This window comes from Limibacter armeniacum, from assembly GCF_036880985.1.
Taxonomy (GTDB): Bacteria; Bacteroidota; Bacteroidia; order Cytophagales; family Flammeovirgaceae; genus Limibacter; species Limibacter armeniacum.
Map to the genome: position 1 here is coordinate 1,959,923 of NZ_JBAJNO010000008.1, position 57,671 is coordinate 2,017,593.

49 protein-coding genes, 1 other RNA gene and 1 pseudogene (2 of these 51 running past the window's edge) are annotated in these 57,671 nt (G+C 38.8%); 26 read left to right on the top strand and 25 right to left on the bottom strand.

The window, feature by feature from the left end; translation table 11 throughout:
• Positions 1–351 carry the 5' portion of an SDR family oxidoreductase gene (locus V6R21_RS13970; RefSeq protein WP_334244241.1) on the bottom strand. Its footprint begins 375 nt before the window's first position, so the window shows 351 of its 726 coding nt (coding positions 1–351); its start codon is at positions 349–351; its stop codon lies off the left edge, out of view.
• Positions 352–1,000: 649 nt separating this feature from the next.
• Positions 1,001–2,500, bottom strand: coding sequence for a M20 family peptidase (locus V6R21_RS13975; RefSeq protein ID WP_334244242.1), 1,500 nt, complete (start codon positions 2,498–2,500; stop codon positions 1,001–1,003).
• Positions 2,501–2,880: 380 nt separating this feature from the next.
• On the opposite strand from V6R21_RS13975, the gene lysA reads away from it, so the two are divergent.
• Together lysA and V6R21_RS13985 are read left to right on the top strand one after the other, a co-directional pair.
• Positions 2,881–4,110, top strand: a complete 1,230-nt coding sequence (gene lysA, locus V6R21_RS13980) for a diaminopimelate decarboxylase (RefSeq protein WP_334244243.1) — start codon at positions 2,881–2,883, stop codon at positions 4,108–4,110.
• Between the two features lie 100 nt (positions 4,111–4,210).
• Complete coding sequence (locus V6R21_RS13985; protein WP_334244244.1) at positions 4,211–5,110, top strand: polyketide cyclase; 900 nt, start codon at positions 4,211–4,213, stop codon at positions 5,108–5,110.
• A 69-nt stretch (positions 5,111–5,179) separates the two neighbouring features.
• On the opposite strand, the gene V6R21_RS13990 is transcribed toward V6R21_RS13985, so the two are convergent.
• The 3 genes from V6R21_RS13990 to V6R21_RS14000 form a co-directional block, all read right to left on the bottom strand.
• Positions 5,180–7,642 carry an efflux RND transporter permease subunit gene (locus tag V6R21_RS13990; protein WP_334244245.1) on the bottom strand — a complete coding sequence of 821 codons (2,463 nt, stop codon included), beginning with the start codon at positions 7,640–7,642 and terminating at the stop codon, positions 5,180–5,182.
• Positions 7,643–7,909: 267 nt separating this feature from the next.
• Entirely contained in the window at positions 7,910–8,395 is a 486-nt protein-coding gene (ribH, locus tag V6R21_RS13995; RefSeq protein WP_334244246.1) for a 6,7-dimethyl-8-ribityllumazine synthase, read from the bottom strand.
• Positions 8,396–8,534: 139 nt separating this feature from the next.
• Positions 8,535–9,011, bottom strand: coding sequence for a GNAT family N-acetyltransferase (locus V6R21_RS14000; RefSeq protein ID WP_334244247.1), 477 nt, complete (start codon positions 9,009–9,011; stop codon positions 8,535–8,537).
• 470 nt (positions 9,012–9,481) lie between these two features.
• Between V6R21_RS14000 and V6R21_RS14005 the strand changes: the two genes are divergently transcribed.
• Positions 9,482–10,000: a hypothetical protein gene (locus V6R21_RS14005; protein ID WP_334244248.1), complete on the top strand. Its 519-nt coding sequence runs from the start codon at positions 9,482–9,484 to the stop codon at positions 9,998–10,000.
• Between the two features lie 82 nt (positions 10,001–10,082).
• Here V6R21_RS14005 and rraA read toward each other — a convergent pair whose 3' ends face one another.
• Together rraA and V6R21_RS14015 are read right to left on the bottom strand one after the other, a co-directional pair.
• Positions 10,083–11,381, bottom strand: coding sequence for a ribonuclease E activity regulator RraA (gene rraA / locus V6R21_RS14010; protein WP_334244249.1), 1,299 nt, complete (start codon positions 11,379–11,381; stop codon positions 10,083–10,085).
• A 165-nt stretch (positions 11,382–11,546) separates the two neighbouring features.
• Positions 11,547–13,541, bottom strand: a complete 1,995-nt coding sequence (locus tag V6R21_RS14015) for a BamA/TamA family outer membrane protein (protein ID WP_334244250.1) — start codon at positions 13,539–13,541, stop codon at positions 11,547–11,549.
• 283 nt (positions 13,542–13,824) lie between these two features.
• On the opposite strand from V6R21_RS14015, the gene V6R21_RS14020 reads away from it, so the two are divergent.
• From V6R21_RS14020 to pflA, 3 genes are all read left to right on the top strand, one after another.
• Positions 13,825–14,364 (top strand): SRPBCC family protein, encoded by a 540-nt coding sequence (locus V6R21_RS14020; protein ID WP_334244251.1) that lies wholly within the window; start codon positions 13,825–13,827, stop codon positions 14,362–14,364.
• Between the two features lie 164 nt (positions 14,365–14,528).
• Positions 14,529–15,488, top strand: coding sequence for a hypothetical protein (locus V6R21_RS14025; RefSeq protein WP_334244252.1), 960 nt, complete (start codon positions 14,529–14,531; stop codon positions 15,486–15,488).
• A 110-nt stretch (positions 15,489–15,598) separates the two neighbouring features.
• A complete protein-coding gene (gene pflA / locus V6R21_RS14030) occupies positions 15,599–16,375 on the top strand; it encodes a pyruvate formate-lyase-activating protein (protein WP_334244253.1) in 777 nt (258 codons plus the stop codon).
• A 14-nt stretch (positions 16,376–16,389) separates the two neighbouring features.
• Here pflA and V6R21_RS14035 read toward each other — a convergent pair whose 3' ends face one another.
• The gene (locus V6R21_RS14035; protein WP_334244254.1) at positions 16,390–17,376 is read right to left on the bottom strand and encodes a GSCFA domain-containing protein; all 987 of its coding nucleotides are present in this window, start codon (positions 17,374–17,376) and stop codon (positions 16,390–16,392) included.
• A gap of 297 nt (positions 17,377–17,673) precedes the next feature.
• On the opposite strand from V6R21_RS14035, the gene V6R21_RS14040 reads away from it, so the two are divergent.
• Complete coding sequence (locus tag V6R21_RS14040; RefSeq protein WP_334244255.1) at positions 17,674–18,180, top strand: hypothetical protein; 507 nt, start codon at positions 17,674–17,676, stop codon at positions 18,178–18,180.
• Positions 18,181–18,215: 35 nt separating this feature from the next.
• Positions 18,216–18,653 carry an SRPBCC family protein gene (locus tag V6R21_RS14045; protein WP_334244256.1) on the top strand — a complete coding sequence of 146 codons (438 nt, stop codon included), beginning with the start codon at positions 18,216–18,218 and terminating at the stop codon, positions 18,651–18,653.
• Here V6R21_RS14045 and V6R21_RS14050 read toward each other — a convergent pair.
• The 8 genes from V6R21_RS14050 to V6R21_RS14085 all read right to left on the bottom strand — a co-directional run bounded on the left by V6R21_RS14050 (position 18,639) and on the right by V6R21_RS14085 (position 25,562).
• The gene (locus V6R21_RS14050) at positions 18,639–19,736 is read right to left on the bottom strand and encodes an AI-2E family transporter (RefSeq protein WP_334244257.1); all 1,098 of its coding nucleotides are present in this window, start codon (positions 19,734–19,736) and stop codon (positions 18,639–18,641) included. The genes V6R21_RS14045 and V6R21_RS14050 overlap by 15 nt on opposite strands.
• Before the next feature lie 128 nt (positions 19,737–19,864).
• Positions 19,865–20,947, bottom strand: a complete 1,083-nt coding sequence (locus V6R21_RS14055) for a mechanosensitive ion channel family protein (protein ID WP_334244258.1) — start codon at positions 20,945–20,947, stop codon at positions 19,865–19,867.
• Between the two features lie 73 nt (positions 20,948–21,020).
• Positions 21,021–21,563, bottom strand: coding sequence for a lipocalin family protein (locus tag V6R21_RS14060; RefSeq protein ID WP_334244259.1), 543 nt, complete (start codon positions 21,561–21,563; stop codon positions 21,021–21,023).
• 159 nt (positions 21,564–21,722) lie between these two features.
• Positions 21,723–22,205 (bottom strand): GNAT family N-acetyltransferase, encoded by a 483-nt coding sequence (locus V6R21_RS14065; RefSeq protein WP_334244260.1) that lies wholly within the window; start codon positions 22,203–22,205, stop codon positions 21,723–21,725.
• Between the two features lie 210 nt (positions 22,206–22,415).
• Positions 22,416–23,171 carry an SDR family NAD(P)-dependent oxidoreductase gene (locus tag V6R21_RS14070; RefSeq protein ID WP_334244261.1) on the bottom strand — a complete coding sequence of 252 codons (756 nt, stop codon included), beginning with the start codon at positions 23,169–23,171 and terminating at the stop codon, positions 22,416–22,418.
• A gap of 42 nt (positions 23,172–23,213) precedes the next feature.
• Positions 23,214–23,795, bottom strand: a complete 582-nt coding sequence (purN, locus tag V6R21_RS14075; protein ID WP_334244262.1) for a phosphoribosylglycinamide formyltransferase — start codon at positions 23,793–23,795, stop codon at positions 23,214–23,216.
• Positions 23,796–23,855: 60 nt separating this feature from the next.
• Positions 23,856–24,734, bottom strand: coding sequence for a geranylgeranylglycerol-phosphate geranylgeranyltransferase (locus tag V6R21_RS14080; RefSeq protein ID WP_334244263.1), 879 nt, complete (start codon positions 24,732–24,734; stop codon positions 23,856–23,858).
• A 174-nt stretch (positions 24,735–24,908) separates the two neighbouring features.
• Positions 24,909–25,562 carry a T9SS type A sorting domain-containing protein gene (locus V6R21_RS14085; protein ID WP_334244264.1) on the bottom strand — a complete coding sequence of 218 codons (654 nt, stop codon included), beginning with the start codon at positions 25,560–25,562 and terminating at the stop codon, positions 24,909–24,911.
• A 489-nt stretch (positions 25,563–26,051) separates the two neighbouring features.
• Between V6R21_RS14085 and hisG the strand changes: the two genes are divergently transcribed.
• On the top strand, positions 26,052–26,909 hold the full coding sequence (gene hisG / locus V6R21_RS14090; protein ID WP_334244265.1) for an ATP phosphoribosyltransferase: 858 nt from the start codon (positions 26,052–26,054) through the stop codon (positions 26,907–26,909).
• Between the two features lie 50 nt (positions 26,910–26,959).
• Entirely contained in the window at positions 26,960–28,246 is a 1,287-nt protein-coding gene (gene hisD / locus V6R21_RS14095) for a histidinol dehydrogenase (protein ID WP_334244266.1), read from the top strand.
• A 115-nt stretch (positions 28,247–28,361) separates the two neighbouring features.
• Here hisD and V6R21_RS14100 read toward each other — a convergent pair whose 3' ends face one another.
• Positions 28,362–28,679, bottom strand: a complete 318-nt coding sequence (locus tag V6R21_RS14100; RefSeq protein ID WP_334244267.1) for a rhodanese-like domain-containing protein — start codon at positions 28,677–28,679, stop codon at positions 28,362–28,364.
• Positions 28,680–29,062: 383 nt separating this feature from the next.
• Between V6R21_RS14100 and V6R21_RS14105 the strand changes: the two genes are divergently transcribed.
• The 6 genes from V6R21_RS14105 to V6R21_RS14130 all read left to right on the top strand — a co-directional run bounded on the left by V6R21_RS14105 (position 29,063) and on the right by V6R21_RS14130 (position 37,395).
• The gene (locus tag V6R21_RS14105; RefSeq protein ID WP_334244268.1) at positions 29,063–29,479 is read left to right on the top strand and encodes an OsmC family protein; all 417 of its coding nucleotides are present in this window, start codon (positions 29,063–29,065) and stop codon (positions 29,477–29,479) included.
• Positions 29,480–29,538: 59 nt separating this feature from the next.
• A complete protein-coding gene (locus tag V6R21_RS14110; RefSeq protein WP_334244269.1) occupies positions 29,539–30,726 on the top strand; it encodes an O-succinylhomoserine sulfhydrylase in 1,188 nt (395 codons plus the stop codon).
• Between the two features lie 225 nt (positions 30,727–30,951).
• Complete coding sequence (locus tag V6R21_RS14115; protein WP_334244270.1) at positions 30,952–34,092, top strand: T9SS type A sorting domain-containing protein; 3,141 nt, start codon at positions 30,952–30,954, stop codon at positions 34,090–34,092.
• A gap of 428 nt (positions 34,093–34,520) precedes the next feature.
• Positions 34,521–35,567, top strand: a complete 1,047-nt coding sequence (locus V6R21_RS14120) for a sensor histidine kinase (RefSeq protein ID WP_334244271.1) — start codon at positions 34,521–34,523, stop codon at positions 35,565–35,567.
• Between the two features lies 1 nt (position 35,568).
• Positions 35,569–36,348 (top strand): LytR/AlgR family response regulator transcription factor, encoded by a 780-nt coding sequence (locus V6R21_RS14125; protein ID WP_334244272.1) that lies wholly within the window; start codon positions 35,569–35,571, stop codon positions 36,346–36,348.
• Positions 36,349–36,372: 24 nt separating this feature from the next.
• Positions 36,373–37,395 (top strand): CBM20 domain-containing protein, encoded by a 1,023-nt coding sequence (locus tag V6R21_RS14130; protein ID WP_334244273.1) that lies wholly within the window; start codon positions 36,373–36,375, stop codon positions 37,393–37,395.
• A gap of 57 nt (positions 37,396–37,452) precedes the next feature.
• Here the strand turns inward: V6R21_RS14130 and V6R21_RS14135 are convergent, their stop codons facing one another.
• From V6R21_RS14135 to V6R21_RS14155, 5 genes are all read right to left on the bottom strand, one after another.
• On the bottom strand, positions 37,453–37,845 hold the full coding sequence (locus V6R21_RS14135) for a hypothetical protein (protein WP_334244274.1): 393 nt from the start codon (positions 37,843–37,845) through the stop codon (positions 37,453–37,455).
• Between the two features lie 112 nt (positions 37,846–37,957).
• Entirely contained in the window at positions 37,958–38,353 is a 396-nt protein-coding gene (locus V6R21_RS14140; protein ID WP_334244275.1) for a hypothetical protein, read from the bottom strand.
• Between the two features lie 337 nt (positions 38,354–38,690).
• Complete coding sequence (locus V6R21_RS14145; RefSeq protein WP_334244276.1) at positions 38,691–39,416, bottom strand: hypothetical protein; 726 nt, start codon at positions 39,414–39,416, stop codon at positions 38,691–38,693.
• Between the two features lie 212 nt (positions 39,417–39,628).
• The gene (locus V6R21_RS14150) at positions 39,629–41,317 is read right to left on the bottom strand and encodes a porin family protein (protein ID WP_334244277.1); all 1,689 of its coding nucleotides are present in this window, start codon (positions 41,315–41,317) and stop codon (positions 39,629–39,631) included.
• Positions 41,301–41,849, bottom strand: coding sequence for an RNA polymerase sigma factor (locus tag V6R21_RS14155; protein ID WP_334244278.1), 549 nt, complete (start codon positions 41,847–41,849; stop codon positions 41,301–41,303). Before V6R21_RS14155 ends, V6R21_RS14150 begins: the two co-directional genes overlap by 17 nt.
• A 439-nt stretch (positions 41,850–42,288) precedes the next feature.
• On the opposite strand from V6R21_RS14155, the gene V6R21_RS14160 reads away from it, so the two are divergent.
• Positions 42,289–45,663 carry a methylmalonyl-CoA mutase family protein gene (locus tag V6R21_RS14160; protein WP_334244279.1) on the top strand — a complete coding sequence of 1,125 codons (3,375 nt, stop codon included), beginning with the start codon at positions 42,289–42,291 and terminating at the stop codon, positions 45,661–45,663.
• 76 nt (positions 45,664–45,739) lie between these two features.
• On the opposite strand, the gene V6R21_RS14165 is transcribed toward V6R21_RS14160, so the two are convergent.
• Positions 45,740–47,077, bottom strand: a complete 1,338-nt coding sequence (locus V6R21_RS14165; RefSeq protein WP_334244280.1) for a tetratricopeptide repeat protein — start codon at positions 47,075–47,077, stop codon at positions 45,740–45,742.
• A gap of 299 nt (positions 47,078–47,376) precedes the next feature.
• The gene (locus V6R21_RS14170) at positions 47,377–48,480 is read right to left on the bottom strand and encodes an SPOR domain-containing protein (protein WP_334244281.1); all 1,104 of its coding nucleotides are present in this window, start codon (positions 48,478–48,480) and stop codon (positions 47,377–47,379) included.
• 627 nt (positions 48,481–49,107) lie between these two features.
• Between V6R21_RS14170 and V6R21_RS14175 the strand changes: the two genes are divergently transcribed.
• The 9 genes and pseudogenes from V6R21_RS14175 to V6R21_RS14215 all read left to right on the top strand — a co-directional run bounded on the left by V6R21_RS14175 (position 49,108) and on the right by V6R21_RS14215 (position 56,983).
• The gene (locus V6R21_RS14175; RefSeq protein WP_334244282.1) at positions 49,108–50,301 is read left to right on the top strand and encodes a hypothetical protein; all 1,194 of its coding nucleotides are present in this window, start codon (positions 49,108–49,110) and stop codon (positions 50,299–50,301) included.
• Positions 50,302–50,464: 163 nt separating this feature from the next.
• On the top strand, positions 50,465–51,496 hold the full coding sequence (locus tag V6R21_RS14180; protein ID WP_334244283.1) for a guanosine monophosphate reductase: 1,032 nt from the start codon (positions 50,465–50,467) through the stop codon (positions 51,494–51,496).
• A 182-nt stretch (positions 51,497–51,678) separates the two neighbouring features.
• The gene (gene trhA / locus V6R21_RS14185; RefSeq protein ID WP_334244284.1) at positions 51,679–52,320 is read left to right on the top strand and encodes a PAQR family membrane homeostasis protein TrhA; all 642 of its coding nucleotides are present in this window, start codon (positions 51,679–51,681) and stop codon (positions 52,318–52,320) included.
• Between the two features lie 108 nt (positions 52,321–52,428).
• Positions 52,429–52,521, top strand: an RNA gene (gene ffs / locus V6R21_RS14190) — signal recognition particle sRNA small type.
• Positions 52,522–52,727: 206 nt separating this feature from the next.
• Positions 52,728–53,395 (top strand): annotated as a pseudogene (fsa, locus tag V6R21_RS14195) (fructose-6-phosphate aldolase).
• A gap of 159 nt (positions 53,396–53,554) precedes the next feature.
• Positions 53,555–53,758, top strand: coding sequence for a fructose-6-phosphate aldolase (locus V6R21_RS14200; protein ID WP_334244285.1), 204 nt, complete (start codon positions 53,555–53,557; stop codon positions 53,756–53,758).
• Positions 53,759–53,796: 38 nt separating this feature from the next.
• Positions 53,797–54,513, top strand: coding sequence for a cell division ATP-binding protein FtsE (locus V6R21_RS14205; protein WP_334244286.1), 717 nt, complete (start codon positions 53,797–53,799; stop codon positions 54,511–54,513).
• A 157-nt stretch (positions 54,514–54,670) separates the two neighbouring features.
• Positions 54,671–54,976 (top strand): DUF983 domain-containing protein, encoded by a 306-nt coding sequence (locus tag V6R21_RS14210; protein WP_334244287.1) that lies wholly within the window; start codon positions 54,671–54,673, stop codon positions 54,974–54,976.
• Between the two features lie 669 nt (positions 54,977–55,645).
• The gene (locus V6R21_RS14215; RefSeq protein WP_334244288.1) at positions 55,646–56,983 is read left to right on the top strand and encodes a PAS domain-containing sensor histidine kinase; all 1,338 of its coding nucleotides are present in this window, start codon (positions 55,646–55,648) and stop codon (positions 56,981–56,983) included.
• A 65-nt stretch (positions 56,984–57,048) separates the two neighbouring features.
• On the opposite strand, the gene V6R21_RS14220 is transcribed toward V6R21_RS14215, so the two are convergent.
• Positions 57,049–57,671, bottom strand: partial view of a hybrid sensor histidine kinase/response regulator gene (locus tag V6R21_RS14220; protein ID WP_334244289.1) — the end only. 721 nt of this gene lie beyond the right edge of the window; 623 of the gene's 1,344 nt are visible here — the last part of the coding sequence; the start codon falls outside the window, past its right edge — the gene reads right to left on this strand; its stop codon occupies positions 57,049–57,051.

Genomic DNA, 57,671 nt, shown 5'->3' on the forward strand with positions numbered 1-57,671 from the left:
TTTAAGGTTGGTGTCTACCACCATATCCCAATCCTCTTCTGAAGTATCCACAACCAGTGAGCCAACACCAAGACCAGAATTGTTGACAAGAATATCTACTTGGCCGAAAGCTTCCAATGTCTTATCTACCACGGACTGACATTCTGCTTTGCTACGAACATCAAGCTCCGAATAGATTACTTTCCCTCCTTCGAGTTCATTCAATTCTTCTGCTATTTCCTTTAGAAGTGTTTTCCTTCTAGAGGCGATCATCACATTCACGCCTTCTTTGACCAATGCTGTTGTAATTGCTTTGCCAACACCACTGCCACCACCTGTTACAATGGCTGATTTACCTTTGATATCAATCATTGGATACTTTTATGTTTAATTGTTTTCGGAAGAGTCAACATGAAATCAGACAGATTTGTTGATTTAACTGGGTAAATAAGCAGATATATCATAAAAATCGGAAGTTTTAAACGCTTCCATGATTTATAGGTTCAACTCCTTTGAAGTTGGATAAATGTGATTTACTTATACCGCAGGCTTTTGCCTACGGCTACCATTATTGAATCCCTTTGGGATCTTTTCTCTTACAACAAACACCGTTTCTGAAGGAAACAAACCATATTAGCTCCAGATGACAATCCGGAGTTGTCAGCATTCATTATATCATAACCCTGAAAGGGTTGAACTGGGTAATGTTATCATTTAAAGTGAGTTATGGGTTGAAATGTCGCTATTGTATAAGGCCCTTTCATGGCATAAGTCCCAAAGGGACAAAATATATCAGTGATGGACTTTAGTCCATTGTCATGTAAGCGATATTTTCAGCTCTGAAAGAGCGGTATAATCCATAATTCACGTTCATTTAGTACCTCATAAAATGAGAAAGGATTATAGTAGAAAATCTCTATTCCAATTCAATACTTACTTATTCTGTGTAAATAAGAAAATCCTTTGAGCTTAAATAGGTTAGCCCAAAGGATTTTTTAATATGGTAATTATATGTCAGTGCTTATTCAGCTGCGATTTCAGCTTTCTGCTCACTTTTCCCTTGTGAGTTACGAATGAGCTGATAGTAGAACTGTACTGCACGAATATAGTCCTCCGTCTTGATACGCTCATCAATACCATGAAGCCTTCTCAGGTCATTGCTGTCAAACACCGTCGGCAGGAAACGGTAAATATCTTCCGCTACATGCTCATAATGCTTAGCATCAGTTCCTGCAATTGTGAGGTATGGTGAAACCATCGTGTTAGGGTAAACTTCAGTAATTGTCTTCTGAATCGATTTGAATGAGTCAGAAGATGATTTGGATGGACTTGTTGCCTCACCTACATTATTGACTACTGAAACCTTGATACGTTCATCATTGATAACACTTTTGATATGTTCCAATACTTCTTCCTTGCTGTCTCCAGGCAATAGACGAAAATTCATCGTCAGGTTGGCTTCTGTAGGAATCAGGTTGTCTTTAACACCACTGTTAAAGATCGTAGGAACCTGTGTGGTATGAACTGTCGCATTCCCAGAAGGAGACTTTTCATAGATGTTGATCAGTACACGCTCAAAAAGCCACAGGTTAGCAAAAACCATTTTTTCAACGAATGGCATCTCAGGACCTACATACGAGGCAAAGTCAAGAACAGGGTCTGAAAGTTTTGCCGGAATTGGGCTTTCATGAAGCTTAACCACCGCATTTGACAACAAGCCAATGGCAGTTTCCTTGGCAGGCATCGAAGAGTGTCCGCCGTCAAGGTTTACTTGAAGGTGTACAGACAGGTAGCCTTTTTCTGCTGTACCGATCAGCGCTACTTGCTTGTTTTGGATACCTGGAACAATACCACTAGACACGAGTCCTCCCTCGTCCATTGCATAGGCAGCCTTGATGCCACGTGATTCAAGTAGTGCAGCGATCGCTTCAGCACCTGTACCTCCAATTTCTTCATCATGACCAAATGCCAAATAGATGGTTTGCTCTGGTCTGAACCCATCTTTTATCAGTTGCTCTACAGCTTCTAGAATACCGAAAACAGAAATTTTGTCATCGAGGGTTCCTCTTCCCCAGATGTATCCGTCTTTGATTGTGCCTTTGAATGGTGCTTCTGTCCAGCTTTCCAGTGTCTTGCCTTCAGCTGGTACTACATCCATATGACCTAGCAAGATGATAGGCTTTTTGTCAGGGTTTGTACCTTCCCATGTATAAAGCAAGCTGAATTCTTTGACTGTCTCTTTTTTAAGTTGAGTAGCCACCTGTTCAAAAGTAGAATCTATATAGTGATGTAACCCAAGAAACGCCGCAGTGTCAAAATTGGCACCCCCTTCATGAGAAACGGTAGGATAAGTAACGGCAGTAGAAAGGTGCTGAATAACTTCCTTATCAATAGATGGAAGTGATGATGAGTCTAGAGAGGCAACTTCCATTTGCTTTGACTCGAATGTAAGGGTATTGAAAACCAAAACGGCTACAAGTCCCAAAAGTAGCAGAAAGAAGCCAAGTATTACTTTTTTCATTGTTGATAGAGTTATAAAAATATAATCATATTAATTCTTCAATAATCAATAAAATCATGCACAATTCAAATTCATTCGAAAAATAATCATTCATTTATCTGATTGTGATGGGAATAGGGTTTTAGTGTATTTACTTTCATATTTTTATGAATTCACACTGTTAGTTATAAATAAAACAAAGGTGTTTTAAAACGTATTATTTATTGAAACTTTTGTACAATAATCAGATTAAAATCACCTTTGTCAGGGATAAAAATGTAACAACCTTTTAAGTTTTTAGGGATTCAAATAACATATTGAATGTTTATTGGAAAATATGTTACATAATGACCAAGGTACATAAAGGTGAAGGTACCGATCTCAAAAACTGAATAAGAGAAATGAAACTGAACAACGGAAGATACGAAATGCAAGGTGTAGACCTGCTAGAGGTTTGCAATGAGTTTGGAACACCAGTCTACGTATATGATGCGGACAGAATTGTGGCACAGATTGAAAAACTGAGAGGCTCGTTCTCAGATATTCAGGTTAAGTTGAAGTACGCCATGAAGGCGCTGTCCAATATCAATATCCTGAAGCTGATGAAAGAGGCAGGGGTGGAGATTGATACTGTATCAATTCAGGAAGTGCAGATGGCGCTTCATGCAGGGTTTGAGCCTACGCAGATTCTTTATACACCGAACTGTGTGTCTTTCGAAGAAATCAGAATGGCTGTTGAGTATGGTGTTGTCATCAATATTGATAACATCGGTATTCTGGAGCAATTTGGTGAAGAGTTTGGAAACAGGGTGCCACTTTGTATCCGAGTGAACCCACACCTGACTGCAGGAGGTAACTCTAAGATTCAGGTAGGACACATTGGTTCCAAGTTTGGTATTTCGGTATTCCAGATGCGCCATGTACGCAAGGTAGTTGAGCACTTTAACCTGAATGTAGTAGGCTTGCACATGCACTCGGGATCGGATTTCCTTGAAAGTGAAGTGTTCCTGATGGCAGCAGAAGTGTTGTTCAATGAGGCTCAACATTTCCCTGATCTTCAGTTCCTGGATATGGGTAGTGGCTTTAAGGTTGCCTATAAGGAAAATGACATTACTACAAACATTGAGGCGATAGGTCGTGACATGAGCCGTGAATTCAAAAAATTCTGTGCGTCATATGGTCGTGAGCTAGAACTTTGGTTTGAGCCAGGTAAATATTTGGTGAGTGAGTCTGGTGTATTTTTGGTAAGCACAAACGTGATCAAGCATAGCCCTGCAGCGGTTTTTGCAGGGGTAGATTCTGGTTTGAACCACTTGATCCGTCCAATGATGTATGGTTCTCACCATGACATTGTCAATATCTCAAATCCAAAAGGCACACAGCGTGTGTATGATGTAGTTGGATATATCTGTGAGACAGACACGTTTGGTAGTGACCGTAAACTGAATGAGGTAAGACAAGGTGATGTACTTGCCATGAAAAATGCTGGTGCTTACGGATTCAGTATGAGTTCAAATTATAACTCTAGATTCAGACCTGCTGAGGTAATGATCTATAAAGGTGAAGCAAAACTGATCAGAAGAAGGGAAACTTTTGAGGATTTGCTGCATACGCAAATTGAAGTGCTATAAATCTGGGAGTTAAATGATATATTAAAGCCTTCTCTATTTATTTAGGGAAGGCTTTTTCTATTTTTATAGCAACTCAATTTTTTACATAATCACTGTATCAATGAAAAAATTTATTCTATCATCAATTGTAACCCTAACTTTTTTAACACTAGGTTTTTTAATGCTTCACTATGAGCTTATCGGGTATGGCTTGTCTTTTTTTGTGTTTTTACCTTTTACATTAGGTTATATTTTAGGAGAGTCAACTTTTAAGAGTTGGAGTTTTTACGGTCTAATGTCTTCTATTGTATTATTCTTAATAATGTTACTATTAGGAGGGTTAGAAGGGATGATTTGTGTTCTAATGTCATTGCCAATTGTTTTTGCTGCAATGTTTATAGGAATCCTCATTAAAAGATTTCTGAGGTTACGAAAAGAAAAACGTGTGTTACCCAATACCTTAAAGATAGTTATATCACCGTTCTTGCTGTTTATTCTTCTTGGTATAGGAGAAGGCCAGTTTATTAATGGAAAAAAAGTCATAGAAGAAGTTAGTACAGAAATCGTATTGCCCTATTCAACAGGTCAGGTATATGACGCTATTAAATCTGTTGACACATTAGACGCTGAAAAGCCATTCTTGATGAAGCTAGATTTGCCTGTACCTCAAAAGTGTATCTTGGAAGAGGAAAAAGTTGGAGGTCATAGGACCTGTTACTTTGAGGGAGGTTTAATCGTAGAGGAAATTACTGAACTTGAGCGAGGAAAAATCCTAAAGATGGATGTTATAGATTATCAACTTACTGGAAGGAAGTGGTTAGGTTTTAAAGAGGCAATTTACACATTTGAGTCGTTAAAGGATGGAAACTGTAAGATGGTAAGGACAACTACTTATACTTCTGAGCTTTATCCAAGGTTTTATTGGAAACCTTTAGAAGAGTGGGGTATTCAGCAAGAACATGAGTATGTGTTCAGGAATTTAAAACAAGATCTTATTAATCAAACTAAGGTTACCCAATAAAAAATCCACTAAAAAACGAAAGCCCATCAGTAGTTGTACTGATGGGCTTTTTATGATCATAATTTGAAATTACTCTTCGTCTTCTTTTCTGATCATGGATAAGTCAATTTCCTCATCCTCATCTTCAAAGTAAAACTCATCAGCTCCTTCCACAATTGGTTTCAGGTCTGTTCTACGTACATCAAATGTATAAAGCAGTGATGGAAGTAATATCAGGTTTGTAATCATCGCAACCAATAATGTGATTGAGGTTAGTAAACCTAGTGCGATCGTGCCTCCAAATGCCGAGAATATAAAGATGATAAAGCCGAAAAACAGAACAATTGAAGTATACAACATACTTGTACCTGTTTCACGGATACTGACAATCAAAGCCTTTTTCAGGTCTCCATTGAATAGTTTCATTTCCTGTCGGTATTTGGCAAGGAAGTGAATGGAGTCATCAACAGAAATACCAAAGGCAATACTGAAGATGATTGCTGTACTAGGCTTCAATGGTACACCGAAATACCCCATGATACCTGCTGTAAACAGTAGCGGTATCAGGTTTGGAATAAGTGATATGATCACGATACGCAGGTTCCCAAACAATGTGCCCATGATGATAGCAATCAGTACAAAAGCTATCAACATACTTTGCTTCAGGTTTTTGATTAGGAACTCATTACCCTTAATAAAGATCAGGGTAGTACCAGTTACATCTACAGTGAGGTCTGTGTCTTTCAGAATATCTCCTTCAATCTTTTTGGTCACTCTATTAACCAGTGTATCCATCTCAATTGAACCGATATCGGCTACCTTCATCGAAAGTCTCAGGTATTGACCTGTGCTGTCTGAGAAATTGGTACTGATTTGTTTCTGTTCATTTGTTTGGTTACCCAGATACTTCATGATATAAGCTAACTCATATCGGGAGGGCAGCCTGTAGTTGACCGTATCTCCTCCATAAAACGCCTGATTGGCGGTTTTCAGCAGTGTGACCAAAGAAACAGCTGGCGTAATCTCAGGATTGCTCGCTAAGTACTGTTGTATCTCATCAACTTTTTCAAGTACACCATTTCTGCGGAACCCTTTTTTCTTTTGGGTATTAACTACAATTTCCAATGGCATTACTCCCTTAAAATGCTCTTCAAAGAACCTGAGGTCTGACTTTACATGAAAATCTTCCGGCAGGTCATCAACCATATGTGATACAGCTTTAATCTTGTAGGCACCAAAGAAAGAGATGACAATGATAATGGCTGTTATGATATATACAACTTTTCGGTAATGTGTAACCGCTACCTCCAGCAGGTGAATGATTCCTTGAGTTCCTTTGAAGTTAAGGTGCTTCAAGTGACGTGTGTCTGGCTCAGGAAGGTAAGAGAATACCGCAGGAATAAACAGGATACTGATTACGAATGTCACAGCAATGTTGATACCTGCAACAATACCGAACTCCTGCATGGCAGAAATCCCTGTTAATACCAATACACAAAAACCAATGGCAGTGGTTGTATTGGTAATCAGCGTTACTACCCCGATTTTCTTGATAACCGTAGTTAGTGCTTTGCGTTTGTCTCTGCTTCGGCTATACTCCTGATGGTACTTGTTGAGTAAGTAAATGGAGTTAGGAATACCAATTACGATCAATACCGGAGGTAAAAGCCCTGTAAGGATTGTAATCTTGTAGCCCAAAAGTCCTAGTGTACCCATAATCCACACTACAATCACACCAATCATGGTAAGTGGTACCACTACCGCAGAAATGGAGCGGAAAAAGAGGAACAGTACCAAGGCAGTGACAGCAGCTGAAAGCATCAGGAACAGTGTAAGTTCTGATTTAACCTGATCAGCCATAATGGCTCTTACATAAGGCAGACCTGCATAGTAAAGGTGAATACCAGTATCTTCTTCAAATGCTGTGGTAATATCCATCAGCTTTTCCATCAAAGGAATACGTGCTTCAGAGTTCAGAATGCTGGGATCCATCGACACTGCCATCAGTGTAGCACCGTCTTTTCCGAAGATGGTATTTTCATAAAACTTGATCTTGTGAGCCTCATTCAGGATGCTATCCAGTTGAGCTTGGGTATCAGGCACTGTAGGGAAGAACTTCTTGAGTTCAAATTTTTGCTGTACCCTGTCTGGAGATAGGTAGTAAAGGTTGGCTGGAGAAATAACGCCATTGATACCTTTATTGAGTAAGGAGTCTTTGGCTGATTCACTCATTTTCAGATGTGAGAGGTCATCTTTCCCCATCTTTAATTGAGTCAGTTTATCACCCAGCGCCTTAAACTTCTTGAAGTTTTCAAGCTTGAAGAGTGCAGGGTCCTTGACTCCGATTACAAATGAGTTGGCATCTTCCCCGAACTTCTCCCTGAATTGCTCATAAGCAATCATGGCTGAGTCCGTTTCCGGAATGATACGCATAAACTCATAAGACATCTTGACATTTCTGCCGTAATACCCCATAAAAAGGGTAGACACGACCAACCCTATCAGGATGAAAATTCTATATTTAAGGATGGAATTGGCGGTTTCTTTCCACATAACAGGTAAATCTGTTGTGCTTGGCTTGCATAATGGTTAGGTAAGCTATATCAGTGCAGGAAACAGAGCAGACCAACAAAGTGACTTCCAAACTAAATCATTGGAGTGCGGAGCCATTACTGATAATTGTATTAGTAATGACACAAATCTGAGAACTTACTTAGTTACAAGACAAGATGATCGTTTGTTTAAAATCTTATTATTTAAACAGAAGTTCCATGTGTTTTTATGTACATGGAACTTCTGTCGTTTTTCCATTTCTGGCTATTACTGTTGGTTAAATCCCAACATCTTGATTGCTGCCACAGCAGCTTCAACCCCTTTGTTGCCGTGTTTTCCTCCTGCTCTGTCCAACGCTTGCTGTTGGGTGTTTGGTGTAAGTAGTCCAAAGATGACAGGTTTGTTGTATTTTAGGGAAACGTTGGTGATACCTTGTGCTACTGCATCACAAATAAAGTCAAAGTGCTTTGTTTCTCCCTGAATTACACAGCCAAGGATAATAACTGCATCTACCTCCTCAATCTGCGCCATATACTGCGCACCTAATGTCAGCTCAAATGCACCTGGCACATCTTCACGGAAGATGTTTTCCTGTTTTGCACCCTCATTCAAGAGAGTTTCAGTAACGCCTTCATAAAGTGCTTCCGTAATTTCAGGATTGTATTCTGAAACAACTACTGCAAATTTCTTATTGCTGATATCAATATTTTTCTTTTTGGTGTATTCGCTCAGATTTTTGAGTGCCGTTGCCATGATCTTAAAATTTGGTATTTAGTCCCTTTGAAAAAGTTTTATGGGGATTATCCTAAATAATGTCTGACCGCAAATGTAGCAAATAATTATTACAGGCAATTTAAATTTCGGGAATAGAAATACCACTCTTTTTCTGACCTTATGAAATAGACGGATTATCAGCCATTAAAGTCGTGATCATTCGGTAAGAAGTAAAGCCACCTCTGTAATCAACCTCTCCTGTTGGTTCAAAACCGAGCCTTTTATAGAATGGAACGGCATATTTGGATGCATTAACAGTTACCTTACCTGACATCTGGAGTTTTTGGACAGAATAGTTCCATAATCTAGCACCGTACCCTTTTCGGTGGGCGGTTGATTTGACATAGAGTTGGAAGAGGTGCTTTTTTTCCTTGATGCTGATAACCCCCAATATTTCCCCCTCTTTTTCCAGTACAAAGAATTTAATACAGAACTTTACCAGCCTATGGATACCTTCAGGACTATGGGCAGCTTCAAATGTTGATTTGCCCTCATAGGAGTATTCATTGTAATTGAACTTCCTGGCAACAGAGAGTATAAGCTTACTCACTTCAGGAATGTCCTGACTGTCCATTTCCCTTATAATGTAATTCATATTAGGCTTTGATAGTGGTGGGTTGTGGTAATCTGATAGTGTTATTGGTAAATAAATTTTAATAAAATAATGCGAGAATACCTATGGTCGAATAAGGTAACTCACTTTTCATATCTAAAAGGAGTGGAATTATGGGACTTATAGCTTAACAATGAGTAGCTGTGGTGCAGGAAAGACATTAAGATTGAATCAAGAAGAGGGGAAGGGTGTATTGCTTCAGCTTAAAGGTCAAACGTTGTTTTCTAGTTTTAAAGATGTATGCACATGGTCTTTATAGAGAGTTCAAAACAGTTAAAAAGAAGTGTTTGAGAATCATAAAAATGTTATATAATCTAAAAATCAGGCAATTGCGATTTATTATTTGGCGTTTAAATCGTTAATTAAACTTTAGAAAGTAGCACGAATTTAAGTTGAATCATAGAAGCATTCGCGTCAATAAGTTGATTTTCGGCTTAACACAGAGAGAGGATATGAAGACTAACAACATTATAAAATACTTTTTGATCGTACTGGGAACAGTTGTGATCAGTCCATTAACAACCTATGCACAATCATCTTCGGTCAAACCTGCTAAAGAGCCTGATATTAAAATTGAGGTAAATGAACAGAAAGATGATCAGGGAAATATAATCGGGTACGATTCTACATTTACCTATACCTATACTGATGAATATGGAGGTAAAACAGTAGTGAAAAGACATCGGTCGCATATGGTAGGGGGAGATTCTGCCATAAGCCAAATGTTTGGGCCGGACATTAAGGGGGCTAACTCACAAGAAGCAGACCCTTTTGATGATCCATTCTTTCATCAATTCAGTGATACGGACAAAGAATTTGATTCTCTTTTAAATGAGCAGGAGCTGAAGAATGATTCGTTTTTCAGTAAATCACCTGAAGAGATGAAAAAAATGATGATAGATCGTCACCAAAAACTAATGAATCAGTTAAATCAGCCTGATATAAGAGGCAATTATTCTGATGAAAAATAATTCAAAGTGATTATTAGGGAGAGGGAGAAACAAGAAGGTAACCCCTGTAAGGCAAGGCTTTGCAGGGGATTTTTTTGTCTGATCAATAAAATAAATTATTGCTTGAAACCACAATGCCATCAGAATCGGCATAAATGAAATTGCCATCTTCCAACGAAATATCAGCGATATTGAGGTAAGTATTTCTTTCATGAATTTCTTGGTCGGGCGGTGTATACATCGGAAAGGTTGCCAAGGCCTTTATCCCAACAGGAATTCTTTTGATAGCTTCCCAGTTTCGGACAGTACCATAAACTACAATACCTTCCCAGCTGTAGTCATGCGCCAACCTGACTTGATCCAATCCAATGATGGCATTTCTGAGTAAGCCGCCGTTGTCGATAACCAAAACTTTCCCTTTACCACCTTCTCTCAGCACATCCTCAACTGCTTCGGTAAAGTTTGCCCGAATAGTCACTACCTTACCATGAAATGTTTTGACCAGTCCACCGTAGAGCTTGAAAATAGGAGAGGCAGCTTGTACCTTTTCAGGATATAGGTCACACAACAATGCTGTTTGGATACTTCTATTTCGTTCAAGTATAGAGCTTTCCAAAAAGTGCAAAGCATCATTGGCAGACCTTTCAGGGACTTCTTCCATTGGAATATGGCCAACCCCTTCATAAATAATCAGTTGTGAGTTGATTAGGCTATAATTGAACTTGTAGGCATTGGCAATAGGTATCCATCTGTCATGGTCTCCCCAAAGTACCAAGGTTGGAGTCTCTATTTCTTTTACATGCTTGGAACTGTCATCAAAGTTGGCATTGGCAATGGTCAAAAAAGCCTCCCTGTTTCCCTTACGGGATGTCATATCGTGATAGCGTTGAATTGTTTTCTTTGAAATACGGGAAGGGTCTCCATAGGCATTTCGTAAAAAAATTTCAGTTACTTTTTTAGGTGTGTTGACGATCTCAGCCAACGACTTAAGTTGCGGAATGCCTTTGAGTATTGGATTCTGAAATAGTTTGAATGCAAGAGGAATACTGTCCTTGTCATTGAAGCCTGCAGCGTCAATCAGAATCATTCTTCTTACAATTCGAGGATAACGGTAGGCAAACTCCCAGGTGATCCATCCGCCAAGTGAACTACCAGCCATATAGCATTTGTCAATGCCTATTTGGTCAAGAAATGCTTTTAGGAAGTTTACATAAGTGCCAACGGAGTAAACACGGTCAGGTCGTGGCCCTGTAAGTCCAAAGCCAGGAAGATCAAGCCTAATGATACGGTATCGGTGTTTGAGTAATTCAGTCCAGCCATCCCATGTATGTAAAGAGGCAAATGTTCCATGTAGCAAAACCAAAGGAAATCCTTTTCCTTCATCACGGTAATGTACTTTCATATTTTGCAGTTCAAGAAACTGCGAATACTCGTTGGTGTAAGTGAGGTCAATCATTATGGGGTTGCCAATAGTTTGAAAGAATGCAACATCAGTTTCAGTATCCAAACATTGTATTGTACCCTAAAGGTAAATAGGTTTGTCCGTTACAAGATAATGAATATTGCTTCATTCAAAAGGAAGGGCCTTTGGTTTTTTTGTATCAAAGTCTTCCAAGTTCAAACTAAAGTGTGTACCCACTTCGATCATAAAATGTGGGGAATTATTGAAGGTCTTGGTCAGGTAACCTGCTTTCAGCTCAAAAGTATTGAAGACAAGGTGTTCGTTACGAACCCTGATTCCTCCACCAAAAGTACTGAACTTGTCACTTTTCAGCAGGTTGTCATTGCTTTTGTCAGCCAGAAAAGCAAAGTCTCCAAATGTGAAAAAGGCAAATCGAAACCCATAGGAATACCAAGGAGCAAAAAGCACAGTTTCAGCATTGATCAACAATCTTTTTTGTCCTCGCATTTCATTTCCAGAAAGTCCGGATATACCATGTCCTCTATCAACCTGAAGGCCATCATTTTCAAACATGTTTAGTCCCAATACATATGAAGTATTTAGGAAGAAACGACCTGAAGTATTGCCAAGGTTAAAAAGGTGTGTAAAGTAATTTAGTTCTGTTGTGATGGTGGTTTGCTCAGGTTTTTGGTTTCTGATAAACGTTCCTGTTTCAACTGCTCCTCTCAAATAACCGAGAGAACCAATAAATTTTCCTCCTTTAGCAGCGCCACCCATATAGAATCTTTCTCCAAACTCACTGCTTTCAAGTCCACCTGAAACCGAAAGTCTGTATCCTACAGGAATATCTTCTGTACGACCGTAACCGAAAATCAGGTTAGATTTTACATAGTTTCTGGAAGATCGGCTTACTTCAGTTAGGTAAAGGTTATAATTGTGGTATTTGTACCAGCTATTGATATCAACATCAGATGGTCTTAGCAGATACTTCTGATAATAAACTCTTGTTGCCAGTTCAGTTCTTACCCTGCTGCCATCAGGTTTTCTTTTAAGTGAAAGCGTTTGACCGAACCATAAATCCGCAAAATTATAGCTGTCATCCTGAAAAGTGGAGTCTTCTTGTATCCTTTCATTTCGTAGCAGTACACTACCCACTTGTACACCACCAGCAAATTTATCTTCAGGGGTAACAAAAGGCTTCTCTACAGCAACAGTTGTGGCTTTCATCTCAAAGTCATCGCGATGAAGGAATTGAGCGTTTACAAACTTACCGGCAATGTTGTTGACCTTGTAGCCCATTGTCCAGCCAAAAGGTTTATCTTCTGAGGTGCCATTGACACGAACACCCGCCATAGCTGTTTGTCCCAGTCCCATAAAGTTCTGGTCGTAGAGCGATGCATTAAAGCGATCGGTACTTCTTGGAGAAACACTACCACCAATTGACCATTGGTCTTTGACGATGACTTCGATATCTACTGTAGCTTCATCAACTTCACATACTTTGATGACTGCGTCTTCAATAAATGGAAGGGAACGCAAAAGGCGCTCATTATCTTCCAGCTTTTGACTGTTCAGGTATTCAAATGAGTCAAAAAGCAAGTTTTTCTTGATGACGTGTTCTCTTGTGCGGGTATGTAGCTTATTACCCAACTTTCCTACAGCAGTTGAAGCTTTCCTGTTAGGGTTTCTAACGTTACCGTCAAATGGTTTCAGCCTTACAATATTGACATGTCGTATGATTTTACCTTCATGACATTCATGCACAGGCGCATCCTCCAATATAACAGGACTTTCTGTAGTTGAATAGGAATAATTTCTGATAAGCCAACCATGTAACCTTGAGGTTAACCGGTTGTTATCAGCTTTATATTTTAGGGTATGATAAAATGCTTCAGATTTTTGGGTATCAACGCTGTCACGCAGAAACTCCTTTTGGTAGATTAAGTCCAGTAGAGAGTCTTTTTGTTGCAAATCGATCTGCTTTCTCTTGATTGCCAAGGAAGGGGAAATCGCAAAAGCCTTTGTAGAGTCAGCCTGTACTTTTGACTGTGACCAGCATAGTTTTGGACAATGAAGCAAAACAAGCGTCAACAAGCAGCAGAATGCTTTGCCTGAAGAGCTTTGAGTTTTATTAAAATGCTTTGCTAAATTAATCTTCATATGCTGAATGAATAAACCTTTTACCGCTGTTGGGTACCTTCAAATATAGTACTGTGCGTCAGTACCTTCAAGAAGCAGTAATTAAAGTAAGTTATAATGTGACTTAAAAGATGTTAAGAGTCGTAGGGATCAACTGACAGGAATTATAATATATTAAAATTAATGGTATTAATTATCAGGTTTGTTGATGACTCTTGTTAAAAGGAATTATGAACTGTGTTTGTTACTTGTTTATTTTGTCGATACACTAAAATAACAATTTCAACTAAAAATAATTCATTTTATGAGAATCATAAGGGCATTTTCTTTGGGAGTGTTGTTGGCTTTGGGAATTTTTGCCCTGATAGCGCTGATGTTGCCTTCAAAGTATGAGTTAGAGCAGAGTGTTTTGATAGCAGCTCCAGCAACTGAAGTGTTTGATCAGATTAATGAATTGCGCAATTGGGATCATTGGGCTTTTGTTAATACTGAAAATGATCAGCGACTGGCGGTAAATTATACAGGTCCTTCGAAAGGAGTAGGATGTAGAATGACTTGGCAATTGGAGGATGGAAGCGTCAGCCATTTGGAAGTCGTAAAAGCAATGCCTCCAATATCAGTGGAAGTGAGGTTGGTAACCAATGATGGAGCTTTTGTTTCAGACGGAGCTTTTACCATTGAAGAGGGAGCAGGGCAAACTTTAGTGAAGTGGAAAGAAACTGGTGATTTTGGATTTAACTTATTTGCACGATTTATTGCTTCAGTTGGAGGATTTAAAGAAGAAATGTCCAAAAACTATCAACAAGCACTCTCAGTTTTAAAACAATACTGTGAAAAGCAGTAACCTTTACAGGTAAATATTTGTGTTGTGTTTAGAAGATTTTAACAGATCAGGCGGACGATTTTCCATCAAATATTGTTTTGATGGAAAATCGCTGTTACCAATGTTTTCAGTAGGCTTCATCATGTAAGCTTATGTGGCAGCGATGTGACCAAACTGTAGCTGCTATGAAAAAACTACTTACCATTATTACCCTGATTAGCCTGACTTTTATTGATATGCCTGCATTCTGTCAGGAAGAGAATCCAGCAAAGGAAAAAAGTTCGGTAGAAAAGACAGCAGAGGATATTGGCAATCTATTTAAAAAGAAGAAGCAACCAACCGAAGCAGTCAAAGACAAACAGGAAGAGGAAGCCCTGAAAATGTGGAAAGATATGGCTACCAGAGGTGGAGACAGTCAGGATCTTCTAGATAATATCAGGGATGACTATTCATTTGATACCCGCCTGCATTACGAAATCGTCTCGAAAGAAACCAAAGGTGATAAAGAACACCACGCTGATGTGGTCTACCATATCAGCGACAAGGAACGCTATATGGCATTGGAACCGTTGGTGGGAGACAGTGAAAGTACGGAAGGAATGGAAGTGATGTCCGTATTTGATACTGAAAATAAAGTGATGCTCAATTTTACAAAAGACAATAAAGGTGAGCGTCAGGCAATCGCTATGAGCCTTGATCCTGATCATCATACTATGGATGAGGAATCTCGTCGTGTAATGGAAGAATACACTATGCAGGATGAGGATAATGAAAGTGAGGTAACAGAGCTTGAGTTCAAGAAAACAGGTCGGGTTAAACAAATTAACGGTTTAAACTCTGAGGAGTATCAGGCAGAAGACAAAGACAGCAAGATCAATATCTGGCTGGCAAAAGTAGACTTCTCAACGACCATGATGCCGGGTGGTTTCCGACAGTCACCAGAGTTGGCGGACATGTTGGGTGATATTCCTGTAGGTGAAAACATGTTGATGACTGAAATGACAGCATTGGACAAGAAGGAAAATGAAACAACAACGATCACTTTAAAGGGACTAGGAAAGTCTGATGTAAAGATCAATACACATGATTACAGCATTTACCCAATTGCACAACCAATGGGAATGCCTACTCCAGACAAAGAATAGTCATCAAAATTACATTCAAGACTTCATTATCTTTGTCTTGAACCCGATAGCGGATCGCAAAGGGTGATCGCTATCGGGTTTATTTGTATACGCCAAATGATCAAAAAACTATGATTTTACCCCAACAGGATGCATCTTTTTTAAATGAGCAGGAGCTGGACTTGCTTAGAATTCATTCCATTGAAACCTTTGGAACCCATGATGGACCAGGTATCAGGTTGGTTGTATTTGCCCAAGGCTGCCAATTCAGGTGCCTATATTGCCATAACCCTGATACTTTAGATGTAAAAGGCGGAAAAATTATCACTTTGGATGAGATTGTGAAAAGAGCTGAAAACATGAAAAGTTATTTCAGAAGAGGGGGAGGAGTAACTGTTTCAGGTGGTGAGCCGCTTTTGCAAAGACGTAAGCTGATTCATCTATTTGAGAAGTTAAAGGAGAAGGAAATCCACACCTGTTTGGATACCAATGGAAGGCTTATCAATGATGAAGTAAAACAGTTATTGGATATGACCGACCTTGTCTTGTTAGACATCAAACATATCAATGAGGAAGTCCACAAGAAACTTACCGCTGTATCGAATGAATCAACCTTGAAGCTGGCTGAATATAGGGAAGCTTCAGGCAAGCCTATGTGGCTTCGTTATGTGTTAGTGCCCGGATGGACTGATCAGGAAGAGTACTTGCATGAGCTGGGACAACATTTCAAGGATTACAAGCAGGTAGAAAAGATTGAAATTTTGCCTTATCACAAGCTTGGAGTACATAAATGGAAAGAATTGGGAATGGAATATCAACTGAAAGACGTTGAGTCGCCCACTGAGGAAAGTAAACAGAAAGCGCAAGCGATTTTCAGCCAATATTTCAGAGAAGTTATTTTGAAGTAAACAACATGCGCAGGCTATTGGAAGCTATTGATATAGGCTTCCAAGTCTGCGATTTCTTCTTCCACATTTACCTCTGTTACCTGCTTGAGTTTGGTCAATGTATTTTGCAGAAACTTCTGGTGGGCGAGCGTTTCAGGATTGAATGGACGGTGTGAAAGAGCTTTCCTGATTTTATCCCATTTAGGCATAAACAACTTGGCACCCTCCTCGAAACAGCTTTCCACAAACCTTTCCCAGATGTAGTCAATCGCCATTTCAGAAGGATGAACCATATCAGAGGCGAAAAAGCGGTAGTCTCTTAAGTCGTCCAATAACAACTCATATGATGGAAAGTAACTGACATTTTGAAATTGCTGCTCCAACTGATGACAAGCTAGCCTAAGGATAGATTTACTCAGGTTGTTTTCAGGAATCCCATTTCTTGTATGACGAACAGGACTTACAGTCAGAATAACTTGCGTATAGGAAGGAAACAAGTGGTATATCTCTTTAAACCCCGATACAATTTGTTCTACTGTCAGCAACTCTTGTGTAAACTCTTTTTGAGGGATTTTGTGGCAGTTGGCAACTATCTCATTCTTTTTGTTTAGCCTGAAGACAAATGCAGTCCCAAATGTCAGGATTAAGAAGTTAGTGCTCCCAATAGCTCTGCCCACTTTTCTTACCTGATTATTGATCTTGTTGTGAAGGGTTTCTTCGTTAGCTGCTGATAAATCAGAATGAAAGTCAAAATGCCTATGTATACCTTCCACTTCAGTAAAAAGGTTTGTCTTCAGTTTTTCAAGTCCTGCGGCAATCCGAATGAGTTTAAAGGCAGACAATGGATTGAAAATGACCCCAAAAGGGTTGATTTCCGCCTTGAATTTGTAGTAAGTCAGTTTCTCTCCAATATTATCAGAAAAACAGGAGCCTATAGAAAGTAGGTTGCTGTTAAGGCTGATTTTCTGTCCGTTATACTGAATAGGAAAAGTAGTTCTAAAAGTTTTATCCTTGCTGTTCATGTCTTGCCTGATAGGTATCAATGGCAAGTTACAAAGTGTTTTGTTGCTTTCAAGCTAAATCTTGGAAGGAGCCGTTTGTTTTTGGTATTTCGGTGAATGAGAAATCATAACATTCTATATGGAATAATTTTGGGGTAATTTGAAATGTTATGTCATGTAGTAATTGTATATTCGAAGGTTTATTTACACGAACTCCAAAGAAAGATAAAAGGGTAGCATTGTTTTTGTAATTTCTTGACAAGACTTGTTATCAGATTATCATAAATAATCCATTATTCATTGCTTTAACGATATTTTATGAGTGGAGAGTCAATTGGGTTTCCTGCCAAATTCTCTTACAGAAAAGTAGTGCAGGAACTTCATAGGATTTATCCTAAAAAGAAGTTTTACTATACAGACTGGACATTGGAAGTCAATATTCACTTTGATGGGTTTCACTTTATAGAAACCAATATTGACAAAGGGTATGACATGGCTGGTGAAGATTATATTTTCCTGACTTTTGGAGACAGGGACAACAATTTTCCATTAATGATGATGATGGAAAATACACCTGAGGAGAACAGTATGGAACGTGAAATCTATACCGCCTTTAAACTGTCTCGAGCTTTTAATTGTAAAACAGTGACGGCAGTTTGCCCTGAGAGGTTTGCCATTAGTGAATTTAGTGGGTTGATGTTTGATGGTGAAGTTGTCTACAGGATCAATGAATGGACAGATGGGGAAGAGGTAGAAATTGAAAAGGAATTGGATATTTCTATTTATCCGTTTGATGAGCAAGGAAGTATAATTAACCTGTTGTAGACCAATTTAAATTTTTATGCAGAAGGATATTTCTAATGAGGATTCTTGTTAAAACAAAAGTAGAGCAGCCTTTGGAGAAAGTATGGCAGGGGTTTGATGTTTCACTTTTCAATAAGTTGAACCCGCCGTTTCCGCCAGTTAAAGTTCAGCGGTTTGATGGAAGCCTTGTTGGAAATGAAGTGCATTTAGAATTGAACTTCCTTCTGTTTAAGCAGTTGTGGGTTAGCAAGATTGTAGAACAGCAATCCATGCCTGAAAAGATTTATTTTGTAGATAAAGGAATCCGTCTTCCTTTTTTTCTGAGCAAATGGACTCATCGTCACATTTTAATTAAAAAGGAAGACGGTACTGAAATTCAGGATGATATTAGTTTCTCAACAGGTACATGGTTAACTGATATCTTTTTACTTCCAGTGCTGTGGTTGCAGTTTTTGTATCGAAAACCTGTTTACCGAAAGTTATTCCTTAGGTAAATCTGATGCATTATCCTGATTGTTCGGAACCAAAAACTTTTTGAAAACCTCACCATAGATTTCCCATAAGGATACAAAAAGTGCGGCTATAATTGGTCCAATAATAAACCCGATTGGGCCAAACATAAACAGGCCGCCTAGTGTACTGAAAAAGATCATTAGCTCATGCATCTTGATATCTTTTCCTACTAGAATTGGCCTTAGGAAATTATCAATACTACCCACGATAGCACCACAGAAAACAAACAAGCCGATGGCTTTTCCCCAATCACCATTGATGCCTAAAATTATGGCTGCAGGTACCCAAATAAGTGGGGCTCCTATTCCGGGGATTGCTGACAAAACTGCCATTAATGCCCCCCAAAATACCGCACTGTCAATACCTACTACGGCAAAGGCAATACCAGCCAAAGCTCCCTGCAAGAACCCGATAACAAAGGTGCCTTTGATGGTCGCACGCGTCACAGAAGTGAATTTTTCAAGTAGGACCTCTTCTTCTTCCTTTTTAAGTGGTAAATAATAGAGGATACGGTCAATAAGTTCCTTGCCGCTGATAAATAGAAAGAACATGGAGTAAACCAGTATCAGCAGCATAAACGCAAACTTTGCAGTGCTTTTGGTCAGGTTAGTGGCTCCATCCACAATAAGTTTACTGATGGCATTTAGAATATCTCCGGCTTTTTTCAGGATTTCATCTTTGTATGGTATAATCTCCTGATAGTAGGGAAGGTCTTTCATCCACTCATTTATCTGGCTGGTATGTGAAGCATTTTCCTGAATCCAAGGAATGGCTGTTTCACCTGCTTTTATAGCTTGAGCGGTTACAATAGCGATTAATCCACCTAATGGTAAAAGAATAGCCAATATAATAACGACGAGTGTTAAAGCTGAGGCAAGCCCTTCTCTATTCTTAGTCACTTTTTTGAACCAAGAATAAAGTGGGTATGCTAACGCTGTAAAAAGACCAGCGATAAAAAGTGTCATGATAAACTGCCTTATCATGGCAAAAAAAAGGGCACTGATACCTGCTAGCAGAATCAGTAAGGTCAGTTTACTGACCTTGTCTTGATTGTTGGTGATCATTAAATGCTTGTATAGTTTTTAAGTTTAATTTCTGGCATTTGGTCATGTAGAACCTTGGGATATGCCATGTTAATATTTCACGTTTAAAATTGTATAATGTTTAGGTAAATCTCGTAATAAAAAGGATTTTATTGTTCAGGAATAGGTCTTTGGTCTGTATTGTGTTCTTGATCACCAAATCGGATACGAGGCAAGTACTCAGGGAACTCATCACTGATGTAGTTAATCATTTTCTCTCGGATATTACACCTTAGATCCCATGCTTGACTGGCATTTCGGGCACTGACCAAACACCTTAACACCATGGCATTAGGCAGTGTGTCTGTTACCTGAAGTACACAGACATTTCCATCCCAAAGAGGGTCACTTTGTAGGGCTTTTAATAAATACTTTCTTAGTTTCTCGATTGGAGCACGGTAGTCAACATGTAGAAAGACGGAGCCAATCAGTTTGGCCTCACTTCTTGTCCAATTCTGAAAGGGTTTGTCCGTGAAGTAAGTGATTGGCAATACGAGCCTTCGCCAGTCCCAAAGCCTGACAACCACATAGGTTAGGTTTATTTCTTCAATCCATCCCCATTCATTTTCGACAATTACAGCATCGTCATAGCGGATAGGTTGTGTGAATGCTATTTGGATTCCTGCCAGTAGGTTGGCAAGTGTTTTTTGTGCTGCCACACCAATAATGATGGATGCGATACCGGCTGAGGTAATCAATGTTGTACCTAATTTCCTTACGTTTTCAAAGGAAATCAGCATTGTCGATAGACCGAAAAAGAAAATAATCAGGATGATGATCTTTCTAAGATAGCTTACCTGCGTGACTATCTTTCTTTCCCTAAAATTATCTTCCTTATTGATATCATACCTTAGCAGAATTACTTCTTCTAGAATATAAGCCACCCTTATAAAGAACCATGTACCTGTTACGATGGCAAAAATTCGAAGTGACTTAGCCAATTGTGGATGTTGGTCAAGGTAGGCTAGTGTAGCACCTTCCGTAATCAGCATCATCAGGGCAGGGAAAAAGAAATAAGAAGGTTTCCTCAATTGTCGCCTGATAATTTTGGCAATTTTCTGATTGTCTTTTCGGAAAGAAACCTTGACCAGCCAGGCAATTACCTGATGTAGCAGTAAGCCTGCTATGGCACTGATCAGGAGTATCCATGTCCAATGTGGTACTTGGGCTATCAGTGATTTGATTTGTATCATAAGTAGTTTATTCAGAGCGTTAGTCAGGTGTTATTATAACATTAGAATTGGTTTCTTGATCTCAATTTAGGCGTCAGATGTTTTGACAGTCCTGAGGGGTTAATTTGAGCTTGGAGATGTCAAATTTGTTGTCTTCAGCGATTTTGAGGAGTTTTTGGTAAGTCTCTTGTTTCAGCTCAGGTTTTCTTGAAAGGACCCATAGATAATCTCTGTCAGGTGAGCCAACCAAGGCATATTGGTAATTTTTTTCATCCAAAGCGATGATAAAGTAGTCTCCTGCAAATGGCCAAAAGAAAGAGACTTTTAGCTGCCCTTCCTTACTTTTGTCAGGTCTCCATGCCATCCCTTGTGACTCCGACACTTTTGAGGGATCATTGATATTGACACCCTTATTGGTGACAGAAATTTTACCATCATTTTTAATGGCATATGTTGCGGTGACACATTTCAGTTCCTTTTCAAATGAGTTGGGAAAGCGGGCTATTTCATACCATCTGCCGATATATTTTTGCAAGTCAACTTTTGCTACTGTAGGCAATGTCGGGTCATCATTTTTGCAAGCAGACAGTCCGATTAACCAGCATGTGAATATTAAAAGCAGCGTTTTGATTTTCATATTGATCAGTCTTGAGGTACTTAGCTATAGGTAAAAATCAAAAGCAACGTACTTGTGATACGCTGTTTATTAATTAATAAGGCTATACGGAATGTTAATAAAATTCCATATAGCCTTTATATATCAATCAATATAAACAGAATATTGTTATGAAAAATCTTAAAAATCCAATTTCATTCTCCTTTTAAGCGTTTCAAAACCTAGCTTTTCATAAAACTTTAAACTCCCCTTGTTTCGATCGTAAACATTCAACTCAATATGGTTCAGGTTACGTTGTTCTGCCCAGTCACGGGCTTCATCAATAAGCAAGGAGCCTGTGCCTTTACTTCTGTAAGCATCATCTACTACAATCTCATCAATCAACAAGTACTTCTCCTGTTTGAAATTTGCGTACTGAGGAGAGTTTTCGATAATCAGCTTCATCACGGCTACAACTTTCTGAAACTCTGTCTCCACAATGATGATCTCAGAATCAGGGTTTTCAATCCATTTAAGGACTTGATCATATTCTCTTGGAGGTCCAGCAATACGTTGAAATATCTCAGGGTATAATTCAATATGAAGTTCATCCAGTTGTTGTAGCAAACGGCAAATAGCTTCATAATCGTTGCTGTTGGCTTTCCTTACGACAATTTTATTCATTGCAAGTATGCTATTGTTGATTGGCTAATTAAGATTCTGTCCTGAATAAGAAGTGTTTGGGTTTTTTTGTGACAAATCTAAATATAGGAAATGTAACAAAAAGTATTGTGTGAAGATCAGAAGGAAATGAAGGAGAAAAAAGAACAAAAGTCTTATAAGGTAAAATAGTCCAAAAAATAAGCTCCGGTTTTTGCCGGAGCCTAATTGCTTTTATAATGACTTGTTGACGATCGTCGATGAAGCTTGCGCTGTTGGGAAAACTACCAGATCGGCAATGTTCACATGGTAAGGTCTTGTAACGACAAAGTGAATAATATCAGCAATGTCTTCTCCTTTTAGTGGAGCGAAACCTTTGTAAACATTGTCAGCTTTTTCTGTGTCTCCTTTGAATCGTACTTCCGAAAACTCCGTTTGCACCAAACCCGGATGAATTCCGCCAACTCGGATTCCATATTGGTTCAGGTCAATTCTCATACCCTTGTTGATGGCATCCACTGCGTGCTTAGAGGCGCAGTAAACATTGCCATTCGGGTACACTTCTTTACCTGCAATTGAACCGATATTGATGATGTGACCGCTTTTTCTTTCAGTCATACCTGGAATGACAGCTTTGGATACATAAAGCAAGCCTTTCACATTGATGTCCATCATGGCTTCCCAGTCTGCGATGTCTCCATCCTGAATTGTTGAAAGTCCATGGGCATTTCCTGCATTATTGATCAAAATGTCAATTTTACTGAACGACTCAGGCAGGTTTTCAATAGCCGCAAATACCGCTTCCTTATCTCTTACATCAAATGAAGCTGTATGTACTTTAACCTTTTTGCCCAGTTTTTCACTCAGTTCATCCAGACGGTCTTTTCTGCGGCCGCATAGGATCAGGTCAATTCCATTGTCAGCAAAGATTTCAGCTGTTGCTTTCCCGATACCAGAAGTGGCACCCGTTATCAGTGCAATTTTACTCATTCGTATATGAAGTTTTATAAATAGAAGTTGGGGATAATACTTTTATTCGGCCAGTGCCTGTATTACCATTCTTTCTATAACCCTAGGGTAATAGAAGTGTTCGAGTTGCAGCACTTTTCTGGCAACCTCTTCAGGAGAGTCATCTGGAGCAATGTCACAAGAAGCCTGAAGGATAGCCCTACCTTCATCATAATGCTTGTTGCAGAAGTGAATAGTGATACCTGATTGTTTTTCGCCTTTAGCGACAACAGCTTTGTGAACATTCATTCCATACATGCCTTTTCCTCCAAACTTAGGTAGCAAGGCAGGATGAATGTTCAGGATTCTATCAGGATATTGTTCCAACATATCTTCGGGAACAAGCCATAAAAAACCCGCCAGAATCACAAGATCAGTATTGAAGTCCTTCAGGCAATTGAGGACGCTTCCGTTTTCATAAAAGTCTTTGCGGTTGAAGTAGTGTGACTGTACTCCCATTGAAGTAGCAGACTCCAGCACTTTAGCCTCTTTACGATTTGAAATGACGATAAAGTTGACTTGTTCATTGCCCTTGAAGTGCTCAATGATTTTGACAGCGTTGCTGCCCGTTCCTGATGCCAGAATGGCGATATTGATTGTTTTCAATTTGTTTGAAGTTTATTTCCAGTCCCTGCAAGCAAGCAGCACTTTAATAGCTGATTTATTTCAGATAAGTGTCATGGCAAGTACACCGCTAACCATTACCCATTTGCAGAAGTTACTGAGGAAGGAGAATTTCCTCTTGGTATCTGCACGGTAGAGCAATACGCTAAACCAGCCCAAAGGTAAGATCATTACAGCAAAATAACCATGCAGCCATGCGCTTTCGATATAAGTCAGTAGAATTATTGTAATCGTGGTAAAAGCCCCAAGAAGAAAGAAGACCAGACTTTTGGTTTTTCTGAATCCCCATACAATTGGGAGCGTCTTGCATCCAAATTCAAGATCACCTCTCACATCTTCCATATCCTTAATGATTTCCCTGATAACTGATATGAAAAACGCAAATACGCCATATATATAGATCAGGTAATTCTGAGTCTCAAAGTAGATGCTCAGTATCAGGACTGATAAGGCAGTCAGTGCAGCTACACTGATATTACCGATAAACGGTTCCCTTTTGAGCTGATTGGAATAAAGCCACAACCAGAAGGCAGCGAAGAAATTGATGATGCCTATTGTTTTTGAAAGGTAAAACCCGATCGCAATACCTATGAAATTGAAGGTTGTGTGAGTAAACATGGCAACCCTTCTGCGCATGATTCTTCCAATAACTACCTCATTTGGTTTATTGATAGTATCAATCTTGACATCGTAATAGTCATTGATGATATAACCAGAAGCTGCAATCAATAGGGTAGAGAAACAAAGCAGCATAAACCTTGTGTCCATCAGGTGAGCAACCCATTCTTCCTTAGGGCCGATCAGGAAAATTCTGGCCAAGTACTGTGTAAGGGCTACAATCAGTAAGTTTTTGGCTCTGATCAGCTTCAGGAAATCAGGAATGCTGATAAAGAAGTCATGCTGTTTGGTTGTTTTTGTCATATTGTGAAGAAAAGGGTAATGACTGTTTACCATTCATTTTGTCACCAGACTATACTTGAATAGCTAGGCCTGATGCAAAAATAAAAGAAGCCTTGATTTGACTCAATAAAATACAAAAAAATAGCCTTCAGATTCATAATTTTCTGAAGGCAATGTCAAATGAAGTGGATACTTCTACTTTACCAATATCTTTTCAGTGATCAGCATATCCCCCTGTTTATATTTCAGTATATAAACTCCCGGAGGAAGGTTGATGACTTGACTCTCTGCTTTTATAAGTCCAATCTGTTGGTTGAACGTATTGATTATTTCAATTTCCCCTTCTGTATTTTCAGTTTTAAGGTTGATGGTCCCTGTAGAGGGATTAGGGTAGACACTGATTCGAGATATAGCAGAGAAAGGCGCTTGTTTATCTTTTTCAAAATCCTTGACCTTAAATTGAAATCTTTCTGTTTTGAGGAGCATCCCTGTTTGATTTAACCCTTCAAATAATTGTATGGTAATGGTGTAATCGCCAGCCTGAAGAGAACCAAGGTAAACTTCAGCAGGAAAGGAGGAGGTTGTTTTTTGATCCGTTTGGTGGTTACCATTGGATACGGAATAAGCAATGCTTCCGGCATTTAATTCTGGTTGGTATAGGATGGCTGAGATACCAGATGTAGAAATTAACCTAGGAAAAGTATCTCCATTTTTAATTAAATGATGGACTTTATGGGAGGTGCCATAGGCGTGTGGGTCGACAAGCATCAGCCTTCCTGAACTTTGTGCCATTACCTGAGCTGCCAAGCAGCAACAAATCAGGGTAACGCCATACCTTATGAAAAACATATGCATAGTAGTAAGTTGAGTTGCCTGCTGATTCAGAATTGTTGAAGCACATATTGGGGTACTGGCAGCAGGTGTATAGTTAGGGTGAAAGCTATTATTGGATTTAGGTCTGTAGAAAAGCTAATCTTCCTACTTTTTTCATTCTTATAATAATGAATAGAATATCTCTTAGTTGGTGATAATTAATACCTATTTAAACGTATTTTTATTAAGACAGTTGGGCTTTCTGATTGGTTCAGTTAAAAACTTTGTCATTTGTGAATATATTCAAAATATACAATTTGTCTGTAAGGATGAAAATTAGGTAAGTGCTAATATTTATTATATAAGCGCTTAAATGTTAGCCTATTTTTTTAGAATTTTATTATAACAAATCGGATTTTTTGTAGTTTTCGAAATAGTTCATGGAAGAGGAGGTTTTTAATGTTTCTTAGAAATATTATAGAATTCTCTAAAAAGTTATTACCAAAATTTCACGCTTGAATTTTTATGACAACAATTAAACTGGCTATCCAAAAGTCGGGAAGACTCAGTGAAGGGTCAATGGACTTGATACGTAGATGTGGTATCAAAGTGAAAAATGGAATTGGTAAGTTGAAGGCAGAAGCTTCGAACTTTCCGATTGAGTTTCTTTTCCTAAGGGATGATGATATTCCAGGTTACGTTCAGGATGGTATTGCTGACATTGGTATCATCGGGGAAAATGTAATGGTGGAAGAAGATAGGGATGTAACCGTGTTGCACAAGCTTGGTTTTTCACGTTGTAGGCTTTCAATTGCAGTTCCAAAGGGCGATCAGTACAATGGAGTTAAAGACCTGCAAGACAAAAGCATTGCAACATCCTATCCAAAAATCTTGAAAAACTATTTGGATGAGCATGGGGTTGTGGCAGATATCCACGAGATCAGCGGCTCTGTAGAGATTGCTCCAAGTATTGGTCTGGCTGATGCTGTTTGTGATATTGTAAGTTCTGGCAGTACACTTTTCCAAAATGGCTTGAAAGAGGTAGAGAAAATCTTCTATTCGGAGGCTGTGATGGTAGGTTCTCCCAATATGGCAGAGGAAAAAATGGAGCTTGTAAGAAAGCTGCTTTTCAGAATCAAGTCTTTACAGACTGCAGAAAGTAATAAGTATATCTTGCTAAATGCACCTGAGAAGTCTATTGAGAAGATCAAGGCTGTATTGCCAGGGATGAGAAGCCCGTCAATTCTTCCATTGGCAGAGCCGGGTTGGGTCTCATTACATTCTGTTATCAATGAGAATGATTTCTGGGAAAAGATAGAGGAGTTGAAAGAGGCAGGAGCAGAGGGAATTCTTGTTGTTCCGATAGAAAAGATGATCAACTGATTTTAATGGAAATGTTTTACTCAAGGGTTTTCCTAATCTTATAACTGAAGATGCAAGTATTTAAATACCCTGAAAAGTCTGAATGGGCTTCTTTGCTTCAAAGACCAGCCATGAGCTTTGAAGATATAGAAGCTCGTGTAAAACCAGTGATGGAAGCCGTAAAGGCAGAAGGAGATAAAGCTTTATCAAGGTTTACTAGCCAATTTGATGGAGTTGAGCTGTCAGCATTTGAGGTAACAGAGGAAGAGTTTGAAGAAGCTTCTTCTTTGGTAAGCGATGAGCTGAAAGAGTCGATCAATATAGCCAAAGAAAATATTCTGGTATTTCATATGGCTCAGAAAGAAGGTGTGGAGAAAATTGAAACCATGCCTGGCGTTACTTGCTGGCGCAAAAGTGTAGCAGTCCAAAAGGTAGGACTTTATATACCGGGAGGTACTGCACCTTTGTTCTCGACAGTGCTGATGTTGGCTGTTCCGGCTGTAATAGCTGGTTGTGAGGAACTGGTACTTTGTACTCCTCCTAACAAAGAGGGTAAAGTACACCCTGCTATTCTATTTGCAGCTAGAATATCTGGTATTCAGAAAGTATTTAAAGTGGGAGGTGCACAGGCTGTAGCTGCCATGACCTATGGTACTGAGACAGTACCTTCTGTCTACAAGATTTTTGGACCAGGTAACCAGTATGTAACAGCAGCCAAACAGTTGGCAGCCAAAAGTGGTGTGGCTATTGATATGCCTGCAGGGCCTTCAGAGGTAGCTGTTTGGGCAGATGATACGGCTAATCCAGCATTTGTTGCAGCTGATTTGCTATCACAGGCAGAACATGGTGTCGATAGTCAGGTCTTGTTGGTGAGTACTTCTGAAACATTGATTGAGCGTGTGCAAGAAGCAGTTGCAGAACAGCTGTCTGTACTTCCAAGAAAGGAGATTGCTGAAAAGGCTTTGGAAAACAGCAGGTCAATTTTGGTGCAGAATGAAGCTGAAGCGTTGGAGCTGATTAACGAATATGCTGCAGAACACCTTATTTTGGCATTGAAATATGCTGCTGATGTAGCGGAGCAAATTATCAATGCAGGCTCTGTATTTATTGGGCATTATACACCTGAAGCAGCAGGAGACTATGCGTCAGGAACCAATCATACATTGCCAACTTATGGGTATGCACGTAACCATAGTGGTGTTTCTTTGGACAGCTTTTACAGAAAAATCACTTTTCAGCATATTACCAAGGAAGGGCTTCAGGAGTTAGGGCCACATGTTGAAAATATGGCAGAGGCAGAGGAGCTTGCAGCACATAAAAATGCGGTGACTGTTAGGCTGAATGCTATAAAACAATAATCCTACAATGGAAAGCGACCATTTTCATCCAAAAAAATAGCGGCAAGCAGTCTTTAAATTTAGAATGCTTGCCGCATTGCTTTTAATAAGCAAAATACGTTGATGATAATCTTAATTATAAGCCGTATTCGTCAATGTAAGCCAAGATACCACCTTTAAGGTTATAAAGATTATCGTAGCTCTCATCTTCAGCCTCCAGGAGTTCGATAGCATGCGCACTTCTTTTGCCGCTTCTGCAATGCACAACTACTTTTTTATCTTTTGAGATTTTATCTGTTATTTCTTCAATATTGGTTACAAATTCTCCAAGTGGAATCAATTCTCCATTCAGGTGTGCTTCATCAAATTCAACTTGCTCTCTTACGTCAATAAGTTGGAAATCTGCATTTTCATCCTGTAGTTTTTTCAGGTCCTGAACTGTGATCTCTTTCATGATTTTTTAATTTTAGTTTTATGGACGGATTTGAAATTCTAGCTATTTAACTGCACAGTTAAGTGCAATTGTTTCCGTATCATGGCAAGTTACTGCAAATTTTAGATTCGCTTGCTCGATATATGGAATTATTTGCGGATAGGGCCTTGCTGAGGTAATAACATAATGGGTGAATTTTTGAAATTCAGTAAACAAAATTGAATGTAATTTGAAAATTGTGCTATAATTTCCTTAGAAATATCAAATTTTTGCGATCTATCCCTTAATTTGGCATTTAATCCAAACAAAACGCTTTGAAATTGCTTATCAGAAATGGTTAGAAACAAATTTCAACCCAATTGTTAGGATTAAACATACAGATTAGTAGTAAAAATATAAACAGCATGAGAATAGAACTGAACAGACTCAATGAGGGAATTTACTTTGAAGGTGTAAGTGAAGAAGGCAATACAGTCAGAATGGATGGCAAAGCTGGCTCTGAACTAGGAGAAGGTAAAGCCATGAGTCCGATGCAGTTGGTGCTGACAGCTGTAGCGGGGTGCAGTGTGATCGATATTGTAGGGATTTTGAAGAAGCAGCGTCAGGATTTGAGAGATGTGAAAATCGTCGTGGATGGTGATAGAGCAGATGCTGTTCCCGCTCCTTTCACGAAAGTACATATCCATTTTGACTTCTATGGAAACCTTGATGAAACGAAAGTGGCACGTGCCGTTGAGTTGGGTGTAGATAAGTACTGCTCTGTAGGAGAAATGGTTAATAAGACAGCTGATATTACCCACAGCTTCAAGATTCATCCATAAGCGGAGAAAATCCCATTGCCCACTTTGAATTAATTGACATAAGTAACTACTCGAACCAGATGGAAGATAAGAAATTTGAAACGTTAGCGATCCGTACCCAATTGGAGCGCTCACAACACAGAGAACATACCTCAGCGATTTATGCCACTTCAAGCTTTGTATTCAATGATGCAGAGCAGGCAAGAGCCATGTTTGCTGATGAGATTCAGGGGAATATTTATACTCGTTTCTCCAATCCCAATAACTCTGAGTTTATAGATAAGTTGTGCCTGATGGAAGGTGCAGAAGATGGTATGGCGATGGCATCAGGTATGGCCGCAATGTTTACCAGTATTGCAGCATTTGTTAAGTCAGGTGACCATATTGTGGCTTCCAGATCGGTATTTGGTTCTACACACCAGATTCTAACTCAGCTGTTGCCGAGATGGGGCGTGACACATACTTATGTAGACATTACAAACCCTAAAGGTTTTGAAGAGGCTATTCAGGAAAATACGAAGATGATTTTTATTGAGTCACCTTCCAATCCTGCCATTGACCTTATAGATATTGAATACTTGGGTAAAGTGGCAGAAAAACATGGTGTACTGTTGAATGTGGATAACTGCTTTGCCACTCCTTATCTTCAGAACCCAATTAAATATGGTGCACACTTGGTGACGCATTCTGCAACTAAGTTTATCGATGGGCAGGGAAGAGTTATTGCAGGTGCTGTAGTAGGTAGTAAAGAACTGATCAAGGAAGTTCGTTTCATGGCAAGACATACAGGACCGGCCCTTTCTCCATTCAATGGATGGATACTGTCAAAAAGCCTTGAGACCTTGGCTGTTCGAATGGATCGCCATTGTCAGAATGCATTGGAATTGGCAAAGTTCCTTGAAGACCATGATGATGTGGAATTGGTGAAGTATCCTTTCTTGCCATCTCACCCACAGTATGAGTTAGCCAAGAAGCAAATGCGTCAGGGTGGTGCTTTGGTTACTTTTGAAATAAAAGGAGGAATTGATGCTGGTAGGAAGTTCCTTGACTCGGTGAAAATGTGTTCATTCTCTGCCAATTTAGGAGATACACGTACAATTGTAACACACCCCGCATCGACTACCCATTCAAAACTTTCGGATGAAGAAAGACTGAATGTAGGGATAACACCTGGCCTGATCAGGGTATCGGTAGGTTTAGAGCATATTGATGATATCAAAGCAGATATACAGCAAGCCATTGCAGCAGCAAGAGGCGTGTGGGTGTAAATGTTTTTGAACGTAAAGTATATTGTAAGGCTGTCCTGTGGTTGGGACAGCCTTTTTTTGTATAAATCTGTGAACAATATCTAACTGGGTAATTGATCTGCGGGACAATGCTTAAATTATAGGTAAGATTTATACCCCATTTGAATTTTACTTACTGATTTCGAAATACTCTATGCGTTTTGTTATCCCTAAAGAGGAACGGATAAACAAATAAACTCAACCGCTATGAAAAAAAATGCTATACTAGCCCTACTACTACTATGGGTTTCCCCATTACTATTTGCCCAATCCAGTATCAGCTTTAAGCCTTCCAACCTGCAAGGTGCAAATGTAGGTAACCCCACTTCTCTTCAGTTTGGCCCTGATGGTAGGTTGTATGTCTCCGAAGTGACAGGTAAGATATGGGCCTTGACTGTACAACAGCAAGGAGATGGTTCCTTTAAGGTGACCAATTCTGAGACTATTACCCATATCATGAATATCAAAAACCATGATGATATCGGAACCCCAAACCAATCAGTAAATTATCGTTTGGTTACAGGAATACTGGTTGCAGGTACTGCCAATAACCCTGTGCTATACGTGTCGTCAGCAGATGGCAGGAGGGATGGTGATGATGTTGATACCAACTCGGGGATTTTGACGAAACTTACTAAAAATGGAGGCTCTTGGGACAGGGTAGACCTGATAAGAGGTTTGCCACGAAGTAAGGAAAGCCACTCTGTAAATGGTATGGACTTGGATGAAGCTAACAATAAGCTTTATATGATGGTAGGTGGAAATACAGATGCAGGAACGCCTAGTGGAGGTAAGTTCTTTCACACTCCTGAATATTACATGTCATCATCTTTGTTGGAGATTGACCTTACTAAGCTTGAAAGTATGACTGTGTGGACAGATAAGCGAACCAATACAAAGTTCGTTTATGACTTGCCTACAATTGATGATCCTGAAAGAGGAAATATCAATAATACACATTCAGAATTTCCGTATCCTCAGGGGCACCCATACTACAATAAGTCAATTGATATCAACGATCCTTTTGGAGGGCATGGTGGCTTGAATCAGGCGTATTCTGAACCATCTTCCCAAAATCCGATTGTAATTTATTCAAGAGGATATAGAAATGCATTTGATGTGGTTTATGGTACAAATAAAAAGCTCTATACCATTGACAATGGAGCCAATGGAGGTAAAATGCCTAATATTTATAAGTCTGATGGGACTTATAAAAGCAATAACCCAACTGATTTTAATCAGGCAGCAGGAGACTATGTAACAGGCTCCATTGGTGGAGATATGGGAGCTTCTACTCAGGATCAACTCCATTATATTTACAAAGACTTTTATGCAGGACATCCTAACCCAGTAAGAGCTTTCCCAGAAAGGGCAGGCATTTTCACATATGATGACAATGGGAACCAAAAAGAATCTTACGAAACAGGTGAGCTGTTTCCATCAGGGCTAAAAGGGTATCCTGATGAAGGAAAGTACTTGACAACATACCCAGTCAACAATCCTCCTGACAATTCACTTATTTCCATTAACTCTTCCTCAAATGGACTGGATGAGTACACTGCTAATAGGTTTATGGGAAAAATGCAAGGAAACCTGATTGCAGCAATTTATAGAGATAAATCGACCTCATCTCCATCCTATAACCGTGGTTTTATTTTGAGTGTAAAACTTAACAGCTCAGGTACGGATGTAGTAGATCAGGATACTTTGGCGATTCTTGAACCTTCTGATGTTCCGCTTGATGTGACATGTCCGGAGGATGGAACCATTTGGATTGCCAACTTTGCAAGTGGGCGTATCGTAGTACTTTCACCTGATGAAAATGTTTCTTGCCCAACACCAGGTTCGGTTGATTATAACCCAGAAGCAGACTATGACCAAGATGGCTATAAAAACTCTTTGGAGGTTTTGAATGGAACAGACATTTGTTCGGCATCAAGTAAGCCGGCAGATGCAGACAATGATAAGGTTCCTGATGCTCAAGATACAGATGATGATAATGATGGCTTATCTGATAGTACAGACCCATTTGTTTTGGATAAGCAGAATGGTAAAACTACGAATCTGCCAGTGTATTACGGTTTTGATGCCTCTGCAAATGATCCAGGTTTCTTTACTTCAGGTTTTACAGGGTTGATGAGTAATGGAATTACAGATTACAGCGAGCAGTTTGGTGAGTTTGTATTTGTGAAAAACAACCCTGGTGTGTTTGGTGTGAAACAGGTAAATAATGGAAGTGCTATCGGTGATCTGAACTCTCAGGAGTATGCTTTCCAGTTTGGGTTTAATGTTACCCAACAGTCCGAGCCATTTACGATAACATCAAAGCTTTCAATGTCTTTTACTTATCCAATCAATAAGAAGTATTTCAATGCTGGTATTTACCTAGGAAGTGGTGATCAGGACAATTATTTGAAAGTAGGTTACCTCTATGATAATGGAGAGACTACAGCAGAAGTTGTATTGGAAGTAAATGGTACCACCCAAATTAACAGGTATCCTATAGAACGCTTGGATGAGGCTATAGAGGTGATATTTATGCTTGATGTTGATCCTGCCAATGCTACAGTACAGCCTTACCTTTCTATTGATGATGGAGAAACGATAGAACAACTTGGGGAGCCTATGAGTATACCGACCTCTTGGCTGTCAGCTAGTGACAATCAAGGATTAGCTGCAGGGATTATATCAACAGCCTCTCCTGAGGGAGATAATATTGCCGCTATGTGGACACACTTCAATGTAGTGCCAAATGATATTGCAGATATTTCACTTTCAAGTCAGTCTTTGGACTTTGAGTCTTCAGGGTTGGGTTCTCATACTCCAATGAGAATAGTAGAGCTGACCAATTTGGGTGATAAGGAAGGGGAGTTACCAGTTAGACTGAAATTAGTAACACTTACCGGAGCAGATGCTGATGGTTTTAAGATCCTAGACGGCTATAAGCAGAATGTGATCGTTGGAGCACCATTAACGATCAACGTAACGATGCTTACAGAAAAACAGGGTAAGAAAAACGCTACATTGCGTATCGAGCATAATGGAGGTGTTGAGCAGGTACAGCTGCAGGGTGAGGTTACAGAAGTTGTGGGGCTTTCACCAGATAAGGATAGGGTTTTGAACCTGTATCCAAATCCAGCAGCAGGTAATATTGTTCTGGAAAACACTTCCAACATAGCTGGTAAAGCTAGCTTCTTTGACTTGCAAGGTAAACTGATCTATCAGTTTGAGGTTACACCAGAATCTAAGGAAACGATCAATCTTAAACAGAGAGGAGCTTATCTTATTAAGTTTATTGGAACAGACGGAACGGTTCAACTTCTAAAGTTAGTGAACCTAGGCGAGTAATTGGATCATCAGTATAAATAATGCAAACGGCTTTCTTCAGGGTAACGAAGAAAGCCGTTTTTCTTTTTCCTTAATTCTTTCAGTTGTAGAAGGGGTGAGTTGATAGATTTATTCGCAATAAAGGTTGGATCATTGTTAACGAAACCCGTTGCATAAGTTGACATAACCTATTGTGTATTTCACCTTTTTGATTGTGAAATTCACATAAACAGGGATAGAGAATACACTTTCAAAGATTACATTTATTTCAGATAAACAAGTTGAAGTAATTTTCAAGACAAAGAAAAGCCCATCCAGATTGGTTGGGCTTTTTTAGCCTAAACCTTAACTTACCCCACTGAATTTGGTTTTTAAATAAAGGAAAAGCTTATTTCAAGGTTGTTTGACTCAATAAATGCTACTGAAAATAACTATTGCTGTATAGATAAATGATTGATTTTCTCAATATAAAGGAGAGGAAGCTGCTCAAAGTAGGAGGAATTGTAACGGTAGGTTTTTTAATTCAGTTTGTAATAGATCTGATTTTTAGACTCCAGTACCGCTATTATACCTTGATTGATTTTGGTCGGATTAAAGACTACATGATTACCACCCTCTATGTTACCATCCTGATTATTTGCATTGGAAAAATAAATGAATGGGTAAGTACCCGTTTTTCATGGAAGGAAAGCTCCAACCAAAGGTTACTTATGCAGTTTCTCATCACGATGCTCTGTGTGATTATTGTCAATACAAGTATTCGTTTCTTGATGGGTTATGGTAACAGGCTTTTGCTATTGCATGAAGAAGTCATCATTAACATCGTAGTGATGGGGGTCTTTTTTGTAGGAATGATGCTTGATTGGGGAGTGGATCTACTGAATAAATACAGAACCTCATTGGCAGAAATCGAAAAGTTCGAAAAAGAGAATATTGAGTTTAAACTCGAAATGCTCAAGACGCAGGTCAATCCACACTTCTTATTCAATAGCTTGAATGTACTTTCTTCCTTGATCTACGCAGATCAGGATACAGCTTCCCAATATGTAAGAAAGTTGGCAAACTTATACAGGTATATGCTGGACAGCCATACAAAACAAATTACCACCTTGGAGGAAGAGTTGAAGATGCTGGAGGCTTATATCTACCTAATGACGTTAAGGTTTAGGGAAAACCTGATTATTGAACAGCGGATTGATACCCAATACTCAGGGTATTACATAGCGCCTATGACATTGCAGCTTTTGATTGAGAATGCGGTAAAACACAATGTCGTATCTAGGAAAAAGCCATTGATTATTGAGATTTATACAACTGACGAAAAGAATATTGTGGTAAGGAATAACCTTCAGGTGAAATCTGTCTCTGAAGGCGAGTCAACCAAGTTGGGTTTAGGAAATATCAATAGCCGTTATCAGTTTATTTCCGATAGGAAAATTGAGATCATCAAAACAGAAGCTTATTTCACTGTAACTATACCATTACTGACAAATTGATATGAATGTATTGATCATTGAAGATGAGCCACTTGCTCAGGAAGAAATGGCTCGCCTGTTGAAACGTTGTAACGAAAGTCTTGAGATCATAGACTATTTGGACAGTGTGGAAGAAGCTGTAGAGTGGTTTTTATCCAACGACAAACCAGATTTGGTCTTTATGGATATACAGTTGTCAGATGGGCTTAGTTTTGAGATTTTCAGTCAGGTAAATGTAGATTGTCCTGTAATTTTCACTACTGCTTATGATGAGTATGCGATTAGGGCATTTAAGGTGAATAGTGTTGACTACTTATTGAAACCCATTGAGGAGGAAGCCTTAAAAAGTGCACTGAAGAAACATGAGCAGCTTTTGGAAGTGTATGGAAGTCAGTCAGGGTTGACAGTAGGCCAACTATCAGAGATTATTAATATCCCAAGGCAGGGAAGTTATAAAGAACGCTTTGTCGTGACTTTAGGTGACAGGATAAATTTTGTAGAGACAGAGCGTATTGCCTATTTCTTTGCTGATAATAATACGGTTTATCTGATAATGGACGAGGGAAAGAAATTTGTACTTAACTACAAATTGGAACAGTTGGAGAAAATGCTGAACCCAAAATTTTTCTTTAGGCTGAACAGAACCTATATCTGCAATATCAAGGCAATTAAGGAAGTACATAAGTATTTCAATAGCCGTTTGCTGGTTATGTTAAATCCGGATGTGAAAGATCACGAAGTGTTGGTTAGTAGGGCAAGGGTCCCTGAGTTTCTAAAATGGTTAGAAGGGGATTTGAAGTAATGCTGCTTGATTGAAATGAATGATATGCCTAAAAACTTATTACATATAGTATTTTTATTGCTCAGCTTGAGCGGATGTCACAACGTTGTGTTGGTAGTTGAAGGAATCCCTGAGAGTACTCCTGACGGTGCATCTATTTTTGTTGCTGGAAATTTTAACTATTGGGATCCGGGGGATGGACGGTATGTACTCTCCAAGAATGAAGAAGGAGACTATATCGCTAACATGCCATTTGGCATAGGAGCACTTGAATATAAATTTACAAGAGGAGATTGGACTACAGTTGAAGCAGGTATCTGTGGTGATGAAATAGCCAATAGAATGGTTGAGTACGGAGACGATGATACAGTGAGAGTAAAAATCGAAAGCTGGAAAGACAGAGGACCAACCAACTGTCCTGAGGTGACCTTGGTAGTGGATAAGTTGCCTGAAGAGCATCAGTATTCGGAGCCTATCTATGTGGCAGGGAATTTCAACTTATGGAACCCTAAGGATGAAGACTGGAGAATGCATCAGGATTCGACGTCCGGAAAATATACCATCACTATTCCAAGGCCTAATGATTTTGCGGAAATACAGTTCAAGCTTACTCGAGGAGATTGGGAAACAGTTGAGGTAGATGAAGAAGGATACGATTTGGAGAACAGGTATTTTACTTTTGGCAGAGATGATACTTTGTATATAGAAGTAGCAAATTGGGCTGATCGTATGTCTCACCTGAATGTGAAAGTGACCTTTCTGGTAAAGTCATTACCTAGTTATACTCCAAAGGATGCATCCATCTATTTGGCGTGCAACCATAATGCTTGGAATCCAATGGATAAGAAAAGTAAGTTGGATAGAAATGATAATGGTACGTATGCCATCGAAGTCTATCATAAAAGAGGGACTTGGTTAGCTTACAAGTTTACACGAGGGGGATGGAATAAAGTGGAGACTAATAGTGATGGAAACGATATAGATAACAGGCATCTACTTTTTGATTATGAAGATACTGTGGAAATAAAGATTGAAAACTGGCGAGACAGAGAGTCTATAGAGCAATAGATAAAAAATGGCAACCTTTAGAAGGTTGCCATTTTTTTATCACGATGTCATTAGAGCTTATAGAGATTCTTCTCCCTCTTCATCCAATGGATAAGGTACATAAACGAAGTTTACAAACTCTTTGTCAATAACAAACAGGCAGCAAAACTCATCTGGATTCTTATAACTGTTTACAAACTCCTCCATCTTTTCATCCGTAATCAGGTTGCGTTGGATAAATTCCTCCGCAAAGGAGATGTAATAATTCCACTCAAGGTCTTTTCTATCATGCTTGCCTAATAGCAGTTGCCCTACATTGGCTTCATCTTTACAAATAGGAAAGATGGGATAATCAGATATATCTCGGGCTCTCACTTGGTAAGCGCCTTCTTTAAGTGTGCTGGCTACTTTAATGAAGTCTGTTGTGATTGTGCCAAGGTACTTGCCGTTCAATTCAGGATCGTTGTACATATGTATTTCTTTACGTACGGTTATTATCTTCTTTATTTTGTACAAATGTCCGAAGCTAGTGCCTTATATGCAAAGAGATTTTAAAGGAATACAGGTTAGGGATGTTCAATTTTCAGGGAGTTTCGGTTATGCACTTTGTCATATACCATTTATTGTCTTCAAGTCGGAATTGCCAACTGAATCTTCCATCAGATATAACTTTCTCTTTTTTAAGCTCTGTGTCCTTTTCATAAATGTAAGGACTGCCTGAAGCTTCTTGTACAGCGAGCTTTCTGTTAAGTACCTCCAATGCTTCAATTTGAGTGTTGGATAGGTGTGATTGCATCTGATTTCGATTTATTCTGAATTTAGAGGCATAGGTGAACTTCCATAAGAAATGTCTGAAATTTTCGTGTGTTTCATGAGATTTCTGATGAATTCTTACATGTTCAAAAACATGGTAAGTGCCGCTGAAAAAAGATGCTGCTCCTGACAAAATCAGAAGCAGCGATAGTAATTTTACTTTCATAAGTAAATTTTAAATCAAAAATAGAAGTAGTCACATTCAGAGTAGTGGTTCAGTCGTTGTTAACAGATTGATGGAAAGGATTATGTTCGAATTACATCAATAAAAGTACATAGGTGATTTATATCCTGAAAATCTGTTAGCTTATGTTTTGATTATTGCTTAATGGGGGCTAACCATTTTTTTTGTCAACTTTTTCATTCAATAATGAACTTTCTTTCAAGGGTTTAATGGTTTTATAGGCTGAATACAAAAAATCTCTTCCTGACTCAACAGAAAGAGATTTTTAGTGTATAGATCAATTTTCTTTAAAAAAACTGAATTGATGTAACCTTTTACTTTAGATGCCTTTGAAATACAGGGTAACTTCATCAAAGAATACACCGTGATGCGCTACAGCTTTTGTGTGAAAACCAAGAGCAACCCACAGGTTTCCTGACTCATCCGTTTTGGCAGAAATTGGTTCATCAAAGTTGTTGCCGAAGAGTTGCAGTGGGTTGTTAGCTAGCTTTGGAACTGGAATGTTTCCAATTTTTTGAAGGTCATCACCGGACTCACTTACACTACCAAGGTCAAGGTCTTTCAGCCTGATGACATTGTTTTCGTCTAACTCTGTAGAAATCTCTGAAGTAAATGCTCCAAATTTTAAGCTTACAGAGGAAGAATCCATTTGTGTGTCACTCAAAATATTGTCTTCTAAGAATGAAATCATCTTGAGCTTCATTGTTATACTGTAATTCGTATTTGGTTGAAGCCCTGATATGCTGGTCTTGATATATTGAAATGCTTCCTCCTGATTGTTGTTGCTTATGTCTAAGCCCCAATACCCCATGCGTTTGATGGAGTCCAGTTTGAAGTCATAGTCTGTGACGTTTTCCTCAGCTACCTCACTGTATGCCATTTCCCATCCCTGTGTTGTGCCCTCAATATCACCGCTTTCAGTCATCCCAAAGTTGTAATGGCTGTAATAGTCATATGGAGCGCTGATTGGTTCTGTGTCATCTATGCAGCTTGACAACATCAAAACAGATAAAAACAATGCGATTGATATTGAAAATTTCCTCATGTTGATTGAAAATTTATAGACTGTTAACTCTAAAAAAAGTGTAAAAATTTTGATTATTAACTGTGTTGAAAGGCGCTGCAGCTTTCTTTCTTATTTGTCTTAATGACACTGATTACTAGGTGTATGGTTGTAATAATTGTTGAAAAAAAATAAAAAAAACGGGAATGATGTGAACTCATTCCCGTTGTAGCATATTAATGCTCAGATAGTTATTAATCCAATGTGTATTTTAAGCCGAATAGCACGCCAAAATTAGAAGGCTTAGCACCTAATAATGTGTCGTCATTACTGAATTTAGTAAGGGCGTGCCTATAGTTTGGACTTAAAATAAGCATGAGTTTTGGCATGATATCATAGCCAACTTCAGTGCCTATCGTTGCGGAGATAAAAAACTTGTTAAGCTCATCTTCTATATATGAAGACTCAATGTCGTTCTCAAGTGTTGTCTTGTAAGTGTGGTTCAATGCAAAGTTGGCAGAAAGACCAGTATTGACTGACAGTTTTACTTTCTTGTCCAGCAATCTGTATCCAACTTCCACAGGGATACTTAGAATATCAAATAGGTGTGTTTTTGTATAGTCTTCTGTTTCCATTAGGTCAAAAACACTTATATCCCTACTGATTTCAGTACTGCTTACGTTACCTTCTGAGTTGATATCAGGAGCTACCACATATTTGCTGCTTGCTTCAAACTCAAATTTCATATACTCCAAGCCAGTCTGTAAAAACCAGTTGTTGCTTAATTCCTTGCCTATTTTACCTCCAAACGAGATGCTGCTTTTAAGCTTGTAGTCATTTTCACTTTCAATGGCCGCTACTGTCTTGTTGTTTCTAACAGCTGACTCTACGTCTGCAGCAAATTGCACACCGTCATAGAGGTTTCCATTAAATGTAGTGCCCAGTTGTGATACCTGACTTTGCTGCCTTGGAGAGAAAAATGCAGCGGCAAAGAGTGCATTTTGTTCAGAACCATCTTCAATTGGAATATAGGACGCCTCTCTTTTTAATTGAGGTACCTCCATACGAGGGAAACCTGCAAGCTTCAACCCATTTCTGTCAGCTAGTTCAGATTCAATGTTATGCTGCTCTATATTGTATTCAGTATTTTGAACCGCCATTGCTGCAAACACTTTTGGTTGACTTGCTTGTACAGAAGGAGTGTCAGCAAGCATTCTGGCAGAATTGTTTGGTGTTCCTGATACTGAAGCTATTGAAGTCGCAACAGGAGGTATGGCAATATTGCCATCATTACTTGAAGCTGTATTGTTCTTGACTTCCTCTGATTTACTCTCTGTTTTCAGAGCATTGGACTTGAATAATGCTTGTTTGTTTGTTCTACTATTCGATTGTTGAGCAATCTCTTCAGGATTTATGTCATTGCTCTTGTAGCCACCAAAGTAGGAAATAGAAACAATCAGGATAATACTTGCAGCTGCCGCCAAACCACTACTAAACCATAATGGAATAATGCGGGCTCTTTTCTTTTCAAGTTTTGCTTCAACGGCTTCCCATACTTGTGCAGATGGAGTAATGGAAGTCTCTTGCATTTGAGATACCCAAACTTGCTCTTTACTAGCTTTTTGTTCTAAGGATTGCTCAATATTGTTCCATACTTCACTTGATGGTGAAATAAATGCGTTTTCTGTAGCTGATTGCCATGCTTGATTAGTTTTGACATCAGCAGTATCCTTGGCATCAAGTTTATTTTCAATTTTATCCCAAAGGTCACTGGAAGGCATAATGGCAATAGGGTCAATAGAATTGGTATCCATAGCCTTTTGCTCTAAGTGCTGATCAACTGATTCCCAAACTTCGTTTGATGGTTTAATTGAAGCTCCGTCAAATTGTTCAGCCCAAGCCTTCTCAAATCCTTTGTCAGTATGTTCAAACGGCTTTTTCATATGCCTTTCTATCTTCCAACTTAATTTTTTGCTGTAACAATTGCTTTGCTCTTGAATATTGGGATTTCGAAGTACCCTCACTGATATCGAGTTGATCGGCAATTTCCTTATGGCTATACCCCTCAATAGCATACAGGTTAAAGATGATCTGACAACCTGAAGGAAGAGACTGAATCATACCCAAAAGCTCATTAAAGCTGTAGTCTGATAACACAATGTTTTGCATGTCATGGTAGTTGCGGTCATCCACTTCTTCCATAGGTTGATCATACAATTTTCTCCTTTGGCTGTTGAGTGCCGTATTGATCACAATACGTTTAATCCATGCACCAATTGTTGCATCTCCTTTAAACGTACTGATCTTATCGAAAATCTTGATGAATGCATCCTGTAGAATATCTTCTGCTTCTGCAATAGACTTGGAGTAACGGGCAGCAACTGCCAGCATGTTTGGCGCATACAGCTCAAACAGTCGTTTTTGGGCTTTTCTATTGCCCTCAACGCACCCTTCAACAAGTTCTTTTTCTGTCATGATATAAGGCCTTTAAAAAATCATGTTCATTAGAATGACACTGACATTTGTTTGAAAGTTGGAATAAGTTCAAAGAAAACGGCTTGTTGTTTATTTAACTATCACATTATGAATTATTTAATATGTTATTAGACTAAAAGAATGTGAATATGAAAGTGTAGCCTAATACAGGGGATTAAGCTAGTGAAGTGTGAATTTAATGAATATTTGTTCATTTATGTTTAATGCCATTATTCGTGGCTTTGATTGGCTTTAAAATGAAATAATTTGTTAGAATTTTATATTTTTACGATACGAAAATGTGTATTGGTCAAGTCGGCAATTTGAATACTTGAATAGATGTGAACAAGGTCGATTTATGTTATTCCTATTGAACTTTTGCACATTAACTATAAAAGATTGAGACCAGATTATATCATATTACTAACCAAATCAACACATGCAAACTATTGAACCTTACAAGCCTAAGAACAAGATTAGGGTGGTGACGGCGGCTTCTCTTTTTGATGGACATGATGCTGCCATCAATATTATGAGACGAATCATTCAGTCATCAGGAGGAGAGGTGATCCATTTGGGACACAACAGGTCTGTGAAGGAAATTGTAGACTGTGCCATTCAAGAGGATGCTCAGGCTATCGCTATTACCTCATATCAAGGTGGACACGTAGAGTTTTTCAAGTATATCCATGATATGCTAAAGGAAAATGGATGTGGCCATATCAAGATCTTCGGTGGTGGTGGAGGTACAATACTTCCAGATGAAATTGAGGAACTACACAATTATGGAATTACCCGAATTTACTCGCCAGATGACGGGCGTAGTATGGGACTGCAAGGTATGATCAATGATCTGCTGGAGCAGTGTGATTTCCCTACAGGTAAGCAAATCAATGGGGAAGTGAATGATATCGAAGCACGCTCAGCAAAGGACTTGGGAAGGTTGATCTCTGCAGCTGAAAACTATCCTGAAGAGATTGCAACATTCTTGGAAGAAATTCATGGTCAGGTTAAGCAGACCAAGATACCTGTACTAGGTATTACAGGAACAGGTGGTGCTGGAAAATCAAGCCTTGTGGATGAGTTTATCCGTAGGTTCTTGAATGATTTTCCAGATAAACGAATGGCAATTGTATCTGTTGACCCATCAAAAAGAAAAACAGGTGGTGCATTGCTAGGTGACCGAATCAGAATGAATGCAATCTCTGACGATCGTGTATATATGCGTTCGCTGGCGACAAGACAGTCTAATTTGGCACTATCCAAGCATGTACAGGAGACTGTTAACCTGTTAAGAGCTGCCAAGTTTGACTTGGTTATTCTAGAAACAAGTGGTATCGGGCAATCAGATACTGAAATTGTAGACCATTCAGATGTTTCATTGTACGTGATGACACCTGAGTATGGAGCAGCAACTCAGTTGGAAAAAATTGATATGCTGGACTATGCTGATATTATAGCAGTCAACAAGTTTGACAAACGAGGTGCAATGGATGCCTTAAGGGATGTGAAAAAACAGTATCAGCGAAACCATCAGCTTTGGACTGCCTCAGATGATGAGATTCCTGTTTATGGTACAATTGCTTCCCAGTTCAATGATCCAGGCATGAATAACCTGTACAGGTCAATTATAGATTTGTTGGACGAGCGAATGGAGCTTGGTTGGGAGTCACATATGAACAGGACTTCAGTTCTGTCAGAAAAGCATAGCATTATACCTCCAAGCAGAACAAGATACCTTTCGGAAATTACAGATACCATCAGGAGTTATGATAAGTGGGTTGAAGAGCAGGCTGTCATTGCTGATAAGCTTTATGGAATTCACTCCACAATGGAAACTCTGAAAGAGGCTGGAACAGAGGATGCATTACTTTCTCATTTGGAACAGACTTATGAAACCCTCAAAAGAAACTTCGATGGCAATAATGCCAAACTGATTGAAGATTGGGAGGCAAAGAAAGCAGCCTACAAGGCAGATGAGTTTGTTTATACTGTGAGAGGGAAAGAAATCAGGGTAAAAACGCATACAGAGACACTTTCACATACACAAGTACCAAAAGTGTCATTACCTAAGTATAAAAGCTGGGGTGATATTCTGACTTGGTCTTTGCAAGAAAATGTTCCTGGTCAATTCCCATATACAGCAGGTGTATTCCCATTCAAGAGACAAGGTGAAGACCCTACAAGAATGTTTGCTGGAGAAGGAAACCCTGAGCGTACCAACCGAAGGTTTCATTACCTATCCCATGGTCAGCCGGCAGCAAGACTTTCTACAGCTTTCGACTCTGTGACCTTATATGGAGAAAACCCTGATTACAGACCTGATATTTATGGTAAAATTGGTAATTCAGGAGTGAGTGTGGCTAGCTTGGATGATGCTAAGAAACTTTATTCTGGGTTTAACTTGGCAGAGCCAACTACTTCGGTTTCCATGACGATCAATGGTCCTGCAGCTGCTATGACAGCCTTCTTTATGAATGCTGCTATTGATCAGCAATGTGAGCTGTATATCAAAGAGAATGGACTGGAAAAAGAGGTTGAGTCAAAGATTGAGGCAATTTACAAGAAGAAAGGTGCCGAGAGACCTACTTATAGAGGGAACCTTCCTGAAGGTCATAATGGGCTAGGTTTGATGCTTCTTGGCGTAACGGGTGATCAGGTATTACCTGCGGATGTTTACGCCAAAATCAAAGCTTCGACGCTGTCAGCTGTAAGAGGAACAGTTCAGGCAGATATTCTAAAAGAAGATCAGGCCCAGAATACATGTATATTCTCGACAGAGTTCTCATTGAGACTCATGGGAGATATGCAGGAATACTTTATTAATCAAGGTATCCGTAATTTCTACTCAGTGTCAATATCAGGCTACCATATTGCAGAAGCAGGTGCAAACCCTATCACGCAGTTGGCTTTGACGTTGGCTAATGGCTTTACCTTTGTAGAGTATTACTTGAGCAGGGGTATGGATATAGACAAATTTGCACCTAATTTCTCTTTCTTCTTTTCAAATGGTGTCGATGCAGAGTATTCTGTAATTGGTAGGGTTGCCAGAAGGATTTGGGCAAAAGCCATGAAGCTGAAGTATGGCGCAAGTGAACGTTCTCAGATGCTGAAGTACCATATTCAGACATCAGGTAGGTCCCTTCACGCACAAGAGATAGAGTTCAATGATATTCGTACAACTTTACAGGCTTTGTATGCAATCTACGACAACTGTAACTCATTACATACAAATGCTTTTGACGAGGCGATTACAACCCCAACAGAATCATCTGTAAGGAGAGCTGTGGCAATTCAGCTGATTATTAACCGTGAGTTGGGTATGGCTAAAAATGAGAACCCAATGCAAGGCTCATTTATTCAGGAAGAATTGACGGACTTGGTAGAAGAAGCAGTTTTATTGGAGTTTGATAGAATCACAGAGCGAGGTGGCGTATTGGGTGCTATGGAAACCATGTATCAACGTACCAAGATTCAGGAAGAGTCAATGTATTATGAACATCAAAAACACTCAGGCAATATTCCTATTGTAGGTGTCAATACATTCCTTTCGAAAGAAGGCTCACCTACCATTATTCCTGATGAGGTAATTCGCTCAACTAAAGAAGAGAAAGACGGGCAGATTTCAACACTGGAAAGCTTACACAAGCGAAACCATGAAATCTGTGAAGAGAAGTTGCAAGAGTTGAAAGCAGCAGCCGTTAAAAACGAAAATACGTTTGAGGCTTTGATGAGTGCAGCAAAGGTTGCTTCACTAGGTCAGATCACGCAGGCGCTGTTTGAAGTAGGAGGACAGTACCGCCGAAACATGTAGTAATTATCTTCTGACTGAAAACAAAAAAGGTCTTCACGAAATATTGTGAAGACCTTTTTTGTTAGAAGAGTTAAAATTAACCGTTGTTGCCAGACTCTTTAGCGTGTCTTTGTTTTCTTACCTCTTCAAATTCATATTTTACTACGTCTCTGAAAGGACCTGCATAAGCATCTTTCAAGTGAGCTTCAGCCTTGTCAAACTCCCCATTATTCTTGTATGCCATACCTAAAACAAGGTTGAATGTCACCTTCATTTGTGGTGAGAATTTAGGGTTGTGGATGATTTTTGACATTTGCTCCAGCGCTTTGCCCATTATGTGACTTTGCATTTCAGCAGAGCCTCTCATAAATACAGTCTTGATGTCTCTTGCGTTGGCTGGGCGTAGGTTTTGATACTCTTCAATGTAAGAGATTGCCCCAGAGAAGTTAGACATGTCAAAGTTTAGCTTTGCAAGCTCCAACAGCCTTTTAGATCTATGCTCAGGATCTTTTTCGGCAGCCAATGCATTTTTGTATGCCTCAATTACTTTTGTCTTGTCAGCTTTGAGAGCCAGCAGTTGCTTTTTCAGTTCAAATGCTTTGGTCAGAGCAGGGTCAAGGCTCAAAGCAATTTCCAACACTTCCGACGTTCTACTGTAATCCATGATCTGGAAATAAGCTTCAGCCATTGAGAAGTGGTAGTTTGCAGTGAAGCTTTCCAATGTTGGTGCAACGCTGCTTGACGCAGTAAGCTCAAGTACTTCTTTTACTTTATCAAATTTTCTCAGTTTGTATAAAGCATAGGTGTATTGCTGGTAGTAAATCTCTGTACCAGAAACAGGCTTGATATCCTTAATAATAGATTCCATCAAGCTAAGTGCAGTATCAAATTCTTCCACTTCATTTCTGTACATTGCTTCGTAGTATGAAAGGTCAAATTTGTTACCTACCTGGCTTTTGGCATCTTCGATATGCTGGTACATCTCTCTAATGTTACGGGTCTGATCCAGTACATCAAGAATCTTCAGCTTGAACAGGTATTTTTGCTCTTTATCTTTAGTCGTTTTATAGGCTTTGTCATAATACTGGACAGACTGATATGAATCTTGTGACTGAGCATACAAGTCTCCCAATTGATCAAAAGCATCAGTGTAGTTATTGTCCTTTTCAACAGCTTTTTTCAATTCCTCGATAGCGGCATCAAACTTCGCATGTGAGTGAAAGATGGTCGCTTTCTTATAATTGAGTGTTGCATTGCTAGGATCAACCAAAATGGCATTGTCAAGCATTGCCATAGCGTCTTCAAAGCGGTTGTTTTCAAGCAGGAAGTCTGCTTTTTCGATAAACTCTTTTACTTTGTCAACTTCTTGACCGAATGCATTTGCACTACTTAGGAAAAAAAAGAAAATTAAAATTTTTGCAATATATCCTCTCATTGGGTTGATATTTTTAGCATTAACAACTTTTGTTACTCTTATCCAATACAGTTCCAAAAATATAAAAATACTGATAATCAGCTTTTACTTATTTTAAGCCTCGATATTACATTTCCACAATACAATACTAGCTCAAACCTTAAACGTAAAATGAAGAATATATTTTTCGATACTTCATTTATTATTAATGTTTTATTTATCGATACATGTCGATCTTTCAATATCAAAAAAGCAGCAAACCAAATTAAGGTGTGCTGCTTTTTTATTATATCTAGTACATGTACTGATTTTTATAACGTCTAGTACATGTTCTTAAAATCAGCCAAATCGCCTCTGATTCCATTCTTAGCAAGTCTCTCCTGGTAATTGACAGCGCCTTCCTTATTGATGAAGTTACCGACATATACCTGATATGTAATATCACCGCTGTACTGGTCAATCATAATGAATACATCTTCAAAACTTTTAGTCTGAATCTGTCTGCAATATTCCTGAGCAGCTTCCAAATCACCTACATCCGTCACATGGATTGACCATCTGTTCTTTTCTATTCTTACACCGTCAGGGTTGTATAAATAGCGGTACAGAGGATCAAATGAGATATATTCTGCGAAGTAAGGAGTAGGCTCAGCAGTTTCACCTTTCGAGTCTTTCAATCCGAAGAACCAGTAAGCCTGCAATACTTGGAAACGAGTTCCTTCAGGTTCTCCTTCTGCATACAGGTAATAAGTGTTACCACCATCTGTAAGCTGTTTTGGCATTGAACGTCCAAGAGTGTAGGCTGTGATCAGGTAGTGAGAATCATCATCAGGAGCACCTTCCTTTGGTTTAGGAGCAAAACGAAGGAAATCCAATTTACCATCGTTGTTGAATTCACCAAATGAATCAACACCCTGATAAATACTTGAGAAAGATGTCTGGAAAATTCTCTTGCTATTTGTGATGTCAAAAAGGTTGTAACATCTGTATTGACAGTTGTCACCAAGACAGTCTTCACGGAAAGAGATCAGCATCAGGTACTTTTTACCCAAATACTCAAATTCTTTTGCCTCAAGAACGTTACTGTAATTTTGTCGGATGGTTTTCTCAATACCACAGTAAAAATAAAACTCCTTCCCATTCAGTAAGATACCGGTAGGGTTGGGGTTGAAAATATTGTCGTACTGCGAACCGTTCACAAAAAAAATCTTGAATTCTACACTTGCATCACCATAAACGGTCATCGTAGTGTCTCCCGATTCTAGTGAAGTGGTAGGATAGAGTTCCTTCGTTATATTCACGCCCTCCTGCGAAAGTCTGTCTGGTGAATACCATTGACCTTCTTCAACTTGTGCATTTGCGGAGGTAGAAAAGAAAAATATTCCTAGAAAAAATATTAGTGATAGCGTTAGTACTTTATTCATACAACGGGCTTTCATCTGATTGCTTTTATTTATTACAGATAACAGTGAAACGTATTACTTTATTTTGTTGAGAATAGGTAATTCAAAGCTGTTGTAGTCATCACGCTGATAATCACACAAGTTAAATTGGTGATATAATTTATGCCTAAACTAATGCCAATGGGGAGAGACTGACTTTTCTAAGATAGTAGCAGCTGGGTTTTCCACATTTCTGGTTGTAGTTTTTAGCAATATTTTCAGATGTTACTCACTTTGAGTTTACATTCATTAAGCAAATTTACATATTTTAGCGATCTTTACGAGGATTTAGTTCTATAGTTAAATTTAAACTTGAAACATTCTATTTAGCTAAAAACAAGCCAAAGTGCAATGTGGACAAAATTTAGATTATTCTATTGTGTTGCGAATATAAACACACTTTAGATGGGATGTTATACGTTTAAGTATGTAAGATTCAATCTGAATATAGCCCTTAACTATTTAAAGTGTTCTTTTACAAAGGGTTGGCGAGGCTGCATTTAATCAATGAAAAATTGGTGCAAAAGTTGTTGCAGTTTTCGCTCTTGTCCAGCATAGGACTGGTTTTGAAAAAGAGAATTATCAATAAAACCAAGCAATTAAATATTAATGAGAAAGCTAAAACTAAAGATAGGATTAGTATTTGGTCTTTTAAGTTCTACTGCTACACTGTTTGCGCAAGGAGATTTCCCAGGAGCCAGAATCCGTTTTTCAGATGGTAAATATACAAATGAAAGACGAGTGAAATTAAAAGTTGCCGCAGAAGGAGCTACTGAAATGCGTATTGGTGAAGATTTGGTCTTCAGTGATGTGCGTTGGATGAAGTATACAGAAGAGGTGGTTTGGATGCTATCTGATGGAGAAGGGGAGAAGATTATGATGGCACAGTTTAAAGATGATTCTGGAAAACTGTCAGATGTAGTTACTTCAAAAATAACTTTAGATAATACGCCTCCATCAAACCCTTACATCAAGATTGATGTACCTGGTAAGTATTATACAAATAAAGAGAGCCTGACGGTTGGTATAATCCTTAAAGCCGATGGTGCAAAATTTTATGAGATCAGTAACCACAATGCTTTTCATGGTAAAAAGTGGCAACTCCTGAAGGATGAGTATGCAGAGTGGGATCTGGAGCCGGGTTTTGATGGACCGAGAACCGTTTATGTGAGATTTAGAGATGTAGCAGGGAATGTTTCATTGACAGCCCATGATGAAATATTGCTTGACCGTACACCTCCAATGGAAGGAACTGTAGAAATTAATGGTGGACAAAAATATACGATTGATCAGACAAAAGAGATTGTCGTCAAGATCATGTCACGTCATGTTGATTCAATGGCTGTAGCTCAATCCGAGGAGGCTTTGAAAACAGCGACATGGGAAGCATACAAGGACAACAAGACACTGACGTTGGAAGGAGAAGACGGAGAGAAATCAGTTTTTGTGAAATTTAAGGATATAGCTGGAAATGAAACTCGAGCATGTTCTGATAATATCATTTTGGATACAACACCTCCAACTGACCTAAAACTGGAAATCAACAATGGCGCTAAAGAGACAGATAATATTAATAAAGAAGTGTCTCTTTCATTAGGTGGTGTAGATGTGGCTTATATGATTGTGAGTAATCATCCTTCATTCAGTGATGCTACATGGCGTAGGTTCCAGACAAAACTTGAAAACTGGAAACTAAGTGGGGAAACGGATGGTATTAAGACCGTTTATGCGAAGTTTAAGGATGAAGCAGGTAATATCTCAAGCCCAATCAGAGCGACTATTTCTTTGAAGAGAGGATTTTAATTAGAGAATTACTTTAATATATCAGAAGGAGCAGCAATCGTAAAAGAAGGCTGCTCCTTTTCTTTTTTATTCTTGATTAGTGGCAAAGATCATTTCTTGTTTGACTATCCAGTGCTAGATTATAATTCTGAAATTTTTTGAGTACTGATAAATATGAAATTCTATGAGAATCAGAAAAGCCTATAGTTTTGATGATGTATTGATTGTGCCAAAGTACAATACAATTAGATCAAGAAGAGATGTGAATTTCCAAACAAAAGTGACAAAGAATCACTCAATTGGAATTCCTATACTGATAGCCAATATGGATACAGTTTGTGAAAGCAAGATGGCCATAGCAGTAGGTAAGTTAGGAGGTTTAGGAGTGATTCACCGTTTCCTGACGATTGAGGAGCAGGCTTCAGAGATACGGGCAGTAAAGGATGAAGGCTTGATCAGTGCGGCTGCACTGGGCGTTAAAGATTATGAAGAACGATTGGAGGCTTTAGTGGAGGCAGGGTTGGATATAGTAGTACTGGATATTGCTCATGGTCACTCAATTATGGCAAAGGAAACATTGGACTATGTAAAGAAACACTTTCCAAAGGTAGACGTCTTGGTTGGAAATATTGCAAGCAGGGATGCTGCCCAAGAGTTTGCAGATTGGGGAGCGGATGGACTCAAAGTAGGAGTAGGTCCAGGTTCTATGTGTACGACAAGAATTATGACAGGCTGTGGAGTGCCTCAGCTTACAGCAATTGACGATGCCTTCCAAGGGGCAGGTGGATTGCCTATCTGTGCAGATGGAGGAATCAAGCAGCCAGGGGATATTGTCAAAGCTATTGGCGCAGGAGCTGATAATGTAATGGTAGGCTCTATAGTAAGTGGTACAGATGAAGCTCCGGGGGAGTTGATAGTGGCAAACGGTAAGAAGTTTAAAACCTATAGGGGGATGGCAAGCTTCGATGCTGCTGTCAGCAAAATGAAAAAAGACAAGCAGCAAGTAACTGAAGTAATCAGTGTGGAAGGCGAGAAAACATTGGTGGAGTATAAAGGGCCAGTGGAACCTATTCTAAAGCGTTACTTAGGAGGTTTAGCTTCAGGTATGACTTACAATGGAGCTACCACGATAGCTGAGCTTAAGGCGAATGTTGAGTTTGTGGAAATGTCAACACTTGGCTTGAAGGAAAGTATAGCTCACGGCAAAAGAGATTGAACAAAAAAAGGAAGTTTCAGAAATGGGGCTTCCTTTTTTTATGAATTTGTCACGTAAGGCAGAGGAGAGCAATCTTTATATTGTATAATATCCAATCATCTAATTTGAAAAGGAGGTAAATCCCAATTAAACCTCAGGTTTCGCCCGAAACCATATTTCATGTTCAACCAAACTTAAAAGCTATGAATACGCTCAAGGCTGATACGCCAGTAGAAGAGGTGGCAAGCTCACTTACTCACGGTCTAGGTGCTGTATTGAGTATTGTTGGACTTTTCGCGCTTATCTGGCGAGACGAAACACCCCTTCCTGCACTTCATGTGACCAGTTACACAGTATTTGGAGGTAGCATGGTAGTCCTTTATTTGGCTTCTACATTATACCATGCTTTTTTTAGGAACAAGCGCCTCTATCGAATTTTTCAGCTGATAGACCATTCAGCTATTTATGTACTAATAGCAGGAACCTATACGCCATTTACATTAATCACCATAAAAGGTTCATCAGGAATCTGGATGTTTGTGATTATTTGGCTGATGGCCATTTCAGGAGTGATCTTTAAATTCTTTTTTATTGGAAAGTACAAACGCTTGTCACTGCTGTTTTACCTGATTATGGGTTGGGTAGGAGCATTCTTTTACCGTGACCTGCTAAATGAGTTGAAAGAAGATGGGTTCAACCTTCTTTTATTGGGAGGTTTGAGTTACAGTATCGGTGTTGTGTTTTATATATGGAACAAGCTTCCGTTTAATCATGCTATCTGGCACTTATTTGTAATGGGTGGGAGTGCATTTTTGTATTTTTGTATCTATCATTATGTGCGATGAGATATTTTATAAAAAAATAATAAACTGAAGTTCAGTGATTAAAGTGTTAGGGGATGTCTAATTGTAAGAAATAGTTGGACTCCCTTATTTTTTTATGCTATATTTGCATTGCAAGTCAGTACGATCAGCTCCTACGAATCCCCCAGGTGCGGAAGCAAGCAAGGGTAAGTGGTTGAGCGGTGCGTTACTGGCTTGTTTTTTTATGCCCTATTCTCTCTTTTCCCTTCCTACAATTCTTTAGATTTCATTATATATTTTCTAGAATAAGTATATTTTTGTATCAAGTGGAGAGTATTTTACTCTAGCCAAACAACATACTTTGAATATGCAGATAGTGATCGGTAGAAATAGTGCGAAATGCCCTTACGACTATCATCCACTGTAAAAATGAAAACTAAACAATACACATGAAATTCTTTATTGACACAGCAAACCTGAGGATATCAAGGAAGCACATGCCTTAGGTGTTTTGGATGGGGTTACAACTAACCCGTCATTGATGGCAAAAGAAGGGATTAGCGGCAAAGCTAATGTAATGGCACATTATAAGGCTATTTGTGAGATCGTGGATGGTGATGTTAGTGCAGAGGTAATTGCAACTGACTATGAGAACATCATTAAGGAAGGAGAAGAGTTGGCTGCTATTGACTCTAAGATTGTCGTGAAAGTCCCTATGATCAAGGATGGGGTAAAGGCAATCAAGTATTTCTCTGACAAAGGCATTAGAACGAACTGTACATTGGTGTTTTCAGTAGGTCAAGCTATTTTGGCTGCAAAGGCAGGTGCTTCATACGTATCTCCATTTATTGGCAGGTTGGATGACATTTCTACAGATGGTATGCAATTAATCGAAGATATCGTAACAGTTTATGATAACTTTGGTTTTGGTACTGAGGTATTGGCTGCATCTGTGAGACATACAATGCACTTGGTAGATGCCGCTAAAGTAGGTGCTGATGTAGTGACATGTCCATTGGGAGTGATCACAGGTCTGTTAAAGCACCCTTTGACAGATATCGGTTTAGCACAATTCTTGGCTGATGCCAAAAAGATGGAAGAGCAAGAAACTGTTTAATTCAGTTTTGAACTATAGCATTACAACAGAGCCTCACCTGATTCAAGGGTGAGGCTTTTTGATTTGAAAAAGTTATATTCTATAAAAATAGTTCAATATCATGCTACCGATTTTATAAATTTGAGACGCAAAATATATTTTACTGTAAAATAGGAGAAAATGTATATCATCAAGGTAAAGGGGAAAGCCAAAATTCCAGATTACATTCAACTGAGAGATGAGAATTTTGTATTGATCGCTTATTTCAGGGCAGACAGACCTTTAAGTAAAATGGAAAAGTATGGTCTAGGAGGTAAGGAAGATGAATTGAAAAAAATCATTGAAAATTTACCATTTGGTAGATTACAAAAATTGGAAATCTGATATTATTTGATTTCGTACTACAACCCAACCTTATTTATATGAAAAACATTGTAGTTAGCTTTAGAGATGTAGATATAGAACAGGAAGATAATGTTGTCATGAAAGGCATCAATATCGATGTGGCAGAAGGGGAGTTTCTTTACCTGATTGGTAAGACAGGCAGTGGGAAGTCTTCTATACTTAAAACTATGTATGCAGATCTTGAGCCTAAATCAGGTACTGTTAAGGTAGTTGGGTACAATGTAAGGACAATCAAAAGAAAAGAGATTGCTCAACTGAGACGTAAACTGGGGATTGTTTTTCAGGACTTTGAGTTGTTGACTGACCGTACTGTAAAGGATAACCTGATATTTGTCATGGAAGCCACTGGCTGGAAAAGTGCAGGTGCCATGGAACGAAAAGTCTATGAGTTATTGGAGAGAGTAGGGTTAGAAGGTTCTGGAAATAAATACCCTCATCAGCTTTCTGGTGGTGAACAGCAACGTTTGACAATTGCTAGGGCATTAGTCAATGACCCACTTGTACTGTTAGCCGATGAGCCTACGGGAAACCTTGATCCAGCAGTCGCGCAAGATATATTGAAGCTATTTGTTGAAATCAATCAGCAAGGGACAGCAGTTATTATGGCAACGCATTATCACAGCTTTTTGAAGCAATATCCGGCCAGGGTGATTTATTGTGAGGATGGAAATCTAAAAGACCTGACACGAAACCAAATTCTCCAAAGGTTGAATATTGGAGAAAGTGGAGATTAATGATGATGACCAGCTTTAGACTTTAATAGCAGAAACTATGGGAAACAAACAAGAAAAAGAAACTAGCAAGCTCTCGGCTATGTTAACGGCAAAGTGCCCTTATTGCCGTTCAGAGAAAATGTTCAAATATCCTGCATACTCTACAAAATTTAACCAGATGCATAAAAACTGCCCGAAATGTGGTGGTAACCTCTCTCCTGAGCCTGGATTTTATTTTGGAGCGAGTTATGTAAGTTATGGGGTCAATGTAGCAATCATGATAGCATTTTTTGTTGCAACATATGTGCTATATGACCCAAAAGAGGTTTGGGTATATTTTCTGGTGATTTTTCCACCAATTTTCATTCTGTTGCCTGTCAACTTCAGAATTTCACGTTCTATTTATCTCCATTTGTTTGGAGGTGTTGATTATGATCCTGATTTGGCTAAGCAGAACCCAACGTCAAATGAAAATAAAGCATAATGCAAAAAAAATCCCGGCAGTTAATACTGCCGGGTTTATCACCTTTTGAAATGTGTAGTTGTAGTCTTAAAGTGGAGCTTATTCACCTATTAAGATAAATAAACCGAGAACTCTTGTCATTACATGGATGGGATGGGAATTGTCTATTACATCCATGATTTAGACCACAGTCGTATATTTCAAAGAAATTTGGTTTGTCCTTTTGAATTCTCAACAACTGTAAATTCATTTTAGTTTTCTTCCTGAAGGATTTGTAATTATTATTTAGTTGCCTTTCTGATTTTTCCCCTCCAAAAATAGAATTCCTGCTGTTGTTAAACCTTTATTTAGGTTGGTTAGTAGACTTTTATAGGATTGCTAATTGAATTATATAAAGATACTTATTTCAAAATTTTATATGTGTCTATGTTTTTATCAGATTTCTAGATGTAATAAATATTTGATAGAGGCATGGAAAGAAAATATTTGTATCTTATAACTAAGAGTTATTACCAATGTAGTAATTATGTATTGACTGACTTGATTTTAACCTCTTGTTATCAAAAATATTCAATTATCGGTTGCAGCGTATTGGTTACCTGCCATTTGAAGAATTGACACGCCTATGAAAAGCTAACCAACAGAAACCAGCTATATGATTTAACCACCATTTTCAAAAGATTGACCACTATGGATAATGAAATGTGGACTTTTGTAGATGGGTATGAGGTTATTATGAGCATAAGCAGCAGTATGATTTTGGCTGCTGGTGTTTATAAAAATTTCCTCCGGCGAAAAAACAGTACAAATGTAAGTACTGAAATTAAAAGCATCACCGCCTCCCATCAGAAAGCAAATGCAGTTGCCAATGATCAGAAACTTACCAAACAACCATCAAAAAACTCAGATACTTTGAATGCCTATGTAAAAACCATCGACGCTACCACTAATATTATTGTACTTAATAAGGAAGGTGAAATACTGTATGCAAATAAGCTGTTCTGCCAGTGGCTAGGTATTGCACAAACCAAGATAACAGGGAAGAAGTTGTCAGCTATTGTTCAGTTTGACATTAAAGTTGACTTGATAGCTAAAAATAGCGGTAGCTCAAAGATAGAACTGCCCTTTACTACCATGCATAATGCCGTTAAATGGGGAGATGTGACATTTTCAGATGTTACATTGGAATCTGGTGAAGAAGAGGTCTTATGTATTGTACATGATATAACAGAAAGAAAAGTCAAAGAAGAACAGTTGAATCTAAAGTTTGAGGAGTTAAGGAAACAGAAGGAATACCTTTCTTCCTCTAATTCGACGAAAGATAAGTTCTTCTCAATCATGGCACACGATGTGAAAGGTCCTTTAAACTCACTACTTTCTTTTACAGACCTAATAGCCATGCACGTGGATAAACTTTCAAGAAATGAAATACAGGAAATGGCAGGGCAACTCAAGATGTCTGTAGATGGACTGTATAAGTTACTTGAGAACCTATTGGAATGGTCCCGTTCACAGACAGGTGATATTCCATTGTTTTTTGAGCACCTACCAGTTTCAAGTTTACTTACCAAGACACTCAATTTGGTTGAAAGTATAAGGGAAAATAAACAGATAGAAATTGAGTTAAAGGTATCTGGTAACGTCACCATTTTTGCTGATGAGAATTCAATTTACTCCGTTCTTCGCAATTTGATAGGCAATGCACTAAAGTTTACCTATAAGAAAGGGAAAATTGTTATAGAAGCCATTGAGTTGGATAATGTTGTGCATTTAGCGATTCATGACAATGGGGTAGGGATGTCAAAAGAGGTGATGGATTGGGTTTTCCGGCTTGATAAAAAGTATACAACACCGGGTACTGCAAAAGAAGCGGGTACAGGTATGGGACTGGTATTATGTAAAGAATTTGTCGAAAAAAATAATGGGAAAATCTGGGTTAAGAGTAAGCAAGGTAAAGGATCTACTTTTTGGGTAGAGTTACCAAAAGGTGATTTCAACCTTGTTAAAAAATCAGTAGCCACTTACTAACTATATATACAATAAAAAGCGCTTCTTTTACTCAAAGAAGCGCTTCTCTTTTAAATAGTTTATACTTAAACAGAACTTGCTGAATGATCTTTTGCTTCTGCGATTGGAGATTTTTTGAACTCAACGATAAAGGACGCGCCCTCACCATGAGTGCTTTCACACCAAACTTTGGCTCCTAACTCTTCTGCTAGCTTTTTAACAATTGACAGCCCTAAACCAGTTGAGTGTTCGCCTGCAGTAGGGCGTGCAGAAAGCTTTTGAAATTTACCAAACAACTTTGATTTATCCTCTTCGCTTAGGCCCGGACCTTCGTCTTTAACCGTTGCCTGTAAGCTGCCTTTTTCTTCTTTTAGCGTGAGGTGAACCCCTTTCCCTTCTGGAGAGAACTTGATTGCATTTGAAATCAGGTTCTGGAAAATCTGAGTGAAGTAGTTTTCATCAACCATGGCAAAAGAATCGTCCTTGTCAATATCGGTTGTGATTTTGATCTGCTTCTTTTCTGCTGAAAGGGCAAACCTGTCTGCCACATCTGTCAATAGTTCGCCAAGATTCATATGAGATAGCACCATATTTGATTTCTTGGCTTCAATTGCATTCAAGTCAAGAATTTGCATGATCATGTTTTGCTGTCTCTTGATTGAGCTGGTGATGTGCTCTATGTATTCTCTTTGCTCGTCATTCAGGTTTT

Excerpts from the sequence above, each read along its gene's own strand:
- V6R21_RS13975 (WP_334244242.1), bottom strand. The coding sequence starts at position 2,500 with ATGAAAAAAGTAATACTTGGCTTCTTTCTGCTACTTTTGGGACTTGTA.
- lysA (WP_334244243.1), top strand. The coding sequence starts at position 2,881 with ATGAAACTGAACAACGGAAGATACGAAATGCAAGGTGTAGACCTGCTA.
- V6R21_RS13985 (WP_334244244.1), top strand. The coding sequence starts at position 4,211 with ATGAAAAAATTTATTCTATCATCAATTGTAACCCTAACTTTTTTAACA.
- V6R21_RS13990 (WP_334244245.1), bottom strand. The coding sequence starts at position 7,642 with ATGTGGAAAGAAACCGCCAATTCCATCCTTAAATATAGAATTTTCATC.
- ribH (WP_334244246.1), bottom strand. The coding sequence starts at position 8,395 with ATGGCAACGGCACTCAAAAATCTGAGCGAATACACCAAAAAGAAAAAT.
- V6R21_RS14000 (WP_334244247.1), bottom strand. The coding sequence starts at position 9,011 with ATGAATTACATTATAAGGGAAATGGACAGTCAGGACATTCCTGAAGTG.
- V6R21_RS14005 (WP_334244248.1), top strand. The coding sequence starts at position 9,482 with ATGAAGACTAACAACATTATAAAATACTTTTTGATCGTACTGGGAACA.
- rraA (WP_334244249.1), bottom strand. The coding sequence starts at position 11,381 with ATGAAAGTACATTACCGTGATGAAGGAAAAGGATTTCCTTTGGTTTTG.
- V6R21_RS14015 (WP_334244250.1), bottom strand. The coding sequence starts at position 13,541 with ATGAAGATTAATTTAGCAAAGCATTTTAATAAAACTCAAAGCTCTTCA.
- V6R21_RS14020 (WP_334244251.1), top strand. The coding sequence starts at position 13,825 with ATGAGAATCATAAGGGCATTTTCTTTGGGAGTGTTGTTGGCTTTGGGA.
- V6R21_RS14025 (WP_334244252.1), top strand. The coding sequence starts at position 14,529 with ATGAAAAAACTACTTACCATTATTACCCTGATTAGCCTGACTTTTATT.
- pflA (WP_334244253.1), top strand. The coding sequence starts at position 15,599 with ATGATTTTACCCCAACAGGATGCATCTTTTTTAAATGAGCAGGAGCTG.
- V6R21_RS14035 (WP_334244254.1), bottom strand. The coding sequence starts at position 17,376 with ATGAACAGCAAGGATAAAACTTTTAGAACTACTTTTCCTATTCAGTAT.
- V6R21_RS14040 (WP_334244255.1), top strand. The coding sequence starts at position 17,674 with ATGAGTGGAGAGTCAATTGGGTTTCCTGCCAAATTCTCTTACAGAAAA.
- V6R21_RS14045 (WP_334244256.1), top strand. The coding sequence starts at position 18,216 with ATGAGGATTCTTGTTAAAACAAAAGTAGAGCAGCCTTTGGAGAAAGTA.
- V6R21_RS14050 (WP_334244257.1), bottom strand. The coding sequence starts at position 19,736 with ATGATCACCAACAATCAAGACAAGGTCAGTAAACTGACCTTACTGATT.
- V6R21_RS14055 (WP_334244258.1), bottom strand. The coding sequence starts at position 20,947 with ATGATACAAATCAAATCACTGATAGCCCAAGTACCACATTGGACATGG.
- V6R21_RS14060 (WP_334244259.1), bottom strand. The coding sequence starts at position 21,563 with ATGAAAATCAAAACGCTGCTTTTAATATTCACATGCTGGTTAATCGGA.
- V6R21_RS14065 (WP_334244260.1), bottom strand. The coding sequence starts at position 22,205 with ATGAATAAAATTGTCGTAAGGAAAGCCAACAGCAACGATTATGAAGCT.
- V6R21_RS14070 (WP_334244261.1), bottom strand. The coding sequence starts at position 23,171 with ATGAGTAAAATTGCACTGATAACGGGTGCCACTTCTGGTATCGGGAAA.
- V6R21_RS14080 (WP_334244263.1), bottom strand. The coding sequence starts at position 24,734 with ATGACAAAAACAACCAAACAGCATGACTTCTTTATCAGCATTCCTGAT.
- V6R21_RS14085 (WP_334244264.1), bottom strand. The coding sequence starts at position 25,562 with ATGTTTTTCATAAGGTATGGCGTTACCCTGATTTGTTGCTGCTTGGCA.
- hisG (WP_334244265.1), top strand. The coding sequence starts at position 26,052 with ATGACAACAATTAAACTGGCTATCCAAAAGTCGGGAAGACTCAGTGAA.
- hisD (WP_334244266.1), top strand. The coding sequence starts at position 26,960 with ATGCAAGTATTTAAATACCCTGAAAAGTCTGAATGGGCTTCTTTGCTT.
- V6R21_RS14100 (WP_334244267.1), bottom strand. The coding sequence starts at position 28,679 with ATGAAAGAGATCACAGTTCAGGACCTGAAAAAACTACAGGATGAAAAT.
- V6R21_RS14105 (WP_334244268.1), top strand. The coding sequence starts at position 29,063 with ATGAGAATAGAACTGAACAGACTCAATGAGGGAATTTACTTTGAAGGT.
- V6R21_RS14110 (WP_334244269.1), top strand. The coding sequence starts at position 29,539 with ATGGAAGATAAGAAATTTGAAACGTTAGCGATCCGTACCCAATTGGAG.
- V6R21_RS14115 (WP_334244270.1), top strand. The coding sequence starts at position 30,952 with ATGAAAAAAAATGCTATACTAGCCCTACTACTACTATGGGTTTCCCCA.
- V6R21_RS14120 (WP_334244271.1), top strand. The coding sequence starts at position 34,521 with ATGATTGATTTTCTCAATATAAAGGAGAGGAAGCTGCTCAAAGTAGGA.
- V6R21_RS14125 (WP_334244272.1), top strand. The coding sequence starts at position 35,569 with ATGAATGTATTGATCATTGAAGATGAGCCACTTGCTCAGGAAGAAATG.
- V6R21_RS14130 (WP_334244273.1), top strand. The coding sequence starts at position 36,373 with ATGCCTAAAAACTTATTACATATAGTATTTTTATTGCTCAGCTTGAGC.
- V6R21_RS14135 (WP_334244274.1), bottom strand. The coding sequence starts at position 37,845 with ATGTACAACGATCCTGAATTGAACGGCAAGTACCTTGGCACAATCACA.
- V6R21_RS14140 (WP_334244275.1), bottom strand. The coding sequence starts at position 38,353 with ATGAAAGTAAAATTACTATCGCTGCTTCTGATTTTGTCAGGAGCAGCA.
- V6R21_RS14145 (WP_334244276.1), bottom strand. The coding sequence starts at position 39,416 with ATGAGGAAATTTTCAATATCAATCGCATTGTTTTTATCTGTTTTGATG.
- V6R21_RS14150 (WP_334244277.1), bottom strand. The coding sequence starts at position 41,317 with ATGAAAAAGCCGTTTGAACATACTGACAAAGGATTTGAGAAGGCTTGG.
- V6R21_RS14155 (WP_334244278.1), bottom strand. The coding sequence starts at position 41,849 with ATGACAGAAAAAGAACTTGTTGAAGGGTGCGTTGAGGGCAATAGAAAA.
- V6R21_RS14160 (WP_334244279.1), top strand. The coding sequence starts at position 42,289 with ATGCAAACTATTGAACCTTACAAGCCTAAGAACAAGATTAGGGTGGTG.
- V6R21_RS14165 (WP_334244280.1), bottom strand. The coding sequence starts at position 47,077 with ATGAGAGGATATATTGCAAAAATTTTAATTTTCTTTTTTTTCCTAAGT.
- V6R21_RS14170 (WP_334244281.1), bottom strand. The coding sequence starts at position 48,480 with ATGAATAAAGTACTAACGCTATCACTAATATTTTTTCTAGGAATATTT.
- V6R21_RS14175 (WP_334244282.1), top strand. The coding sequence starts at position 49,108 with ATGAGAAAGCTAAAACTAAAGATAGGATTAGTATTTGGTCTTTTAAGT.
- V6R21_RS14180 (WP_334244283.1), top strand. The coding sequence starts at position 50,465 with ATGAGAATCAGAAAAGCCTATAGTTTTGATGATGTATTGATTGTGCCA.
- trhA (WP_334244284.1), top strand. The coding sequence starts at position 51,679 with ATGAATACGCTCAAGGCTGATACGCCAGTAGAAGAGGTGGCAAGCTCA.
- V6R21_RS14200 (WP_334244285.1), top strand. The coding sequence starts at position 53,555 with ATGTATATCATCAAGGTAAAGGGGAAAGCCAAAATTCCAGATTACATT.
- V6R21_RS14205 (WP_334244286.1), top strand. The coding sequence starts at position 53,797 with ATGAAAAACATTGTAGTTAGCTTTAGAGATGTAGATATAGAACAGGAA.
- V6R21_RS14210 (WP_334244287.1), top strand. The coding sequence starts at position 54,671 with ATGCATAAAAACTGCCCGAAATGTGGTGGTAACCTCTCTCCTGAGCCT.
- V6R21_RS14215 (WP_334244288.1), top strand. The coding sequence starts at position 55,646 with ATGGATAATGAAATGTGGACTTTTGTAGATGGGTATGAGGTTATTATG.